The organism is Agrococcus sp. Marseille-P2731 (assembly GCF_900117395.1).
GTDB lineage: Bacteria > Actinomycetota > Actinomycetes > Actinomycetales > Microbacteriaceae > Agrococcus.
Map to the genome: position 1 here is coordinate 675,575 of NZ_FPEG01000002.1, position 55,447 is coordinate 731,021.

Annotated in this window: 55 protein-coding genes (2 of these 55 cut by a window edge); 13 read left to right on the top strand and 42 right to left on the bottom strand. The window is 72.2% G+C overall.

The annotated features are described in order from the left end of the window. The 3 genes in view from gatA to BQ6202_RS07200 are tightly spaced (at most 36 nt apart) and all read right to left on the bottom strand, a layout consistent with a single transcriptional unit that may run on beyond the window. Window positions 1–1,504, bottom strand: partial view of an Asp-tRNA(Asn)/Glu-tRNA(Gln) amidotransferase subunit GatA gene (gatA, locus tag BQ6202_RS07190; protein ID WP_072313741.1) — the 5' portion only. It extends 20 nt beyond the left edge of the window; the window shows 1,504 of its 1,524 coding nt (coding positions 1–1,504); the start codon lies at window positions 1,502–1,504; its stop codon lies off the left edge, out of view. Then, a complete protein-coding gene (gene gatC / locus BQ6202_RS07195) occupies window positions 1,504–1,803 on the bottom strand; it encodes an Asp-tRNA(Asn)/Glu-tRNA(Gln) amidotransferase subunit GatC (protein ID WP_072313742.1) in 300 nt (99 codons plus the stop codon). Before gatC ends, gatA begins: the two co-directional genes overlap by 1 nt. Before the next feature lie 36 nt (window positions 1,804–1,839). Further along, window positions 1,840–2,814, bottom strand: a complete 975-nt coding sequence (locus tag BQ6202_RS07200) for a YdcF family protein (RefSeq protein WP_072313743.1) — start codon at window positions 2,812–2,814, stop codon at window positions 1,840–1,842. Between the two features lie 67 nt (window positions 2,815–2,881). Here BQ6202_RS07200 and BQ6202_RS07205 point away from each other — a divergent pair, with 67 nt between their 5' ends. Further along, complete coding sequence (locus BQ6202_RS07205; protein WP_072313744.1) at window positions 2,882–3,943, top strand: Rv2578c family radical SAM protein; 1,062 nt, start codon at window positions 2,882–2,884, stop codon at window positions 3,941–3,943. Between the two features lie 100 nt (window positions 3,944–4,043). On the opposite strand, the gene BQ6202_RS07210 is transcribed toward BQ6202_RS07205, so the two are convergent. The 6 genes from BQ6202_RS07210 to ligA are packed head-to-tail and all read right to left on the bottom strand — an operon-like array spanning window position 4,044 to window position 10,710. Continuing rightward, window positions 4,044–4,763 (bottom strand): alpha/beta hydrolase, encoded by a 720-nt coding sequence (locus BQ6202_RS07210; RefSeq protein ID WP_143143668.1) that lies wholly within the window; start codon window positions 4,761–4,763, stop codon window positions 4,044–4,046. A gap of 44 nt (window positions 4,764–4,807) precedes the next feature. After that, window positions 4,808–5,611, bottom strand: a complete 804-nt coding sequence (locus BQ6202_RS07215) for a MerR family transcriptional regulator (RefSeq protein ID WP_072313746.1) — start codon at window positions 5,609–5,611, stop codon at window positions 4,808–4,810. A 33-nt stretch (window positions 5,612–5,644) separates the two neighbouring features. Next, window positions 5,645–6,634 carry a phosphotransferase enzyme family protein gene (locus BQ6202_RS07220; RefSeq protein ID WP_072313747.1) on the bottom strand — a complete coding sequence of 330 codons (990 nt, stop codon included), beginning with the start codon at window positions 6,632–6,634 and terminating at the stop codon, window positions 5,645–5,647. A 40-nt stretch (window positions 6,635–6,674) separates the two neighbouring features. Further along, the gene (locus tag BQ6202_RS07225) at window positions 6,675–7,820 is read right to left on the bottom strand and encodes an AAA family ATPase (RefSeq protein WP_072313748.1); all 1,146 of its coding nucleotides are present in this window, start codon (window positions 7,818–7,820) and stop codon (window positions 6,675–6,677) included. After that, entirely contained in the window at window positions 7,817–8,323 is a 507-nt protein-coding gene (locus tag BQ6202_RS07230) for a mycothiol transferase (RefSeq protein ID WP_072313749.1), read from the bottom strand. Before BQ6202_RS07230 ends, BQ6202_RS07225 begins: the two co-directional genes overlap by 4 nt. Then, window positions 8,323–10,710: an NAD-dependent DNA ligase LigA gene (gene ligA / locus BQ6202_RS07235; RefSeq protein ID WP_072313750.1), complete on the bottom strand. Its 2,388-nt coding sequence runs from the start codon at window positions 10,708–10,710 to the stop codon at window positions 8,323–8,325. The genes BQ6202_RS07230 and ligA overlap by 1 nt, the downstream gene beginning before the upstream one ends. 189 nt (window positions 10,711–10,899) lie before the next feature. On the opposite strand from ligA, the gene BQ6202_RS07240 reads away from it, so the two are divergent. Then, on the top strand, window positions 10,900–11,307 hold the full coding sequence (locus BQ6202_RS07240) for a DUF4383 domain-containing protein (RefSeq protein WP_072313751.1): 408 nt from the start codon (window positions 10,900–10,902) through the stop codon (window positions 11,305–11,307). An 11-nt stretch (window positions 11,308–11,318) separates the two neighbouring features. Next, window positions 11,319–11,810, top strand: coding sequence for a hypothetical protein (locus BQ6202_RS07245; protein WP_072313752.1), 492 nt, complete (start codon window positions 11,319–11,321; stop codon window positions 11,808–11,810). Between the two features lie 40 nt (window positions 11,811–11,850). Here the strand turns inward: BQ6202_RS07245 and mnmA are convergent, their stop codons facing one another. Continuing rightward, complete coding sequence (gene mnmA, locus BQ6202_RS07250) at window positions 11,851–12,987, bottom strand: tRNA 2-thiouridine(34) synthase MnmA (RefSeq protein ID WP_072313989.1); 1,137 nt, start codon at window positions 12,985–12,987, stop codon at window positions 11,851–11,853. A gap of 97 nt (window positions 12,988–13,084) precedes the next feature. On the opposite strand from mnmA, the gene BQ6202_RS07255 reads away from it, so the two are divergent. Both BQ6202_RS07255 and BQ6202_RS07260 read left to right on the top strand, forming a co-directional pair. Next, on the top strand, window positions 13,085–13,873 hold the full coding sequence (locus BQ6202_RS07255; protein ID WP_234946145.1) for a glycosyltransferase family 2 protein: 789 nt from the start codon (window positions 13,085–13,087) through the stop codon (window positions 13,871–13,873). Next, a complete protein-coding gene (locus BQ6202_RS07260) occupies window positions 13,870–14,460 on the top strand; it encodes a DUF2238 domain-containing protein (protein ID WP_083587072.1) in 591 nt (196 codons plus the stop codon). The genes BQ6202_RS07255 and BQ6202_RS07260 overlap by 4 nt, the downstream gene beginning before the upstream one ends. Window positions 14,461–14,476: 16 nt before the next feature. Here the strand turns inward: BQ6202_RS07260 and BQ6202_RS07265 are convergent, their stop codons facing one another. Continuing rightward, window positions 14,477–15,613 carry a cysteine desulfurase family protein gene (locus tag BQ6202_RS07265; RefSeq protein WP_234946146.1) on the bottom strand — a complete coding sequence of 379 codons (1,137 nt, stop codon included), beginning with the start codon at window positions 15,611–15,613 and terminating at the stop codon, window positions 14,477–14,479. A gap of 20 nt (window positions 15,614–15,633) precedes the next feature. Between BQ6202_RS07265 and glgX the strand changes: the two genes are divergently transcribed. Beyond that, the gene (gene glgX, locus BQ6202_RS07270; RefSeq protein ID WP_072313753.1) at window positions 15,634–17,811 is read left to right on the top strand and encodes a glycogen debranching protein GlgX; all 2,178 of its coding nucleotides are present in this window, start codon (window positions 15,634–15,636) and stop codon (window positions 17,809–17,811) included. A gap of 55 nt (window positions 17,812–17,866) precedes the next feature. Here glgX and glgP read toward each other — a convergent pair whose 3' ends face one another. After that, a complete protein-coding gene (gene glgP, locus BQ6202_RS07275; RefSeq protein ID WP_072313754.1) occupies window positions 17,867–20,404 on the bottom strand; it encodes an alpha-glucan family phosphorylase in 2,538 nt (845 codons plus the stop codon). A gap of 68 nt (window positions 20,405–20,472) precedes the next feature. On the opposite strand from glgP, the gene BQ6202_RS07280 reads away from it, so the two are divergent. Continuing rightward, window positions 20,473–22,488 carry an alpha-1,4-glucan--maltose-1-phosphate maltosyltransferase gene (locus tag BQ6202_RS07280; RefSeq protein WP_083587073.1) on the top strand — a complete coding sequence of 672 codons (2,016 nt, stop codon included), beginning with the start codon at window positions 20,473–20,475 and terminating at the stop codon, window positions 22,486–22,488. Continuing rightward, window positions 22,485–24,683, top strand: coding sequence for a 1,4-alpha-glucan branching protein GlgB (glgB, locus tag BQ6202_RS07285; protein WP_072313756.1), 2,199 nt, complete (start codon window positions 22,485–22,487; stop codon window positions 24,681–24,683). Before BQ6202_RS07280 ends, glgB begins: the two co-directional genes overlap by 4 nt. 153 nt (window positions 24,684–24,836) lie before the next feature. Here glgB and BQ6202_RS07290 read toward each other — a convergent pair whose 3' ends face one another. Next, the gene (locus BQ6202_RS07290) at window positions 24,837–25,781 is read right to left on the bottom strand and encodes a tetratricopeptide repeat protein (protein ID WP_072313757.1); all 945 of its coding nucleotides are present in this window, start codon (window positions 25,779–25,781) and stop codon (window positions 24,837–24,839) included. Then, window positions 25,778–27,697: a DUF8094 domain-containing protein gene (locus BQ6202_RS07295; protein ID WP_143143669.1), complete on the bottom strand. Its 1,920-nt coding sequence runs from the start codon at window positions 27,695–27,697 to the stop codon at window positions 25,778–25,780. The genes BQ6202_RS07290 and BQ6202_RS07295 overlap by 4 nt, the downstream gene beginning before the upstream one ends. 184 nt (window positions 27,698–27,881) lie before the next feature. On the opposite strand from BQ6202_RS07295, the gene BQ6202_RS07300 reads away from it, so the two are divergent. Then, window positions 27,882–28,949, top strand: a complete 1,068-nt coding sequence (locus BQ6202_RS07300; protein WP_072313759.1) for an AI-2E family transporter — start codon at window positions 27,882–27,884, stop codon at window positions 28,947–28,949. Between the two features lie 36 nt (window positions 28,950–28,985). Here the strand turns inward: BQ6202_RS07300 and BQ6202_RS07305 are convergent, their stop codons facing one another. The 8 genes from BQ6202_RS07305 to rpsB form a co-directional block, all read right to left on the bottom strand. Then, entirely contained in the window at window positions 28,986–29,270 is a 285-nt protein-coding gene (locus BQ6202_RS07305; RefSeq protein ID WP_072313760.1) for a hypothetical protein, read from the bottom strand. Next, on the bottom strand, window positions 29,270–29,953 hold the full coding sequence (locus BQ6202_RS07310; protein WP_234946147.1) for an aggregation-promoting factor C-terminal-like domain-containing protein: 684 nt from the start codon (window positions 29,951–29,953) through the stop codon (window positions 29,270–29,272). The genes BQ6202_RS07305 and BQ6202_RS07310 overlap by 1 nt, the downstream gene beginning before the upstream one ends. Before the next feature lie 31 nt (window positions 29,954–29,984). Continuing rightward, window positions 29,985–30,533: a DivIVA domain-containing protein gene (locus BQ6202_RS07315; protein ID WP_072313761.1), complete on the bottom strand. Its 549-nt coding sequence runs from the start codon at window positions 30,531–30,533 to the stop codon at window positions 29,985–29,987. Between the two features lie 31 nt (window positions 30,534–30,564). Beyond that, window positions 30,565–31,494, bottom strand: a complete 930-nt coding sequence (locus tag BQ6202_RS07320; protein ID WP_083587074.1) for a phosphatidate cytidylyltransferase — start codon at window positions 31,492–31,494, stop codon at window positions 30,565–30,567. A gap of 22 nt (window positions 31,495–31,516) precedes the next feature. Continuing rightward, the gene (gene frr, locus BQ6202_RS07325; RefSeq protein WP_072313762.1) at window positions 31,517–32,071 is read right to left on the bottom strand and encodes a ribosome recycling factor; all 555 of its coding nucleotides are present in this window, start codon (window positions 32,069–32,071) and stop codon (window positions 31,517–31,519) included. 44 nt (window positions 32,072–32,115) lie between these two features. After that, window positions 32,116–32,829: a UMP kinase gene (gene pyrH, locus BQ6202_RS07330; RefSeq protein ID WP_072313763.1), complete on the bottom strand. Its 714-nt coding sequence runs from the start codon at window positions 32,827–32,829 to the stop codon at window positions 32,116–32,118. 119 nt (window positions 32,830–32,948) lie between these two features. Further along, window positions 32,949–33,776 (bottom strand): translation elongation factor Ts, encoded by an 828-nt coding sequence (gene tsf / locus BQ6202_RS07335; protein ID WP_072313764.1) that lies wholly within the window; start codon window positions 33,774–33,776, stop codon window positions 32,949–32,951. A gap of 11 nt (window positions 33,777–33,787) precedes the next feature. Then, window positions 33,788–34,732, bottom strand: a complete 945-nt coding sequence (gene rpsB, locus BQ6202_RS07340; RefSeq protein WP_072313765.1) for a 30S ribosomal protein S2 — start codon at window positions 34,730–34,732, stop codon at window positions 33,788–33,790. A 245-nt stretch (window positions 34,733–34,977) separates the two neighbouring features. Between rpsB and BQ6202_RS07345 the strand changes: the two genes are divergently transcribed. Beyond that, window positions 34,978–35,472 (top strand): murein hydrolase activator EnvC family protein, encoded by a 495-nt coding sequence (locus tag BQ6202_RS07345; RefSeq protein WP_072313766.1) that lies wholly within the window; start codon window positions 34,978–34,980, stop codon window positions 35,470–35,472. On the opposite strand, the gene BQ6202_RS07350 is transcribed toward BQ6202_RS07345, so the two are convergent. The 14 genes from BQ6202_RS07350 to rpsP all read right to left on the bottom strand — a co-directional run bounded on the left by BQ6202_RS07350 (window position 35,445) and on the right by rpsP (window position 45,785). Beyond that, window positions 35,445–36,347: a tyrosine recombinase XerC gene (locus BQ6202_RS07350; RefSeq protein WP_072313767.1), complete on the bottom strand. Its 903-nt coding sequence runs from the start codon at window positions 36,345–36,347 to the stop codon at window positions 35,445–35,447. The two genes, BQ6202_RS07345 and BQ6202_RS07350, sit on opposite strands and share 28 nt — an antisense overlap. A gap of 1 nt (window position 36,348) precedes the next feature. After that, a complete protein-coding gene (locus BQ6202_RS07355; RefSeq protein WP_072313768.1) occupies window positions 36,349–37,242 on the bottom strand; it encodes a metallophosphoesterase in 894 nt (297 codons plus the stop codon). A 22-nt stretch (window positions 37,243–37,264) separates the two neighbouring features. After that, complete coding sequence (dprA, locus tag BQ6202_RS07360; RefSeq protein ID WP_083587075.1) at window positions 37,265–38,554, bottom strand: DNA-processing protein DprA; 1,290 nt, start codon at window positions 38,552–38,554, stop codon at window positions 37,265–37,267. Next, the gene (locus BQ6202_RS07365; RefSeq protein WP_072313769.1) at window positions 38,551–40,089 is read right to left on the bottom strand and encodes a YifB family Mg chelatase-like AAA ATPase; all 1,539 of its coding nucleotides are present in this window, start codon (window positions 40,087–40,089) and stop codon (window positions 38,551–38,553) included. The genes dprA and BQ6202_RS07365 overlap by 4 nt, the downstream gene beginning before the upstream one ends. After that, on the bottom strand, window positions 40,086–40,439 hold the full coding sequence (locus tag BQ6202_RS07370) for a YraN family protein (RefSeq protein WP_072313770.1): 354 nt from the start codon (window positions 40,437–40,439) through the stop codon (window positions 40,086–40,088). Before BQ6202_RS07370 ends, BQ6202_RS07365 begins: the two co-directional genes overlap by 4 nt. Window positions 40,440–40,583: 144 nt before the next feature. Then, on the bottom strand, window positions 40,584–40,907 hold the full coding sequence (locus tag BQ6202_RS07375; protein WP_072313771.1) for a DUF2469 domain-containing protein: 324 nt from the start codon (window positions 40,905–40,907) through the stop codon (window positions 40,584–40,586). A 57-nt stretch (window positions 40,908–40,964) separates the two neighbouring features. Then, window positions 40,965–41,597 carry a ribonuclease HII gene (locus BQ6202_RS07380; RefSeq protein ID WP_072313772.1) on the bottom strand — a complete coding sequence of 211 codons (633 nt, stop codon included), beginning with the start codon at window positions 41,595–41,597 and terminating at the stop codon, window positions 40,965–40,967. Then, window positions 41,597–42,376 carry a signal peptidase I gene (lepB, locus tag BQ6202_RS07385; RefSeq protein WP_072313773.1) on the bottom strand — a complete coding sequence of 260 codons (780 nt, stop codon included), beginning with the start codon at window positions 42,374–42,376 and terminating at the stop codon, window positions 41,597–41,599. The genes BQ6202_RS07380 and lepB overlap by 1 nt, the downstream gene beginning before the upstream one ends. Before the next feature lie 135 nt (window positions 42,377–42,511). Beyond that, a complete protein-coding gene (gene rplS, locus BQ6202_RS07390) occupies window positions 42,512–42,859 on the bottom strand; it encodes a 50S ribosomal protein L19 (RefSeq protein ID WP_072313774.1) in 348 nt (115 codons plus the stop codon). A 180-nt stretch (window positions 42,860–43,039) separates the two neighbouring features. Next, window positions 43,040–43,666 (bottom strand): hypothetical protein, encoded by a 627-nt coding sequence (locus tag BQ6202_RS07395; RefSeq protein ID WP_072313775.1) that lies wholly within the window; start codon window positions 43,664–43,666, stop codon window positions 43,040–43,042. A 66-nt stretch (window positions 43,667–43,732) separates the two neighbouring features. After that, on the bottom strand, window positions 43,733–44,461 hold the full coding sequence (trmD, locus tag BQ6202_RS07400; RefSeq protein ID WP_072313776.1) for a tRNA (guanosine(37)-N1)-methyltransferase TrmD: 729 nt from the start codon (window positions 44,459–44,461) through the stop codon (window positions 43,733–43,735). A gap of 4 nt (window positions 44,462–44,465) precedes the next feature. Then, on the bottom strand, window positions 44,466–45,098 hold the full coding sequence (gene rimM, locus BQ6202_RS07405; protein ID WP_234946148.1) for a ribosome maturation factor RimM: 633 nt from the start codon (window positions 45,096–45,098) through the stop codon (window positions 44,466–44,468). A 7-nt stretch (window positions 45,099–45,105) separates the two neighbouring features. Further along, entirely contained in the window at window positions 45,106–45,342 is a 237-nt protein-coding gene (locus BQ6202_RS07410; protein WP_072313777.1) for an RNA-binding protein, read from the bottom strand. Window positions 45,343–45,344: 2 nt separating this feature from the next. Beyond that, complete coding sequence (gene rpsP, locus BQ6202_RS07415) at window positions 45,345–45,785, bottom strand: 30S ribosomal protein S16 (protein WP_072313778.1); 441 nt, start codon at window positions 45,783–45,785, stop codon at window positions 45,345–45,347. Between the two features lie 182 nt (window positions 45,786–45,967). Here rpsP and BQ6202_RS07420 point away from each other — a divergent pair, with 182 nt between their 5' ends. Next, window positions 45,968–47,062 carry a carboxylate-amine ligase gene (locus tag BQ6202_RS07420; protein WP_072313779.1) on the top strand — a complete coding sequence of 365 codons (1,095 nt, stop codon included), beginning with the start codon at window positions 45,968–45,970 and terminating at the stop codon, window positions 47,060–47,062. Here the strand turns inward: BQ6202_RS07420 and BQ6202_RS07425 are convergent. After that, window positions 47,059–47,874 carry an LLM class F420-dependent oxidoreductase gene (locus BQ6202_RS07425; RefSeq protein ID WP_072313780.1) on the bottom strand — a complete coding sequence of 272 codons (816 nt, stop codon included), beginning with the start codon at window positions 47,872–47,874 and terminating at the stop codon, window positions 47,059–47,061. The two genes, BQ6202_RS07420 and BQ6202_RS07425, sit on opposite strands and share 4 nt — an antisense overlap. Window positions 47,875–47,898: 24 nt before the next feature. Between BQ6202_RS07425 and BQ6202_RS07430 the strand changes: the two genes are divergently transcribed. Continuing rightward, window positions 47,899–49,065, top strand: a complete 1,167-nt coding sequence (locus tag BQ6202_RS07430; RefSeq protein ID WP_072313781.1) for a GNAT family N-acetyltransferase — start codon at window positions 47,899–47,901, stop codon at window positions 49,063–49,065. 19 nt (window positions 49,066–49,084) lie between these two features. Here the strand turns inward: BQ6202_RS07430 and BQ6202_RS07435 are convergent, their stop codons facing one another. From BQ6202_RS07435 to ffh, 5 genes are all read right to left on the bottom strand, one after another. After that, window positions 49,085–49,840: an iron ABC transporter ATP-binding protein gene (locus BQ6202_RS07435; RefSeq protein ID WP_072313782.1), complete on the bottom strand. Its 756-nt coding sequence runs from the start codon at window positions 49,838–49,840 to the stop codon at window positions 49,085–49,087. Then, window positions 49,837–50,877, bottom strand: a complete 1,041-nt coding sequence (locus BQ6202_RS07440) for an iron chelate uptake ABC transporter family permease subunit (RefSeq protein ID WP_072313997.1) — start codon at window positions 50,875–50,877, stop codon at window positions 49,837–49,839. The genes BQ6202_RS07435 and BQ6202_RS07440 overlap by 4 nt, the downstream gene beginning before the upstream one ends. A gap of 10 nt (window positions 50,878–50,887) precedes the next feature. Beyond that, a complete protein-coding gene (locus BQ6202_RS07445; protein WP_072313783.1) occupies window positions 50,888–51,874 on the bottom strand; it encodes an ABC transporter permease in 987 nt (328 codons plus the stop codon). An 84-nt stretch (window positions 51,875–51,958) separates the two neighbouring features. Then, on the bottom strand, window positions 51,959–52,957 hold the full coding sequence (locus tag BQ6202_RS07450; RefSeq protein ID WP_072313784.1) for a siderophore ABC transporter substrate-binding protein: 999 nt from the start codon (window positions 52,955–52,957) through the stop codon (window positions 51,959–51,961). Between the two features lie 183 nt (window positions 52,958–53,140). After that, entirely contained in the window at window positions 53,141–54,685 is a 1,545-nt protein-coding gene (ffh, locus tag BQ6202_RS07455; protein WP_072313785.1) for a signal recognition particle protein, read from the bottom strand. Between the two features lie 61 nt (window positions 54,686–54,746). Between ffh and BQ6202_RS07460 the strand changes: the two genes are divergently transcribed. Then, window positions 54,747–55,447, top strand: partial view of an AMP-binding protein gene (locus BQ6202_RS07460; protein ID WP_072313786.1) — the 5' portion only. Its footprint extends 463 nt past the window's final position; the window shows 701 of its 1,164 coding nt (coding positions 1–701); the start codon lies at window positions 54,747–54,749; the stop codon falls past the right edge of the window.

Below are 55,447 nucleotides of genomic sequence, written 5' to 3' on the forward strand. Positions count from 1 at the left end.
CGGCGCTTCGCAGGGCAGGCGCCTTGGTCGTCAGGATGCCGCCCCACCGCTCGGCGAGGAGCGCCTCGATGGTCGAGCCCGCGCGGTAGAGCCGCGCATCCTCGAACATCGGGGCCAGCAGCTGCAGGCCGACGGGCAGCCCGTCGTCGCCGAGTCCCATCGGCAGCCCCATGCCGGGGATGCCGGCGAGGTTCGCCGGGATCGTGGTGATGTCGTTGACGTACATCGCCAGCGGATCGTCGATCTTCTCGCCGATCTTGAAGGCGGTCGTCGGGGCCGCGGGGCTGATGAGCAGGTCGACCTGCTCGAAGGCGGCGTCGAAGTCGCGCTGGATGAGCGTGCGGACCTTCTGGGCCGAGCCGTAGTAGGCGTCGTAGTAGCCAGCAGAGAGCGCGTAGGTGCCGAGGATGATGCGCCGCTTCACCTCCGGGCCGAGGCCGGCCTCACGGCTGGCCGCCATGACGTCCTCGACGGTCTGCCCCGGCCGCTCGAGCCGCAGCCCGAAGCGCACCGAGTCGAAGCGCGCCAGGTTCGACGATGCCTCGGCGGGCAGGATCAGGTAGTAGGCCGCGACGGCGTAGTCGAACGACGGGCAGGAGACCTCGACGACCTCTGCCCCGGCCTCGGTCAGCACGGCGACCGTCTCCTGGAAGCGGGCCTGGACATCGCTCGCGATGCCCTCGGCGTCGAGCTCCTTGACGACACCCACCTTCAGCCCCGCGAGGCTGCCGGTCGCGGCGCCCTCGCGTGCGGCCGCGGTGAACGACGGCCACGCGCGGTCGAGGCTGGTCGAGTCGTTGCCGTCGAAGCCGCCGATCGCGTCGTGGATCAGCGCCGAGTCGAGCACCGTGCGGGTGACGGGGCCGACCTGGTCGAGGCTCGACGCCAGCGCGATGGCGCCGTAGCGGCTGACGCCACCGTAGGTGGGCTTGACGCCGACCGTGCCGGTGACGGCAGCGGGCTGGCGGATCGAGCCGCCGGTGTCGCTGCCGAGCGCGAACGGCGCTTCGAAGGCCGCGACCGCGGCCGCGGAGCCGCCGCCGGAGCCGCCCGGGATGCGATCGGTGTCCCAGGGGTTGCGCGTCGGGCCGTAGGCCGAGTGCTCGGTGCTCGAGCCCATCGCGAACTCGTCCATGTTGGTCTTGCCGAGCGCGACCATGCCGGCCCGCTTCAGCCGCGCGACGACCGTCGCGTCGTACGGCGGGATCCAGCCCTCGAGGATCTTCGATCCCGAGGTCGAGGGCATGCCGACCGTGCACAGCACGTCCTTGATGGCCACCGGCGCGCCCGCGAGCTCGTGCAGCTGCTCGCCCGCTGCACGACGAGCGTCGATCGCGGCAGCCTGCTCGAGGGCACCCTCGTTGAGGTGCAGGAAGGCGTGGATCTCGCCGTCCACTGCGGCGATGCGGTCGAGGTGCGCGCGCGTCGCCTCGACGCTCGAGACCTCGCCGGAGGCCAGCAGGCCGGAGAGCTCGTGGCCCGCGAGACGCGTGAGGTCGCTCATCACTGCTCCTCGCCGAGGATCGCGGAGACGCGGAAGCGCATGCCGTCATGGCTGGGCGCACCGGCGAAGGCCTGCTCGTGCGACAGCGTCTCGCCGACGACGTCGGCGCGCAGCACGTTGGCCATCGGCACCGGGTGGCTCGTCGCGGGCACGTCGTCGCCGGCGACCTCGCGGACGGTTGCGATCGCGTCGACGATCTGCGACAGCTCGATCGTCAGGCTCGCGACCTCCTCATCGGTGAGCGCGATGCGAGCGAGCCCAGCAAGATGCTGGACCTCCTCGCGAGTGATCTCGGACATGCGTCTCCGTCTGTCGTGGGCGGTGGTCGTCCAATCCTACGGTCGGCCGAGCAGCACCCAGCCCGCGAGCGCCCACAGCGCCAGCGCGATGCCGAGGCACCACCAGCGACGCTCAGCGGCGACCGCGAGCGCCTCTCGCACGATGGCACCCGGGCGGTAGGAGGGCCGGGTCCACGCCCCGACCACCGTCCCCGCGATCCCCGCTCGAGCGAGCAGCCCGGCGGTGCGGAGCGCGTGGTACTCGCTCGTCACGACCGCGAGCGGCGCGCGACCGGGCCCGGTGACGAGCGCGCGGGAGAGCTCGAGGTTCTCGCGGGTGGTGGTCGAAGCCTCCTCGAGGTCGATGGCGGCACGAGGCACGCCGAGCTGGTGGACGAGGTGGTCGGCCATCGCCGAGGCCTCGGTGCGCACCTCGTCGGGCCCCTGACCCCCGGCGACGACGATGCGGGCGCCCGGTCTCGCGGCGAGGGATGCGCGCCAGAGCTGCGCGCCACGCTCGACGCGGCGACGGAGCAGGGGTCCGACCTCGCGCCCTCGCAGCCCCGCTCCCAGGATCAGCACCGTTGCCGCGGTCGCAGGAGGACGGCTCCGGCGCAGGTGCAGGAAGATGGCCATCGCGAGCGTGGCAGCCGCGAGGCCCGCCACCCAGAGCGGCAGGGCGAGCAGCAGGATCGCGCGAGCGAGCGCGGGTTCGATGCCCGCGGCGACACCGATCGCGACCGCGAGCAGCAGCATCCCGATCCCGAGCAGCGCGATCGCCACGTCGACGGGCCGCACGCGCACGAGCCTGCGCAGCATCAGCGCGTGCCAGAGCGAGGCTCCCCCGAGACCGAGCGTCGCGACGAGCGCGGCAGCGGCGAGCAGCGCCCACGGCCCCTGCGGGGCGGGCAGCTCGAGCCAGGCAGCCACGGGGCGCCGCAGCGCGCGCGTGAGCAGCGCGGTGAAGCCGACCACGATGCAGGCGGACCAGAGCACCGCGCGCAGCGCCCGGATCCGATCGCGCACTCCCACGCTCAGCACCCTAACCGGCTGCGCCGCGGCGCTTGCGTAGTGATCGAACGTGTGTTCGAATGGAGCCATGCGATGGGAAGGGCAGACCGCGACGCACGTCGACGCCGACGCGCTGCCTGGGCTCGAGGAGCGCTCGAGCGTGCTCGAGCAGTGGCCGACACCCGACTTCGACGGGGCCGCGTTCCTCGAGATCACCGCGAAGAGCGCGCTCAACCGCGTGCCGGGCGATGGCTTCATGGGCGGCAGCTGGACGATCAACCCCTACCGGGGCTGCCAGCACGCGTGCCGCTACTGCTTCGCGCGCAACACGCACACCTACCTCGATCTCGACGCGGGCGCCGACTTCGACTCGCGCATCGTGGTGAAGGCCAACCTCGTCGAGGTGCTGGAGCGCGAGCTCGCCGGCCCGCGTCGCACTGTCGATGCCGTGCAGCTGGGCACCAACACCGACCCCTACCAGCGCGCTGAGGGCCGATACCAGCTCATGCCCGGCGTTCTGCGCGCGCTCGCGCGGCACGGCGCATCGATCTCGATCCTGACGAAGGGCACGCTGCTGCGGCGCGATCTGCCGCTGCTGTCAGCGATCGCGCGCGATGTGCCCGTCTCGGTGGCGATGTCGATCGCGATCTTCGACGACGAGCTGCAGCAGCAGGTGGAGCCGGGCACGCCGACGACGCGCTCGCGGCTCGCGACCGTGCGCGCCGTGCGCGAGGCGGGGCTCGACTGCGCGGTCTTCGCCATGCCGGTGCTGCCCGGCCTCACCGACACCCCCGAGCACCTCGAGCGGGCCTTCGCGCAGATCGCCGAGGCCGGAGCGACGAGCGCCATCACGAGCGCGCTGCACCTGCGTCCCGGGGCTCGCGAGTGGTACCTCGGGTGGTTGCGCGAGGCGCATCCGCACCTCATGCCGCTCTACGGGCGGGTCTACGGCCGCGGCGCCTACGCGAAGCGCGAGTATCGCGAGTGGCTGCGCGAGCAGACCAGGCCGCTGCTGCGGCAGCATCGCCTGGCGCCCGTGCGCACGACGGCCGGCACCGGGCTCGCCGCTCCCCCGCCGCGCGCGAAGCAGTTGGCGTCGACGAGCGAGCCGCTGCGGGCCGTCACAGACTCGGCGGCGACCCTGTTCTGAGCGGGCGGAGCGGTGAGCGGGCCGGGGTGACGGGAGCACCCCGCGCGGCGTCAGCCGGCGGCGACGAGCGTGCGGATGCGGTCCGAGCAGTCGGACGGCGTCAGCCGGCGGCGACGAACGTGCGGATGCGGTCCGAGCAGTCGGGATGGTCGACGACGCGGTGGCCATGGCCGGTGAGCACCGCGTGCTCGGCGCCGAGCGCGACGAGCGCGGCTGCCACCTCTTCGTACTCCTCGTTCCAGCCGCCCGTCAGCACGAGCATGCGGGTCTCCGCGAGGCAGGCCGGGTCCACGGCGTGGCGCCACGGTGCGCCGTGCAGCCGGCTCCTGCGCGACGATCGGAGCGCATCCGCCGTCGCCGCCGCACCGACGTCCTCGCCCGTGAGCGCGCGCATGAGCGCACGCTCGAAGGTCGCGTCGGTGAGCGTGGCGTCGAGGTAGATGGGCTCCAGGCGCTGGATGAGGCCAGCGGTCGCGGGTCGATCCCTCGCGAGCTGGAATAGCGCCGGCTCGACGAGCACGAGCGCAGCCGGTTGCTCCATGCATGCCGCCATCGCCGCCACCACTCCTCCGTAGCTGAAGCCGACGACCGCCTCCGCGTCGGTCGAGGACATCGCGATCGCCTGCGCCGAGGCGGCCACGTCGCCCACCGCGGGCGCCTCGTCGCCGTAGCCCGCGAGCACCGGGAAGGTGGCAGAGGGGAACGCGGCCGCCTGCGCGGGGAACGCGGCGGCACCGGCATGCCCGGAGCCGTGCACGAAGACGAGCCTCGGCGACCGCGCACCGGTCGGGGCGTCGTCTGAGGGAAGGGCCGCGAGCATGCGCTCCACCCTAGGAGCCTCCTCGCGCGACGCCCAACCGGAGGTCAGGCGCGCACGACGGGCAGCTGCAGCTCTGTCACCCAACCGGACTGGTCGTCGTCGGGCTCAGCGCGCACGTAGCGCTCGCGCGCCGCGCCGCTCGGCCGCATGCCGCGCGCCTCGAGGCCGCGGTGCAGCGCCTCCCACGAGTCGCGGATGCCCGACATGGCTCCCAGGTGCACCGCGCAGGCACCGATCGGCGCCGCCGGGAGCTCGACGCTGTCGAGCCCCTCGACCTCGCGCTCGATGGCGTAGCCGGCGATCACGCGCATGCCGCGCTCGTCGGCGTCGTACACGGCGATCGGCGTCGCGAGCGAACCGCCCACCGCCTCGATGCGCGCCTGCGCCTCAGCGAAGATGCGCTCGACGTGCGCGGCGGTCTCCTGCGGCTGCTCGACGACGACGCTGAGCGACGCCAGCCGGACTCCCGGCAGCGGCTTCGTGACGATCTCGATCTCGGTCATGTCCTGCTCCTCGTGGATGCGGGTGATCCTCCGCTCGACCTCGGCGAGGCGAGCGGTGGCGACGGCGTGCTCCTGCTCGACCGACGCCCTGTGCAGCTGCAGCAGCTCCTCGAGCCGCTCGGGCGCCACGCCCTCGTCGAGCAGCGTGCGCACCCCCTCGATGCCGAAGCCGAGATCGCGCAGCGCCACGATGCGATGCAGGCGGTCGAGCTGCTCCGCGGCGTAGCTGCGGTACCCCGACCAGGCATCGACGTGCGCCGGCGTCAGGAGGCCGACGGCATCCCAGTGCCGCAGCATCCGCACGCTGACCTGACCCAGGTCGGCGAAGGCTCCGATCGACAGCATGCTCCTGTTCTCCCGCCTCACACCGTGTGAGGGTCAAGCACTCCCGAGCGGATAGCGCGCGTGCTCGTCGAGCGTCAGCAGATCCTCGAGGTACCCCAGGTTGCCCTCGGGCTCCGCCTCGACGCCCTGCGTCAGGTGCCAGGTGCCCCACTCGAGCTTCATGTAGGTGAGCGCCGCCGGCCACAGCTCGCGCTCCTGGCGGCTGAGCGGGCACGCGTCGAGGTATGCGCCTTGGAACGCCGCCCACTCCTCGCTGCCGAGTGCGCTGCCGCCCGAGCCGGCGTGCTCGAGCGGGAAGAGGAGCGCGGCGACGGCGAGGTCGAGGATGCGCGGGGCGAGCGCCGCGCTCTCGAGGTCGAGCATGAGCGCGCCCTCCTCGTCGAAGAGCAGGTTGGCTGCGCGGTGATCGAGCGAGACCTGGCACTGCGGCACGTCGGCGCCGCGCACGCGCTCGAGCATCGCGGCGAATCCGTCGAGCTGGTCGACCCATCGCTCGACGTCGGCCGAGGGCCAGTGCGCGGCCGCCGACTCTCGGATGGCGGCGATGTCCTCATCGATCGAGGCCCGCTCGTCGCTCCCCCACTCGAACGGCGCGAAGCCGTCGATCGCGAGCCCCTCAGAGGCGGCGTGCATCTCGCCGAGCAGCCGGCCCGCGGCCGCGAGGTCCGCGATCCCCCCGTCCCACTCGCGCCCCGCGAGCCGCGGGTAGGCGACCCAGCGCTCGGCCTCGTCGCCATCGCCGACGAGCACGGTGGGCAGCAGCGGTGAGACGGTGCGGATGCCCCTGGCCACGAGGGTGCGCTGCCACGCCTCGAGCGGCTCGGGCTCGCGCCAGGTCTGCTTCACCACCGCCGCGACGTCCTCCGGGCCCCCGTGCACGTGGGCGCTCCAGACGTCGCTCCAGGGCGAGAGCGAGTCACCGCCGTCGAGGGTGAGGAGGTCGCCGAACGCGGTCTGCACCCGCTGGCGTCGCGCGCCGTCGGTCTGCAGTGCTTGGTCCTGAGCGTGCTGGTCGTCCGTCATGGTCGCACGCTACTCGTGCCGGATCGGCGCCGGCCCCGGGTCAGCGAGTCGGCCAGTGCCACGAGGGCTGGTCGAGCAGCCCCTCGCGGCCGGAGACGATGGTCTCCCCCATCTGCTTCTCGAGCTCGATGCGCGTGCCGCCGAGCGCCTCCGCGAGATCGGCCTGGTGGGTCACGACGATGACCTGCGTCGTCTCAGCCGCGCTGCGGATGCGCTCGGCGAGCGCCGGGACCAGGTCGCGGTGCAGGCTGCGCTCCGGCTCGTTCAGCACGATGAGCTCCGGCTTCTCGGCCGAGAGCATCGCGGCGGTGAGCAGCAGGTACTGCAGCGTGCCGTCGGAGAGCTCAGCCGCCGTCAGCGGGCGGAGGACGCCTGGCTGCTCGAGCGCGACCTGCATGCGGCCGTCAGCGGAGGGAGCGCCCAGCTCCAGCCGCGAACCGGGGAAGGCGTCGTCGATCGCTCGCTCGAGCTCGCGCCCCGAGCCCTGCTCGATCGCGGTCTGCAGGACCGCCGCCAGGTTGGCGCCGTCGTCGTCGAGGCGCGAGGCGCGCGTGGCGACCTGCGGCTGGCGCGCGGGCGACGTGGCGTCGGTGCGCAGGGCGTCGTGGAACCGCCAGCTGCGCAGCATGCGCCGGGCGCCCGCGAGCTCGGCCGCCTCGGTGTGGCCCGCGAACTCGTCGAGCACGGAGGCCCACGGGTGCAGACCGCGCGCGAGCTCCGTCCATGCCCTGCCGCTCGCGACGCGCGCGAGACCGCGCTTGCGCTCGACGAGCGTGCCCGCCGGTCGAGGATCGGCGCCCACGAACACGTGCTCCTGCTTGATCTCCGGATCGCGGTCGAAGGCGCTGTGCTGCGCGACCGGCAGCCCCAGGTCGATCGCGTAGCCCAGGTGGTCGGTCGCGACGCCCAGGCGCAGCGCGACCGCGCCACCGCGCACGGTGCCCTGCGCGCGCAGGCCAGGGCGCGTGCCGCGCTCCGGCCCCGCCCAGCGCACTGCCTCCAGGCCGCCGTCGCTCGCGAGCGAGCCGATGATCCGGCCCGACCCGCAGTCGGCGAGCAGGCGCAGCGCCCGGTAGAGGTTGGACTTGCCCGAGCCGTTCGCGCCGGTGATGACGGTGAGCGGCGCCAGGTCGACGGCGAGCGAGCGGATCGAGCGGTAGCCCTCGATCGCGAGGCGGGTGATCACGCGTCGAGCAGCCCGCGCGCGTAGGCGGCCTGGCCGGCATGCTGCACGTCGTCGTCGATGACGCTGACGAGCCGCACGCCGAGCGTCACGGGCGGATCCCAGGCGTCATCGACGACGCGCTCCAGATCGTCCGGCGACAGCGTGCCGAGGTAGGCGAGCGTCGCCGCGTGCACCGCGTCGAGATAGTCGAGCAGCGCCTGCGCCGACTCCGGCTGCACCGCGCGCACCGCCGCCGCGTCGTGCCCGTAGCCGGTGTCCGACGCATCCGTCTCGACGCCGAAGCGCGGCCCCCACGCGCGGGAGACGTACACCTGCTCCGTGCCCGCCACGTCAGCGACCTGTGCGTCCTGCACGCGTGCGAGGTGCCAGACGAGCCAGCCGATGGTGTTCGCGCCCGGCGCCGGCGGCTCCGCCAGCTGCGCGGGCGTCAGCCCTTCGACCGCGCGACGCGCCGACTCCGGCACGCGCGAGAACGACTCGGTCAGGATGTCGATGGCATCCATCACGCCTCCTCGGGAGCTGGGAGGGCGCCGGGGCCCTCGGTGACCAGGATGCGGAAGCCCTCGGCGTCCAGGATGCGGAGGCCGAGCGCCTCCGCCTTGCCGAGCTTCGAGCCGGCGCCGGGGCCGGCGGCGACGAAGTCGGTCTTCTTCGACACGCTCGAGGCGGCCTTGCCGCCTGCGCTGATGATCGCCTCCTGCGCCTCGTCCCTCGTGTAGCCCTCGAGGGTGCCCGTCGCCACGACGGTGATGCCCGCGAGCACCCCGCCACGCTCTGCGGCGGCCCCGGGGCCTGGGTGACCGGGAGTCGCGAATCGCACACCCGCGGCGCGCCACGACTGCACGATCTCGCGGTGCCAGTCGACCGCGAGCCACTCGACGACCGCGTCGGCGATGATCGGGCCCACGCCCTCGACCTCTGCGAGCTCTGCCGAGGATGCCGCCTCGATGGCCTCGAGCGACCCGAACCAGTCGGCGAGGGCGCGTGCCGCGACCGGCCCGACGTGGCGGATGTTGAGCGACACGAGCTGGCGCCAGAGGTCCTTCGTCTTCGCCGCCTCGAGCTCGGAGAGCAGCGTCGTGGCCTGCGCCGAGGGGTGCAGGACCCGGTGGTCCTTGCGGATGCCCGCCTTGCGGCGCTCCGCGGGCGTCAGCTCCTCTGCACCGGGCGGGTAGCTCAGCTCGACGCGCTGGAACGGCGCCCGCACGACCGGCACGCCGGCTTCGTCGAGCTTCGGCTCGCCGGTCTCGGCGTCGCGCACGGCCACCTCGATCGGCACGAGCTCCTCCATCGTGAGCTCGAAGAGCCGCGCCTCCGTCACGAGCGGCGGTGCCGTCGGCACCGTGGGCTGCGTCAGCGCGGCGGCGGTCACCTCGCCGAGCGCCTCGATGTCGAGCGCGCCGCGCGAGCCGATGTGCTCGACCCTGCCGCGCACCTGCGCGGGGCACGAGCGCGCGTTCGGGCAGCGGAGGTCGACGTCGCCCTCCTTCATCGGGCGAAGCGTCGTGCCGCACTCGGGGCACTCCGAGGGCATCACGAACGCGCGCTCGCTGCCGTCGCGCAGCTCGACGACAGGGCCGAGCACCTCGGGGATGACGTCGCCGGCCTTCCGCAGCACGACCGTGTCTCCGATCAGGACGCCCTTGACGCGCACCACGTCCTGGTTGTGCAGCGTCGCCTGCCGCACGACGGAGCCGGCGACCTGCACGGGCTGCATGTTGGCGTAGGGCGTCGCGCGACCCGTGCGGCCCACGCTCACGACGATGTCGAGCAGCCTCGTGTGCACCTCCTCCGGCGGGTACTTGTAGGCGATCGCCCAGCGGGGCGCGCGGGAGGTCTGCCCCAGCTCGTCGTGGAGGGCGAGCTCGTCGACCTTGACCACGATGCCGTCGAGCTGGTGCTCGACATCGTGGCGGCGCTCGCCGAAGCGCTCGACGTACGCCACGACCTCGTCGACCGCCTCGAGCACCTGCACGTGGGGACTCGTCGGCAGTCCCCACCCCTCCAGCAGCCCATAGATCTCGCTCTGCGCAGCCACGGGTGGATCCGGCCAGGCCCCGAAGCCATGCACGTACATCGCGAGCGCCGCGATGCGCTCCTCGCCGGCCTCTCGCTCGAGCCCCGTCTTCTTCTCCAGCTGCTGCCGCAGCCCGCCGGAGGCCGCGTTGCGCGGGTTCGCGAAGGCCGGGAAGCGCCGCGCGGCACGCTCGGCCGCCCGCTCCTCGTCGAAGTCCCCACGCGTCGCGGCGGGCCTGCGCTCCCACTTCGCGCGATCCTCCTCGATCGAGCGACCTCGCAGCGCCGCCTGCAGCGCGTTCAGCCGCTCGAACGCCTCGACCGGGATGAAGACCTCTCCGCGCACCTCGACGAGCGGCGGATGTCCCTCACCCGCGAGGCGCTCTGGCACGCCCGCGACGCGCAGGGCGTTGGGCGTGACGATCTCGCCCACTCGCCCGTCGCCGCGGGTGGCCGCCGATGTCAGCACGCCGCGCTCGTAGCGCAGCGCGATCGCCAGCCCGTCGATCTTCAGCTCTGTGAGCCACGGGACGGCCCTGCCAGCGGCGGCCTGCGCCTTCGCGCACCACTCGCGCAGCTCGTCGAGCGAGAAGACGTTGTCGAGGCTCAGCATCCGCTCGCGGTGCTCGATCGTCGGCAAGCCGCTCGAAGCGCCGCCCTGCACGGTCTGCGTCGGCGAGTCCTGGCTCTGCAGCTCTGGGTGCGCTCGCTCGAGCGCGTCGAGCTCGCGGACGAGCGCGTCGTACTCGGCGTCGGACATCGTCGACGCGTCGCGGTCGTAGTAGCCGGCGCTCGCCTGCTCGATCCGTTCGCGCAGCGCCTGTGCCCGCGCGTTCGCATCGTCCGGCACGATCTCCGCCTCGATTCCCACCATGCCTTCATTCTGCACTCAGGAGCACAGGGCAGTCTGTACCCCAGTGTTCCTATGCACTCGCTGTCGATCTCGCCAGCGTTTCCCAGCAGAGGGCCAATCCGGGTCGCCGAGGGCTCCGAACCTCGTCCGACACCCTGAGCGCCATCGCGGCGCGCACGCCGGAAACGGCCAGCACAGAAATGAGGAGTCATGACTCAGTCCCCCAACCGCCTCGTCGCCACGATCTTCGGCGCCGTCTACCTGCTCGTCGGCGTCCTCGGACTCTTCGTCGCAGGCTCGAACTTCGCCGGTGAGGAGGGTGGCCTGCTCCTGGGCGTCTTCCAGGTCAACCACCTGCACAACATCGTGCACCTCGCCATCGGTGCCGCACTGCTGATCGCCGGCCTGCGCAGCACCCCGGCCGCGAAGGGCACGAACGTCACCGTCGGCGCCGTCTACCTGCTGGTGGGCATCGTCGGCTTCTTCCTGGTGGGCACGGCCTTCAACATCCTGGCTCTCAACACGGCCGACCACTTCCTGCACCTGGGTTCGGCGATCGTGCTGCTCGGCACCGGCCTCGCCCTCGACCGCTCGACGCGCGCCTCGCACGCGGTCTGAGCCGATACGACATGGCCGCCGCGCTGCGGATGGCGGGAGCGATCCTCGCTCTCGGGTCGGCACTCATCGCTCTCGCGGTGGGTGCCGGCTCCGTGCCGTGGCTCGGCGCACCGCTGCTCGCGGCAGGTGTCGGGCAGGCCGTCGCGGCCGTGCTCGTCCTGCGCGGCAGATCGGCATCGCCGCTGCTCGCGCTCCTGGCGCTCATCGCCCCGACAGCCGTGTGGGTCGGCGTGCTCGCCCTCGCTGCAGAACCCGCCACCGCGCTGCCCGCGTGGCCCATGCTCGCCGAGACGGCCCTCGCGCTCGTCGCGGCGCCGATCCTCTGTCGCCGTGCCCGATCGAGCGCAGAGCCGCGGCCGCTGCCTGCGCTGCTGGCCCTGGTGCTCTCATCCGCCGTCGTCGCCGTCGTCGCGACCATGGCGTTCGCCGGCACCGAGGCCGGCCGCTTCGCCGTGCCGCACGGCGAGCACGGACTCACCATCGAGGACCACGGGCACCACTGAGGCCCCCGCCGCCAGCGCCGCGGTGCCCGTCGGGGCGCAGCTACCGCGCGGTGGCGACCTCTCCCACCATCGGCTCGACGGGCACCGCATCAGCGGCGACCGTGCGGTCGATCATCACCTGGCCGAGCACGCGCGTGCCCTCGTAGAGCACCGCCGACTGCCCCGTCGCGACACCGGTCAGCGGCTCGCCCGCGTCGATCACGAGCTCGTCGCCGAGCATGCGGGCACGCGCCGGCACCGGGTCGGCGTGCGCGCGGATCTGCACCTCGACCTCGAGCCCGGCCTCGAGTCCGGGATGCGGCGCGCCGGCGTGCGAGATGCGGCTGCCGGCGATGCGCGACACGGCGAGCGCCTCCTTCGGCCCGACCACGATCTGTCGGGAGGAGGGCTTCACCTCGAGCACGAACCGCGGCCTCCCGTCCGGTGACGGCACGCCGAGCGAGAGCCCGCGGCGCTGCCCGACCGTGTAGCCGTGCACGCCGTCGTGATTGCCGACCACTGCGCCGTCCCGATCGACGATCTCGCCCGGATCGGAGCCCAGCCGCTCGGCCAGGAAGCCGCGCGTGTCACCGTCGGGGATGAAGCAGATGTCATGGCTGTCGGGCTTCTGCGCGAGGAGGAACCCGCGCTCGGCGGCCTCGGCGCGCACCTGGGCCTTAGTCGGCGTCGACGCGAGCGGGAACCAGCAGTGCGCGAGCTGCTCGGCCGTGAGCACCCCGAGCACGTAGGACTGGTCCTTCGCCCAGTCGGCCGCGCGATGCAGCTCCGGCCCCGCCTGGGTGTGCTCGACCCGCGCGTAGTGGCCGGTGACGACGCGCTCGAAGCCGAGCCCGACCGCGCGATCGAGCAGCGCCTCGAACTTGATCTTCTCGTTGCAGCGCAGGCACGGGTTCGGCGTGCGCCCCGCGGCGTACTCGTCGACGAAGTCCTGCACGACGTCGGCGTGGAAGCGCTCCGAGAAGTCCCACACGTAGAAGGGGATGCCGAGGCGATCGGCGACCCGCCGCGCATCCATCGCGTCCTCCACGGTGCAGCAGCCGCGGCTGCCGGTGCGCAGGGTGCCCGGCATGCGGCTGAGCGCCAGGTGCACGCCGACGACCTCGTGCCCGGCCTCGACCGCGCGCGCAGCGGCGACCGCCGAGTCGACACCGCCCGACATGGCTGCCAGCACCTTCATGCGCTCCCCCTCCGCCGCATCCAGGGTACCGACGCGGCGCGAGGCGCCGCGGCCGCGCTCGCCGCTGGACACAGCGCCGCGTGGGATGCTTGACGACGTGACGGATGCGGGAGCTCACCAGGGTGTGCGGGTCTCGGTCGTCATCCCCGTGCTGGACGACGCGACGGCCCTGCGCCGCTGCCTCGAGCGCCTCGCCGCGCAGCGCGTGCCGCCGCACGAGGTGATCGTGGTCGACAACGGCTGCACGGACGACTCGGCCGCCGTCGCGCGCGCCGCCGGGGCGCGCGTCGTCGCCGAGCCGACGCGCGGCATCCCCGCTGCTGCCGCGCGCGGCTACGACGAGGCCACCGGCGAGGTCATCGCCCGCTGCGATGCCGACTCCGTCGTGCCGGAGGACTGGGTCGAGCGGATCAGCGACGCCTTCGCCGCCGATCCCCTGCTCGAGGGGCTCACGGGGCCCGGCCGCTTCCACGACGTGTCGCCGCGCTGGACGACCGTCGCGAGCGTCTCCTACGCCCTCGGCACCTTCGTCGCCGCGCGCGCGGCGATCGCCAACGTGCCGCTGTGGGGTTCGAACATGGCGCTGCGCCGCAGCTCGTGGATGCGCGTGGCCGCTCTCGTCGAGCGGGCAGACCCGGCCGTCCACGACGATCTCGACCTGACCATGCGGCTCGGCCCGCGCGCGCGGCTGCGATTCGACGCGTCGCTGACGGTCGGCGCCGAGGGCCGCATCTTCCGCAGCCCGAGCGCGGCGCGCGACCGCATCCGCATCGCCATGCGCACGTTCCGCCGCAACTGGGCCGTCGGCGGCTCGCCGGGCAGGCGCTGGGTGCTGCGGGTCGGTGGGCCGGACCTGATCGGCTCGCGCCGCCGGGTGCGTCCGTGAGCGGAGCCGAGGCAGGCTCGACGCCCGCCCGCCGCTGGCTCGCCGACCAGGGTCGCTGGCTGACGGGCGACGTGCTGCGCTTCGTCGCCGCGGCCTCCGTGCCGCTGTGCTGGGCGGTCGCCGGCGGCCCGGCGGCTGCCGCCATGCTCCTCGCGCTCGGCGGTGCGATGGCGCTCCGCTTCGCGCGCATGCCGACGGCGACCGACCTCATCGGCCAGGCCGTGCTGCTCGCGGCCGCCTGGTGGGCGGCCACCGGCGCCTACGAGGCCGTGCCGTGGCTCGACCTCGTCACGCACGCGGCGTGCGGGGCGGTGCTGGCGCTGCTGGCGCGCGAGATCATGCTGCGCACCCGGATGCTGCCGGTCGGCGGCGGGAGGCGCGAGGCCCTCGGCCGCGCTCTGCACACGAGCACCGCGGTGCTGCTGCTCGGCTTCCTCTGGGAGCTGGGCGAGTGGGCCGGGCACGCCCTCATCACGGACACCATCCGCGTCGGCTACGAGGACACCCTCTCGGACCTCCTCACCGACCTCGCCGGCGCGATCGCGGCCGCGATCCTCGTCGAGCTGCCGCGGCGCTCGCGCGCCTGAGCCGGGCCGGGCCGCGTCAGCCCGCGAGCGCGCGGGCCCGCTCGACCGCGGCCGGGAGCACCGCGAGCAGCGCATCGACCTCGCGCTCGGTCGTCGTCCACCCGAGCGAGAGGCGCAGCGGGGCGACCCCCTCGACCCCGCAGGCCCGCACGACGTGCGACTCGCGCGCGACCCCCGCAGAGCATGCCGAGCCGTTCGAGACGGCGAAGCCGGCCTCGTCGAGCAGGAACTGCAGCGACTCCCCCTCCGCGCCCTCGACGACGAGGTGCGCGATGCCCGGCAGCCGCTCTGCCGCCGCGAGCAGCCGCACGCCCGGCAGCCCTGCTGCGGCACCCAGGATGCGATCGGTGAGCGCGCGCAGGCGCGCCGCCTCGCTCTCGAGCTCGGCGAGCGCCTCCTCGGCGGCGAGCGCGAAGAGCGAGGCCCCGAGCGCATCCTGCGTGCCGGAGCGCAGCCCCCGCTGCTGGCCGCCACCGTGGTGCAGCGCGTGCAGCCGCGCGTCGCGACGCACGACCAGCGCGCCGACGCCGTGCGGTCCGCCGAGCTTGTGGCTCGCGACGCTCATGAGCGCAGCGCCCGTGTCGGCGAACCGCAGCGGCATGTGGCCGAACGCGCCCACCGCGTCGAGGTGCAGCGGCACGCCCGCGCGCGCCGACGCATCCGCCGCCTCGTCGATCGGCTGCAGCGAGCCGAGCTCGTTGCTCGCCACCAGCATGGTGGCGACGGATGCCGTGGGCGCGTCCGCGAGCGCCGCGCGGAAGGCGGTGAGGTCGGTCACCGCGCTCGCGTCGATCGGCACCCAGCGCACCTCGGCGCCCTGCCGCTCGAGCCACTCCACCGCGTCGAGCGTCGCGTGGTGCTCGCCGACGGGCACGACGAGCGGACCGGCCGCGCCCGAGGCCGCGGTGGCCGCCCACCACGAGCCCTTCAGCGCCAGGTTGATCGACTCCGTGCCGCCGGAGGTGAAGACGACCTCGGTCGGATGCGCGCCGAGTGTCGCCGCCAGCCGCTCCCGCGCGTCCTCGAGCACGGCGCGGGCACGCTGGCCCTCGCGGTGCGTGGAGGCGGGGTTCGCGAGCGGCTCGGCGCTCGCGAGCGCCTCTCGGACCGAGGCGCGCATGGGCGTCGCCGCGGCGTGATCGAACAGGTGCACGGTCCCATACCCTAGGGCGCGTGAACGCCCAGCAGCATGTGACCGACCTCTCGCGCCCGGTCGCTGCGGCGGCCGAGCCGCAGTCGGCGCGCGTGGCCCGCGGCCTCGAGCGCACCGCGATCGGGCACCGCCTGACGGTCTTCTCGCAGCACGCGACCAGCATGGAGCTGCGGGTCTTCGACCGCGACGACCCCGACTGGCTGCTCGAGCGCCTGCCGATGGAGCGGGTGGGCGATGACTTCACCGTCGACACCGAGCTGCTGCAGCTCGGCACTCCCTACGCCGTCGGCGTCGATGGGCCGCATGGGCCCACGCACGCCTTCGACACGAGCCGCAACGCCGTCCCGCCGCACGCGCGCGGCATCGTGCGCACACCCCACGGCCAGCACCGCGCCACGGTCGTGAGCGACGACTTCGACTGGGGCGGCGTGCAGCGCCCGGAGATCCCCCTCGACCGGCAAGTGATCTACGAGGCCCACGTCAAGGGCCTCACGAAGCTCAGCCCGCACATGCCCGCCGAGCTGCGCGGCACCTACGCGGGCCTCGCGCATCCGTCGACCATCGCCTACCTGCAGGATCTGGGCGTCACGACGGTGCAGTTGCTGCCGATCCACCTGTTCGTCTCCGAGCAGCGGCTGCTGCAGCAGGGTCGCGTGAACTACTGGGGCTACAACACGCTCAGCTGGTTCGCGCCGCACAGCGCGTATGCCTCCAGGCGCGCGCAGTTCGATGGCACCGGCGGCGTGCTGCGCGAGGTCAAGGGCATGGTGCGCCTGCTCCACGAGGCCGGCCTGCAGGTGGCGCTCGACGTGGTCTACAACCACACCGCCGAGGAGGGCATGGGCGGCCCGCCGTCGAGCCTGCGGCTGATCGACAACGCCTCGTACTACCGCGTGCACGAGGCGGGGCACATGATCGACTACACCGGCTGCGGCAACACCCTCGACGCCTCGCTGCCGGCCGCGCAGGAGCTCGTCGTCGACTCGCTGCGCTACTGGCACCGAGAGCTGCAGGTGGACGGCTTCCGCTTCGACCTCGCGCCCGTGCTCGGCCGCGACGCCGAGGGGGCCTTCGACCCCGAGCATCCGCTGCTGCGCCGGATCCTCGACGACCCCCAGCTGCAGACCGCGACCATGATCGCCGAGCCCTGGGACGTCGGCCCCGACGGCTGGCAGACGGGCCGCTTCCCCGCCGGCTACAGCGAGTGGAACGACCGCTACCGCGACACCGTGCGGCAGTTCTGGTTGAGCGATCTGCGCTCCTTCCGCCACGGCGGCGACGGCTCCACCGGCGTCGGTCCGCTCGCGCACGCCGTCTCGGGCTCCGAAGGGCTGTTCGCCTCGGCGCGCGGCCCGCTCGAGAGCGTCAACTTCATCACCGCGCACGACGGCTTCACGCTCGCCGACCTCACCCGCTACGACCGCAAGCACAACGAGGGCAACGGCGAGGAGAACCGCGACGGCGCGGACGACAACCGCTCGTTCAACCACGGCGTCGAGGGCCGCACCGAGGATCTCGCCGTGCAGCTCGACCGGCGCAGGTCCATGCGCAACGTGCTCGGCACCCTCCTCGTCTCCGCCGGCGTGCCGATGCTGACGATGGGCGACGAGTTCGGCCGTTCCCAGCGCGGCAACAACAACGCCTACTGCCAGGACTCGGCGCTGACGTGGATGCGGTGGGACCGCAAGGACTGGCAGCACGCGTTCTTCGCCCAGACCAGGCGGCTGCTCGAGCTGCGGCGCGAGCACCCCGCGCTGCGGCCGCTCGAGTACGGCCAGACCGAGCAGCGCGTCGCCGGCTCGTCCCGCCTCGACTGGTTCAACGGCGCAGGCCTCCACATGACCATCGACGACTGGGACCACTCCCAGGACCGCACCATGCAGATGCTGGCCGAGTCGACGCCCATCGAGGAGGCGTACTCGCGCGTGCTCGTGATCTTCCACGGCTCGCCGCGCGATTCGCTCATCACGACACCGGAGCCGGACGGCGCGACCGAGCTCGAGCTGCTCTGGGACTCGGCAGCCGACCACCACGACGAGGAGCGCGTGGCCCCGGGCGAGCGGGTGCTGGTGCCCGCGATGAGCATGCGCGTCTACGCCGTGCACGGTGTGCCGGCCGCCGGCGCGCCGCTGGCGACGGTCATGCGCTACCGCGCGCCGGTGTCCGCACCGTCAGGCGCATCGCAGCGCGAGGGCTGACCTTCGTCGAGGGTCGGCCCTCGCGCTGCTGCTCCGGTCGTGCCGGCTCGCTGCGCTAGCCCTTGGCGTAGGCGACGAGGCCGAGCTCGGCGTCCGACGCGAGCATCTCGTGGCGCGGCACGACGCGCACCGTGTAGCCGAAGGTGCCCGCCATCGGCAGCGCGATGGCCGACTCGAAGCGATGCGCGGCGCCCTCGGCGCGCACCGGCTCGAGCGGGAAGCGGCGGGCGCGGCGCAGCTCGCCCTCCTCGCTGATCGTGCCCGCGACGACCTCGACCGTGACGTCCTCCGGCTGCAGCTCGCCCAGCTCGACGAACGCTCGCACGCGCACGTCGTCACCGACGACCGGCGGCGTGTCGACGCCGTCGGCCTCGATGTGGCGCACCTCGACGCGCCCGAACGCGTCGCGCATCCGCGTCGTCCATGCCGCGAAGGCACGGCCGGCGCGAGCGTCGTCCGCAGCCGCCAGGCGCGCGGCCTTCGCCGCGGGTGCGTAGAGCCGGCCGACGTACTCGGCGAGCATGCGCTCGGCCGAGAGCTCCGGGCTGAGGGTCGCGAGCGTGTGGCGGATCGAGGCGATCCACGCCAGCGGCAGGCCGCGCTCGTCGCGGTCGTAGAAGCGCGGCGCCACCTGGTGCTCGATGAGCTCGTAGAGCGCGTTGGCCTCGACGGCGTCGCGCTGCTCCGCACCCATGTGCTCGTGCGCGGAGGGGATCGCCCATCCGTTCTGGCCGTCGAAGTACTCCTCCCACCAGCCGTCGAGGATCGAGAGGTTGAGCGAGCCGTTGAGCGCGGCCTTCATGCCGGAGGTGCCGCACGCCTCCAGCGGGCGCAGCGGGTTGTTGAGCCACACGTCGCAACCCGGGTAGAGCGACTTCGCCATCGCGATGTCGTAGTTCTCGAGGAACACGATGCGGCCGCGCACGTCGGGCTCCTGCGAGAAGCGCACGAGCTCCTGGATGAGCGCCTTGCCCTGCTCGTCAGCGGGGTGCGACTTGCCGGCGATCACGAGCTGCACCGGGCGCTCGGGGTGCGTGAGCAGCGAGCGCAGCCGCTCGCGGTCGTGGAGCATGAGCGTGAGCCGCTTGTAGGTCGGCACGCGCCGCGCGAAGCCGATCGTCAGCACGTCGGGGTCGAGCAGGCCGTCGACCCACGAGGGCGCGACGCCCTCGTTGCGCTCGTGCTTCAGCCGGGTGCGCTCGCGCGCCTCCTGCACGAGCGCCGCGCGCATCTCGCGACGCACGGACCACAGCGTCTCGTCCGAGACCGCATCCGAGCCCCAGTCGCAGCGCGTGGTGTCGAGCGTGCCGAGCTCGCGCTCCGCCAGGTGCTTGAGGATGGGCGAGGTCCACGTGGGCGCGTGCACGCCGTTGGTGACGGAGGTGATGGGCACCTCTGCCGCGTCGAAGCCCGGCCAGCGGCTCGCGAACATGCCGCGCGAGACCTTCCCGTGCAGCTTCGAGACGCCGTTCGCGCGCTGCGCGAGCGAGAAGCCCAGCTGCGCCATGTTGAAGATCGAGGGATCCTCCTCGCGGCCGAGCGCCAGGACGCGCTCGACGTCAACGCCTGGCACGAGGTCGCCGGTGAGGTGCCGGCGCACGAGCTCGACGTCGAAGCGGTCGATGCCGGCGGGCACCGGCGTGTGCGTCGTGAAGACGGTGCCGGCGCGCACGACCTGCAGCGCCTCGTCGAAGCTGAGGCCCTCGGCGATCAGGCGCGAGATGCGCTCGATGCCGAGGAACCCGGCGTGACCCTCGTTCGAGTGGTAGACAGCGGGCGCCGGCGCGCCGGTCAGCTCTGCGTGCACCGCGAGGGCGCGGACGCCGCCGATGCCCAGCAGCAGCTCCTGCTGCAGGCGGTGCTCGCCGCCGCCGCCGTAGAGCCGGTCGGCGACACCGCGCAGATCGCTGTCGTTCTCGTGGATGTTCGTGTCGAGCAGCAGCAGCGGCACGCGGCCGATGGTCGCCTGCCAGATGCGCGCGCGCAGCGTGCGACCGCCCGGCAGCGCGAGCGCCACGGTGGCGTGCGTGCCGTCGGGGTCGCGCAGGATGGTCAGCGGCAGCCCGTCGGGGTCTAGCACCGGATAGGTCTCCTGCTGCCAGCCCTCGCCCGAGATCGCCTGCTTGAAGTAGCCGGCCTGGTAGAAGAGGCCGACGCCGATGATCGGCACGCCGAGGTCGCTCGCCGCCTTCAGGTGGTCGCCGGCGAGGATGCCGAGGCCGCCCGAGTACTGCGGCAGCGCGCTCGTGATGCCGAACTCGGGCGAGAAGTAGGCGATCGACTCCGGCGCGTCCTCGAGCGACTGGTACCAGCGCGCCTGCGAGAGGTAGTCGTCGAGGTCGTCGGCGATCGCGTCCACGCGCGCGACGAAGGCGTCGTCGGCGGCGAGCTGCTCGAGCCGCTCGGTGCCGACCAGGCCCAGCAGCTGCACGGGATCGTGACCGGTCGCCCGCCAGCCGTCGAGCGAGATCTCGCGGAACAGCTCGCGAGTCGGCTCGTGCCAGGACCAGCGCAGGTTCGACGCGATGGTCTCGAGCCGGCGGAGGCGCTCGGGCAGGGAGGTGCGGACGGTGAACTTGCGGATCGCTCTCACGCGCACGAGCCTAGCGGCGGCGCACGACACCCGATGCACACCCAGCGGGCCGTGGGTAGGTTGGTGCCGTGGCGAACGAACCAGCACTCCCCAAGGACATCCGCTCCGGCAGGATCCCGGTGCTCGACCTGCATCCGCAGCAGCCCGGCGACCGCTTCCCCGCGAAGGCGGTGGTGGGCGACGTGGTGCCGTTCTCGGCCGCCGCGTTCCGCGAGGGTCACGACCGCATCGGCGTGACGCTCGTGCTCCGCTCCCCCTCGGGCGGCGCGCAGCGCGTGCCGATGGAACCGCTGGAGGACGGCCATGACCGGTACGAGGCGCTCGCGCTCGTCGACGAGCAGGGCACCTGGAGCTGGCACGTCGAGGCCTGGGCCGACGAGTGGGCCACCTGGCACCACAACGCCGAGATCAAGATCGCCGCCGACATCGACGCCGAGCTCATGGCGACCATGGGCTCGCAGCTGCTCGCCCGCGCCGCGCGCGAGGCGAGCGCCGCCGACGCGGCGGTGCTCACGAGCGCCGCGAAGGCCCTCGCGAGCACCTCCGCGCCCGTGCTGCAGCGCTGGGCGGCGGTCAACGACCCCGCGACCCTCGCGGCGATCGACCGCAGCCGGCCCCGCTCGCTCGTCACGGCATCCGAGACCCTGCAGCTCAAGGTCGAGCGCACGCGCGCCGGCGTGGGCGCCTGGTACGAGCTCTTCCCGCGCTCCGAGGGCGCCGTGCAGCGCGAGGACGGCACATGGCAGAGCGGCACCTTCGCGACCGCCGCGAAGCGACTGCCGGCCGTGAAGGCCATGGGCTTCGACGTGCTCTACCTGCCGCCGGTGCACCCGATCGGTGAGGTCAACCGCAAGGGCCCGAACAACACGCTCACCCCGCAGCCCGGCGACCCCGGCAGCCCCTGGGCGATCGGCTCGAAGGACGGCGGCCACGACACCATCCACCCCGACCTCGGCACCATCGACGACTTCCGCGCATTCGTGCGGGCGGCGGCGGATGCGGGGCTCGAGGTGGCGATGGACCTCGCGCTCCAGGCGGCACCGGATCACCCCTGGGTGGCCGAGCACCCCGAGTGGTTCACGACGCTGCCGGACGGCTCGATCGCGTTCGCCGAGAACCCGCCGAAGAAGTACCAGGACATCTACCCCGTCAACTTCGACAACGACCCCGCCGGCATCGTCGCCGAGGTGCTGCGCCTGATCGAGCAGTGGGTCGGCTGCGGCGTCGAGATCTTCCGCGTCGACAACCCGCACACGAAGCCGCTGTGGTTCTGGGAGCACGTCATCGCGCAGGTGAACGCGAAGCACCCGGACGTCGTCTTCCTCGCCGAGGCCTTCACACGGCCCGCGATGATGCAGGCGCTCGGCAAGGTCGGCTTCCAGCAGTCGTACACCTACTTCGCCTGGCGCAACACGAAGGCAGAGCTCGAGGAGTACCTGCGCGAGGTCACCGGCACGCAGGCCGCGTGGTTCAAGCCCGCGTTCTGGGTGAACACGCCGGACATCCTCACCGAGTACCTGCAGTTCGGCGGTGTGCCCGCGTTCAAGGTGCGGGCGGCGATCGCCGCCACCGCGGTGCCCACCTGGGGCATGTACGCCGGCTACGAGCTGATCGAGGACGTCGCCCGGCCCGGCGCCGAGGAGGCCATCGACAACGAGAAGTACGAGTACCGGCCGCGCGACTGGCAGCGCGCAGAGCGCAACGGCACCACGATCGCGCCCTACATCGCGAAGCTCAACGAGATCCGCGCCGAGCACCCGGCGATCCGCCAGCTCTGGGCGCTCGACGTGCACTGGTCCGACGACGACGCGGTGCTCGTCTACTCGAAGCACGTGGATGCGCGGTTCACTCAGACGGGCGAGGACGACACGATCCTCGTGGTCGCGAACGTCGACCCGCACTCCGCGCGCCAGACGACCGTGCACCTCGACCTGACGAAGCTCGGGCTGCGCCCGGGCGATGCCTTCGAGGCGCACGACCTGATCACCGGCGAGACCTGGCAGTGGAGCGACCACAACTTCGTGCGGCTCGACGCGTTCGTCGAGCCGGTGCACGTCATCAGCGTGCGACGATCGGGGGCATGATGCTCGACACCGACACCATCCAGCAGCTCGCTGACGGATCGCACCCCGCGCCGCACGACTGGCTCGGGGCACATCCGGGCAGCACGGCGGCCTCCGGCACGAAGGCAACCGGGGCCGCGGCGCCCGAAGCGCACGTCGTGCGCGCCGTCCGCCACCTCGCCGCCGGCGTGAGCGTGCTCGTCGAGACGGCGACCGGCCAGGACGAGGTGCCGATGGAGCACCTCGGGCACGGCCTCTGGCAGGCCGAGGTGACCGGCCCCATCCGCCCCTACCGCCTGCGCACGAGCTACAGCGATGGTGGGGCGTGGGAGTCGGAGGATCCCTACCGCTTCTCCCCCACGATCGGCGAGCTCGACCTGCACCTGTGGCGCGAGGGACGGCACGAGCAGGTCTGGCAGGTGCTGGGCTCGCGGCTGCGCGAGCACGACGGCGTGCTGGGTGCCTCCTTCGCCGTCTGGGCTCCGAACGCTCGCGCCGTGCGCGTCATCGGCGACTTCAACGACTGGGTCGGCCGCTCGCACCCGATGCGCACCATGGGCGCCTCCGGCGTCTGGGAGCTCTTCGTGCCCGGCGACCTCGAGCACAGCGCGTACAAGTACGAGATCCTCACCGACCACGGCTGGGTGACGCGCGCCGACCCGATGGCCCGCTACACCGAGGTGCCGCCGGCGACCGCGTCGAAGGTGGGCACGAGCCGCTTCGCGTGGAGCGACGACGACTGGATGCGCGCGCGCGCTGAGCGCGACCAGCACAACGTGCCGATGTCGGTCTACGAGCTGCACTTCGGCTCGTGGCGCCCCGGGCTCGGCTACCGCGAGATGGCGGACGCGCTCATCGAGCACCTCGAGGAGACCGGCTTCACGCACGTCGAGTTCATGCCGCTGGCCGAGCACCCCTTCGGCGGCTCGTGGGGCTACCAGGTGACGGGCTACTACGCCCCGACCAGTCGCTTCGGCCACCCCGACGACCTCCGCTACCTGATCGACCGGCTGCACCGCGCCGGCTACGGCGTGCTCATGGACTGGGTGCCCGGGCACTTCCCGAAGGACGAGTGGGCGCTCGCCCGCTTCGACGGCAAGGCGCTCTACGAGCACCCGGACCCGCGCCGCGGCGACCAGCCCGACTGGGGCACGCACGTGTTCGACTTCGGCCGTCCCGAGGTCAAGAACTTCCTGGTCGCGAACGCCGTCTACTGGCTCGAGGAGTTCCACATCGATGGGCTCCGGGTCGACGCCGTCGCCTCGATGCTCTACCTCGACTACTCGCGCAACGACGGCGAGTGGCTGCCGAACATCCACGGCGGGCGCGAGCACCTCGAGGCGATCTCGCTGCTGCAGGAGACCAACGCGACGGTCTACCGTCGGTGCCCCGGCATCGTCATGATCGCGGAGGAGTCGACCTCCTGGCCCGGTGTGACGAAGCCGACCGACGCATCCGGGCTCGGCTTCGGCCTGAAGTGGAACATGGGGTGGATGCACGACACGCTGCAGTACATGGCGGTCGACCCGATGTACCGCTCGCACCACCACGGTGACCTGACCTTCTCGTTCCTGTACGCGTTCTCCGAGCAGTTCATGCTGCCGATCAGCCACGACGAGGTCGTGCACGGCAAGGGCTCGCTCGTGGGCAAGATGCCCGGCGACCAGTGGCAGAAGCTCGCCTCGGTGCGCGCCTACCTGACCTTCATGTGGGCGCATCCCGGCAAGCAGCTGCTGTTCATGGGGCAGGAGTTCGGGCAGCCGAGCGAGTGGAGCGAGGCGCGCGGGCTCGACTGGTGGATCCTGGACCAGCCGGTGCACCGCGGGCTCATGTCGCTCGTGTCGCAGCTGAACCGCGTCTACCGCGACACCGAAGCGCTCTGGCTGCGGGACAACGAGCCGGGTGGCTTCGAGTGGATCGACGGCGGCAACTCCTCCGACAACCTCGTGGCGTTCCTGCGCTGGGGCGCCGACGGGGATCCCGTGGCCGCGATCGTGAACTTCTCAGGGCGTCCAGTCGACGGCTATCGACTCGGACTGCCGTTCGCGGGTGCGTGGGAAGAGGTCATCAACTCGGATGCGCTCGAGTTCGGCGGCTCCGGCGTCGGCAACCTCGGCGCGGTGCACGCGGTCGACGAGCCGTGGGGCGGGCGACCCGCTTCCGCGACGATCACGGTGCCGCCGCTCGCGGGCCTCATCCTGCGCCCGAAGCAGTAGCGCTCGGCGCAGCCGCTCGCGTCACCCGCAGGTCGAGGAGCGCGCGGCGCAGCCGCTCGCGTCACGAGACCGGAGCCACCACGCGTCCTCCGGTCTCGTGACGGCAGCGGCGCTGCGCGCCGCGGCCTCCTCGACCTACGGGCCGGCGCGTGCTCAGTAGAGCAGCGTCGTCAGCCGCTTGCGCGCAGCCGCGACCCGCGGGTCGTCCACACCCACGATCTCGAACAGGTCGAGCAGCCGCAGCCGCACCTGCTGCTTCTCGTCGCCGAAGAGCGAGCCCATCAGGTCGAGCAGGCGCAGGAAGGCGTCCTCGACGTGGCCGCCGGAGAGGTCGAGGTCGGCGACGAGCATCTGCGCATCGGCATCCGTCGGCACCGCAGCGGCTGCAGCGCGGATCTCGTCGGCGCCTCGGCCCTGCAGGCGTGCGAGCAGACGCACCTGCGCGAGCCCGGCGATCGCATCGGAGTCGCGCGGGTTCTGCGCGATTGCCTTCTCGAACGCAGCGATCGCCGTGTCGAAGTCGCCCGCGTCGATCGCGTCGTAGGCCTCCTGGTGCAGCGGCGGCACCGGATCCGGCGTCGGCTCGGCGCCCTCGGTGTCTGCCTCTGCGTCACCGACGGGCACGGTGCCGGTGACGCCCTGCTGGGCGGCGAACTCGAGCACCTGCGCGAGCACGTCCTGCACCTGCTCCTCCGGCTGCGCGCCGGTGAACAGGGGTGCCGGGCGCCCGCCGATGACGGCGGCCACGGTCGGCACGGACTGCGCCTGGAAGGCCTGCGCGATCTGCGGGCTGCTCTCGCCGTCGACCTTGGCGAGCACGAGCCTGCCGCGCTGCGCCTCGACGAGGCGCTCGAGCACCGGCACGAGCTGCTGGCTGGGCTCGCTCCACTCGGCGACGATCGCGACGATCACGGGCACGCGCGTCGACAGCTCGACGAGCGTCTGCAGATCGGCGTCGCCGACGGTGATCACGACGCCGGGCGCTCCCCCGCTCGAGGCGGACTGCTGCGGCTGCGCAGCGGGCTGCGCGTGCTTGGCGGCGAGCGCCGACAGGTCGACCGCGCCGGCGATCGATGCGGGCATGTGCGGGTTCGTCATCCTGGGACCTCCGATGCGTCGAGCAGGGTCTGCGCGTAGCCCACGATCTGGATCTCGGCGCCCTCCGGCGCGTCAGCCGGGGGCACGGCGAACAGCACCTGCAGCTGGTACGTCGTGTCGATGCCGGTCTCGGACGCCTCGACTCCCGCGAGGATGCCGGCGCCGTCGGCGGTGCTGATCTCGACGCCCTCCTCGTTGGGCGTCGTGCGCTGCGTCTCGTTGAACGAGGTGGCGACGAGCGCGCCGCCGTCGTTGGCGACCAGCATGAGCGGCGGCTGCTCGTCGTCGTCCCAGCTCCACTCGAGGTTGGTCAGCTCGTACTCCGGCAGCTCCCGCTGCTCGTCCTTCCAGTCGCGACCGAACTGCTCGCGCAGCGCATCGCCCTCCTGGCGGAACCAGGAGGCGTAGCTGGAGTCGTCGCCGTTGATCAGCATGTCGGCGTAGGCGAAGGTGATCTCGGAGGGGCGGCGCACGAGGAGCGGCGTGTCGAGCGGGAGGCTCGCGGCACCGATCGTCGGGCTCGCGACGGCGGGCAGCTGCACGCCGGATGCGAGGGTCATCTGGTAGATGAGGCGGTAGTCGCTGCGCGCATCCGCCTGCTGGAAGACGAGCGCCGACTGCGCCTGCGCGCCGTCCTCCCACGCCACCACGGCCATCGCCGTCCGCGGCCAGACCTCGGTCTGCTGCGGCAGCAGCAGCTGCACCTCGCCGTCGGCGATGCCCTGGAGCGCAGGCAGCTCGTCGTTCTGGCTCCGCACCTCGTAGTTCGTGGTGCGCGCCGCGAGGGCGGGGCCAGCGACGCGGCGAGCCGCGGTCTCGGCCGAGAGCTCGGTGTCGGCTGCCGCGACCACCTCGCGGGTCTCGTCGAGCACGCGCTCGAACTGGTTCTCGGTGAGCGCGACCTGGGGCAGCGCCTCCTCGAGGGTCGACGGCGTCGGCGTCGCGGCCGTCTCGCTCGGCTCGGGGCTCGGCCAGTACTGCGGGCCGCAGCCGGTCAGCGCGATGGACGCGAGCAGCGGGAAGGCCACGATCCCGAAGCGGCGACGGGTGCGGGCGGCACGATGCTCGGCCTTGCCCTCGCCGGTGCGCTTGGCCGCATCCTCACCATCGCCGACCGCAGCGTCGCCCTCAGGCGCGCCGTCAGCGTCGGTGCGATCGGTGGATGCGCCCTCCGGCGGAGATGCTGCAGGCTCGGCCGACACATCCGGTGCCTCGAGCGCGTCGCGCTCGGGCGCCGCGGTGACCCCGCGCTCCGGTAGCGGCAGGCCCTCGCGGGCATCGCGCTGGAGCTGCCTGCGCTCGGCGCGCGTCAGCTCCCGGTGCGAGCGGCGCTGCGGGCCGCGCCGGCGGCGGTGCCGGCCGAGCGCCAGCAGGAAGAGCACGAGCGCCAGGGCGAGGAACACGAAGCCCGCCGTCATGAGGGGGCCGAAGAGCGGCGTCTTTGCGTCGAAGGGCCACTCGACGCGGACATCCGCAGGTGCGGCCGCGCCCGGCTCGCCCTGGACCAGCATCGCGAAGCCGACGGGCAGGTCGATCTCGAACCGCACCTCGCCGTCGCCGGCGTACTCCTCGATCCACAGGTCGCTGCCCGCGATCGTCGGGAGGGCCTCGCTGTCACCAGCTTCCTCGGCGAGCACGAGCTCCTCGCTCTCGCCGAGCTCCGCCACGGCGTGCTGGCTCTCGCCGATCCAACCGAGCACGTCGTGGTCGCGACCGACGGCGACCGTCACGGCGCCGCTGCCGGAGATCGACACGGTCTGGCGCCCGTCGTGCTGGTTCATCGTCTCGCCGGAGAGGTAGAGCAGCTGCGCGTCCGTGGGCTGCTCGAGCTGCGCGACGATCGTCTCCGGTGGAGCCCAGATGGTGCGCTGGCCGATGCCGAGTCCGAGCAGGACCAGCGAGATCACGAGGCTCACGGCCGCGAGGATGTATCGCACGAGAAGCAGGTCCTTTCACGCTCGCCGAGCAGATCGAGGCGCCGTGGATGTGCGCCGGGCCCGGCAGGCAAGCCTCCAGGGTACCGGAACCGTCCCGCCTGGCGCCATCCCACTGCCGCGCGGCTGACCGAGGGCCCGTCCTGCGCACCCTAGGATTCCAGGTGTGAAGATCCGCAACGGCTTTCTGCTCGGGCTCGTCGGTGGCCTCGGCGTCCTGCTGGCCATCGCGATCGGCGCCGCGATCGGCCAGATCAGCACGGTGCTCGTCTGGGCCTTCGCCGGCATCTTCCTGGCCCTCGGCATCGAGCCCGTCATCCAGTTCCTCGCCAAGCGCAACGTGCCGCGCTGGGGCGCGGTGCTCATCGTCTTCGTGCTGATCCTCGCGGTCCTCGCCGGGGCGACGTGGCTCATCATCCCGACGATCGTCGCGCAGTTCACCATCCTCATCCAGTCGGTCATCTCCGAGATCGAGGGCGGTGCGCTCGAGGGCTTCGTGGCATGGATGAACGAGACCTTCCCGCAGTTCGACATCGACGCGACCCTCGAGCAGCTCGAGGGCGCGCTCACGGACTTCGAGACCTGGTCGACCCTGCCGCCCTTCGTGGCGGAGATGGCGACGGCGATCATCAACGGCGTGGGCCAGCTCGCCTTCGCGCTCGGCGGCGTGCTCATCGTCGTGGTGCTGATGCTCTACTTCACGGGCTCGCTGCCGTCGCTGAAGTCGGGCATGTACCGGCTCGTGCCGGCGTCCTCGCGGCCGAAGTTCATCGAGATCGCCGAGCAGGTCATGCAGTCGGTCGGTCGCTTCGTGCTCGGACAGGGTGCGCTGGGCGTCCTGAACGGCGTGCTGACGTTCATCGTGCTCTCGATCGTCGGCTCCGACCTCGCGGGCGTCTACGCGTTCATCGCCCTCATCGCCTCGACCATCCCCCTGGTCGGCACGATCTCCGCATCCGTGCTCATCTCGCTGCTCGTGCTGCTGCTCGACGGGCCGCAGACGGCGCTGCCGGTCGCGATCTACTACCTCGTGTACATGCAGCTCGAGGCCTACTTCATCAGCCCGCAGATCATGAACCGGGCCGTCAAGGTCCCCGGCGTCGTCGTGGTGCTCTCCGCGCTCATCGGCGGCACGCTGCTCGGCATCCTGGGCGCGCTCGTGGCCATCCCGGTGGCCGCCGCGATCCAGCTCATCCTGAAAGAGGTCGTCATCCCTCGGCAGGATGCGAAGTGACGGCCGTTTCTCGCTGACGCCCCGCGCGGGTCGCGCTCAGCTGGCGCGCCAGCAGCCGCTGTGCCAGTGCCGACGATCCTCGATGGCCCGCTCGCCGAAGATCGAGTCCGCGCGCCACACCACGACGTGCGCCGTGCCCTGCGCGACCGTGCCACCGCATCCGGGGCACGCGTAGTCCTTCACCGCGCTGGTCGCAGCCATGGGCTGCACGTGCCAGTCGCCGGATGCGCGATGCTCGACGCGCAGGGCCCCGTGCATGAGGCGGTCGACGTCGAGCGGCACGTACGGCTGCGCGCGGCGCTTGGGCCGGCGCGCCGGCATCAGTACCAGCCGACCGACTGCGAGTGGCCCCAGGCGCCGCACGGCGTGCCGTAGCGACCCTGGATGTAGCCGAGGCCCCACTGGATCTGCGTGACGGGGTTCGTCTGCCAGTCAGCGCCGGCCGTCGCCATCTTGGAACCGGGCAGCGACTGCGGGATGCCGTAGGCGCCGCTCGAGCGGTTCTGCGCGTAGACGTTCCAGTTCGACTCGCGCTGCCACAGGTTGTAGAGGCACGCGTACTGATCCTCGCCCCAGCCTCGGGCGAGCACCATCTCGCGAGCCGCAGCCTGTGCGCTGCCCGGATCAGGGGCGACCGCGCGCGGGATCACGATGGAGGCCGCCGCGGGAGCGCTGCCGCCGGCGGCGGGCGCTGCAGCAGCTGCCTGCTCGGGCGTGGGCGTCGGCGTAGGCGTGGGCGTCGGCGTCGGCGTGTGCACGACGATCTCGTCGCGGACCAGCGCCGCCTGCTCCCCCGTGATCTCGCCGATCGCCTGCTCGGGACGCTGCTCGCTGGGCAGCTCGATGGGGTCTGCCATCACCTGCGGGCTCGGCGTCGCGGTGAGCGTGACGAGCACGAATCCGGCGGCGGCGAGCAGCGAGAGCCCGGAGAGCACGCCGCGGGTGCGCGTCTTGCGCGCGGATGCGGTGGCGGAGCGGGTGAACACGAGGAGCGAGGTTATCACGAAACGGTAACGAAGCCGAGGCCTCCTCCCGTCAGCGCACCGCCAGCATGAGGCTCACGACGGTGTCGAGCAGCGCGTCGACCTCGTCCTCGTCGTAGCCGCCGAACTGCGCGTCGAACTGCACCGTGCGCACCTCGCGCGCGGTGATCTCGGGGCCGTCCTGCAGGTAGTCGGCGATCCTCGCAGCGAAGGCGTCGACCTCTGGCATCCGGTAGCCGCGCGAGATGCGGCTCACCCGGCGGAAGCGCTCGCCGTCGGGCTGCTGGAGGCGACCGAGCGCATCCTGCGCCCGCTGACGCACCTTCGCGTACCACTCCTGCTCGCCGTGCTCCAGGATGCCCCGCTCGTGCTCGCGACGGGCGAAGGCCTCCTCGAGGCGCTCGAGCGCCGCGTCGACGTGCGCGGGCGAGTAGCCGCCCTTCTGCATGGTGAAGCTGGTGCGGCGGATCGCAGCGGAGTCGATCGCCGTGGCTGCGCGAGCATCGGTCGCGTAGGCACGCCGAGCGTCCTCGAGGAAGTCTTCGACCTGCTCGATGTCGTAGCCCGGCTGCGACCGTCGGGCTCTCGGGAACGTGCTCATCGTCTCCATCATGCCAGCGGCGACCGGGAGTTCATGCGTGCGTGATCTGGAACAGGGCCATCATGACGGCCGCGCTGGGCAGGATCGAGTCCAGGCGGTCCAGGAATCCGCCGTGCCCCGGCAGGAACGAGCCGATGTCCTTGATGCCCAGATCCCGCTTGATGATGGACTCCGCGAGATCGCCGACGGTCGCGCTGATGACCAGCAGCAGCGCGAGGATGATGCCGAACCACCACTCCTGGCCGAGCAGCCACACCGAGAGCGCGATGCCGGCCGCGATCGCGAGCACCGCGCCGCCGAGCAGCCCCTCCCAGGTCTTGCCGGGGCTGATGCGCGGTGCGAGCTTGTGCTTGCCGAGCCAGACGCCCGCAGCGAGCGCGCCCGTGTCGATCACCGTGGTCATGGCGATCATCGCGATCATCCACCACTGCCCGTCCTCCTGCACGGTGAGCAGCACGGTGAACGCGCCCAGCACCGCGACGTAGGCGATGCAGAGGGCGCCGGCCCTGACATCGGCGAAGACGGCCGCGGATCCGGTGCGCGTCGACGGGTCGGAGAGCTCGACGACGCGCACGAGGGCGACGATGCCGATCGCGGCGAGGGTCGACCACCACATGCCTGCGGCGCCGAAGTACCAGGTGACCGGGATGATCGCCGAGCCGAGCAGCACGAGCGGCACCCTCGGCACGTCCCTGCCGGCGAAGCGCAGCGCGCTGGCCAGCTCGAAGAGCGCGAAGCCGACCAGCACGGTCGCGAAGACCATGTAGAGCACCTTCACGAAGAGCAGGCTCACCAGCAGCGCCACGCCGAGCACGAGCGCGATGCCGACTGCCGCAGCCAGGTTGCGCCCGGTGCGCTTGTTCACCCGCTCGCGCGTTGCTTCGATCTGCTCTCGGGCGGCGTGGATCTGCGCCTGGATCTGCGCCTCGATCTCGGCGGCGCTTCGATGCTCGCGTCGCATGCGTCGCCCTCCGAACCCTCGGTCAGACCTCGAGGAGCTCGGACTCCTTCTTCTTCAGCGCCTCGTCGATGCCGTCGATGGCCTGCTTGGTGTTGCCCTCGAGCTCCTTCTCGGCGCGCGAGATCTCGTCGTCGCCGACCTCGCCCTTGAGCTTCTCGAGGTCGGTCATGGCCTGTCGGCGCACGTTGCGGACGGCGACCCGCGCCTGCTCCGCCTTGTCCTTGACGATCTTCACGTAGTCCTTGCGGCGATCCTCGGTGAGCTCCGGCATCACGACGCGCACGATGTTGCCGTCGTTCGAGGGCGAGACGCCCAGGTGGGGCGCCGCGACGATCGCGCGCTCGATGTCCTTGAGCGCCGTCTTGTCGAACGGCGTGATGACGAGCGTTCGCGCATCGGGCTGCTGGAACGACGCGAGCTGCACGAGCGGCGTCGGCGAGCCGTAGTACTCGACGTTCAGTCGCTGGAACAGCGCTGGGTTCGCTCGCCCGGCGCTGACAGTCTGGAAGTCGTCTTTCGCGACCTCGATGGACTGCGTCATCTTCTCCTTGGCCGAAGCCAGAACATCGCTGATCACGTGGTTCCTTCCGTCGCTGTCGAGTCTATCTGCGCCCGCGCGCGTCAGGCGCGCACGAGCGTGCCGACGGGCTCGCCGAGGATCGCGCGGCGCAGCTGGCCATCGCCGTCCATGCCGAACACGCGCATCGGCATGCGGTTGTCCATGCAGAGGCTGAACGCGGTCGAGTCGACGACCTTGAGGCCGCGCACCAGCGCATCCTGGTAGGTGATCTCCTCGTAGCGCGTCGCCGCCGGGTCGTGCTTCGGGTCGGCGGAGTAGACGCCGTCGACGCCGTTCTTCGCGACCAGGACCTGGTCGGCACCGATCTCGAGGGCACGCTGCGCGGCCACCGTGTCGGTGGAGAAGTAGGGCAGCCCAGCGCCGGCACCGAAGATGATGACGCGACCCTTCTCGAGGTGGCGCTCCGCGCGGCGCGGGATGTAGGGCTCCGCGACCTGCGTCATCTGGATCGCGGACTGGACGCGCGTCTCTGCACCGGCCTGCTCGAGGAAGTCCTGCAGCGCGAGCGCGTTCATGACGGTGCCGAGCATGCCCATGTAGTCGGCGCGGCCGCGCTCCATCCCGCGCTGGCTGAGCTCGGCGCCGCGGAAGAAGTTGCCGCCGCCGACCACGATGGCGATCTCGACCGTCGCGGCCGCATCGGCGATCTGGCGGGCGATCGCCTGCACCACATCGGGGTTGACCCCGAGGCTGCCAGCCCCGAACGCCTCGCCCGAGAGCTTCAAGAGGACTCGACGGCGCGGCTGTGCTGGCATGTGGGCTCCTCCAGAGGGGTCGCGGCCCGAGCGCGGACCGTGCAGAAGCCTACCGCGATCCTTCCGGGCGCGACGAAGGGCCGGGGTCTCCCCCGGCCCTTCGCGACGTGCTGTGCTGGTCAGGCGCCGATCTTGAAGCGCGCGAAGCCGGAGACCGTGAGGCCGGCCGACTCGAGCACCTTGGCGACCGACTGCTTGTTGTCGCGCGCGTAGTCCTGGTCGAGCAGGACCATCTGCTTGAAGAAGCCCGTCAGGCGCCCCTCGATGATCTTCGGCAGGGCGCCCTCGGGCTTGCCCTCGCCGCGAGCGATCTCGGTGACGAGCTCGCGCTCCTTGTCGACCTCGGCGGCCGGCACCTCGTCGCGGGTGACGTAGCGCGGGTCGAACATCGCGATGTGCTGCGCCACCGCGCGGGCGGTCTCCGCGTCGTCACCCGAGTAGGCGACGACCACGCCGACCTGCGGGGGCAGGTCCTTCGAGGTGCGGTGCAGGTAGACGGCGTGCTCGGCGCCCTCGACACGAGTGACCTTCGTCAGCTCGAGCTTCTCGCCGATCGTGGCGGCCTGCTCCTCGATCATCGACTGCACGGTGCCCGACTCGGCGGGCGCCGCGAGGGCGCTCTCGAGGTCGGCGGCGCCGGAGGCGGCGACCGCGGCGACCACGCGCTCCGAGAGGGCGATGAACTTGTCGTTCTTCGCCACGAAGTCCGTCTCGCACGCGAGCGCGATCATCGTGACCGCGCCCTCGCCCTGAGCGGTGGCGATGAGGCCCTCGCTCGTGGAGCGGTCAGCGCGCTTGGCGTTGCCCTTGGCACCCTTGAGGCGCAGGATCTCGGTGGCCTTCTCGACGTCGCCACCGGCCTCCTCGAGGGCGGCCTTGGTGTCGCTCATGCCGGTGCCGAGCTGCTCGCGCAGCATCTTGAGGTCGGCGATGCTGATGTTTGCCATCCAGCGGCTCCTTAGTTGGACTCGGACGCGGTGACGTCCTCGGTGGTCTCGGCGGGGGTCTCCTCGGCAGCGGGTGCCTCGGCCTCAGCGGCCGGTGCCTCCTCAGCGGCGGGCGCCTCCTCAGCCGGTGCAGCCTCAGCGGCGGGCTCCTCGGCAGCGGCCTCATCGGCGGCCGGCTCAGCGGCGGCCTCAGCCGGCGCCGCGTCCTGCTGCTCGAGCAGCTCGCGCTCCCACTCGGCCATGGGCTCAGCGGCGGCGTCGCCACCACCGTGGCGCTGCATGAGGCCCTCGGCTGCGGCGTCCGCGACGATCTTCGTCAGCAGCGCGACCGAGCGGATGGCGTCGTCGTTGCCCGGGATCGGGTACTGGACGTCGTCGGGGTCGCAGTTGGTGTCGAGGATCGCGATGATCGGGATGCCGAGCTTCTTGGCCTCGTCGACCGCCAGGTGCTCCTTGTTGGTGTCGACGATCCAGAGGGCCGAAGGGGTGCGCTGCAGGTTGCGGATGCCGCCGAGCGACTTCTGCAGCTTCAGGAGCTCGCGCTTCTTGAGCAGCAGCTCCTTCTTCGTGTAGCCCTGCGTCGTGTCGTCGAAGTCGATCTCCTCGAGCTCCTTCATGCGGCTCAGGCGCTTCGAGACCGTGTTGAAGTTCGTGAGGAGGCCACCGAGCCAGCGCTGGTTCACGTAGGGCTGGCCCACGCGCGTCGCCTGCTCGGCGATCGACTCCTGCGCCTGCTTCTTGGTGCCGACGAAGAGCACGCTGCCGCCGTGGGAGACGGTCTCCTTGACGAAGTCGTACGCGCGGTCGATGTGCGCGAGCGACTGCTGCAGGTCGATGATGTAGATGCCGGAGCGCTCCGTGAAGATGAAGCGCTTCATCTTGGGGTTCCAGCGTCGGGTCTGGTGCCCGAAGTGCACGCCGCTGTCGAGCAGCTGGCGAGTGGTGACGACGGCCATGGCCGCCTCCTTCTTGTGTTGCGGTTCTGTCGGCGCGGCCGGTGGCCGAGCCCCTGGCGCCCTGACCCGCCTCCGCCACCCGCTCGAGCACGGGGCTCGAGCCGATGGACCGATGGAGGTGGTGTCGCGATGGGCGCGCGAAGTCATCGCAGAGACGATGCCCTCCCATGCTACATGCTTCGCCGCTCTCCACCGGTGCTCGCGGCGGTCGCGCGCGGACACCGCTGACGGGGCACGATCGGGCCATGCTCCCGACTGCGTCCCGCATCCTCGCCCTGCTGCTCGTGCTCGCGCTGGCCCCGTGGGCATGGCCGGTCGAATCGCGCGACGTCGCGCGAGCCTTCGATGCGCCTGCGACCGCCTACGGCCCCGGCCACCGCGGCATCGACATCGCGGCACCCGCAGGCTCCGCGGTGCTCGCTCCACAGGAGGGGGTGGTGCGCTTCGCGGGGCCCGTGGCCGGTCGCCCGGTCGTCTCGATCGAGCACGCGGGTGGCCTGGTGTCGAGCTTCGAGCCGGTCGAGCCGACGGTCTCGGCCGGCGATGCGGTGGCGCGCGGTGAGCAGATCGGCGTGCTGCTCGCGGGCCACGCCCCCGGCTCGGCTCGACTCCACCTCGGGGCGCGGCTCCACGGCCAGTACGTCGACCCCCTCGACCTGCTCGGGGTCGAGCGGCCGGTGCTGCTGCCGATGGGCGGGGCGAAGGCCGGGCGTCAGGCGCGCGGGTGGGCTGTGCGGTAGGCCGCTGTGAGCCGCTCGAGCGAGACGTGCGTGTAGATCTGCGTCGTGCCGAGGCTCGCGTGGCCGAGCATCTCCTGCACGGCGCGCAGGTCGGCGCCCCCGTCGAGCAGATGCGTCGCCGCCGTGTGGCGCAGCGCATGCGGGCCGTGCGGCCCCGAACCTGGTGCCTCCTCCAGCAGCGCGGTGACGAGCTCGTGGACGCGCCGCTGCCCGAGGCGCCCGCCGCGCGCGCCGAGGAAGAGCGCCGGATGCGCCTTCGCCGGGTTCGCGAGCCGGTGGCGACCGATGCGCAGCCAGTCGAGCAGCGCGTCGAGCGCCGGCCTGCCGAAGGGCACGACGCGCTCCTTCGATCCCTTGCCGATGACGCGGACGGTGAGCCGCTCGAGGTCGACGTCGTCGATGTCGAGCCCGACGAGCTCGCTCACGCGCAGCGCTGATGCGTAGAGCAGCTCGATGGCGGCGCGGTCGCGCAGCGCGACCGGGTCGCCCTCGCGGGCTGCCTCGTCGAGCGTGCCCAGGATGCTGTCGATCGCCGAGCGCGAGAGCACCCTGGGCAGGTGCTGGTCGCGCTTCGGGGTGCGCAGGCGACCGGCGGTGTCGACGCCCCCGCGCGCGGCGATCCATCGGCTCAGACCGCGTGCCGCGGCGCTCCTCCGGGCGATCGTCGCCTTACCTGCGCCTGCCTCGGCGCTCGAGTAGAGCCAGTGCCGCAGCGTCTCGATGTCGAGCGCATCGGCGTCGGCGACGCCGGTGGCGCGGCAGTGCTCAGCGAGGCTCGCGAGGTCGCCGCGGTAGCCGCGGACGGTGTTCGCCGAGTAGCCGCGCTCCCGCTCCAGATGAGCGAGGTACTGCTCGACGGCGTCGGCGAGCCGCATATCAGTCGGGCTTCCTGCTGAAGCGCTCCATGCGCTCGGCGGGATCGAGGAGCAGCACCTGCTCGACGATGTGTGCCGGCAGCGTCTCGCGGGACTCGTGCGGCAGCGCCGGGACCACCGAGTGCGCGATCGAGTCGGGGTAGAGCTCGATCAGGTTGAACGACTGCGTCGCGTCGATGCCGTGCATGGCGGGCGGCGGTCCCCCCAGGTCGTCGGCGTAGCTCGTCGCCCCTGCCAGCACGACCGGGATCTCGGCGAAGGTCCCGGAGCCGTTGACGTGCAGGTGGCCGGAGAGGATCACCCGCACGTCGGCGTCACCGAGCGCTGCGGCGAGCTGCTCCTCGTGCCGGAACTCGAGCAGCCGCATGAGCCTGCTGCGGTACGGCAGCGGCGGGTGGTGCATCACGAGCACCGTGCCGAGAGGCGGCGGATCGGCCAGGGCGCTCACCAGCCACTCGGCCTGCCCCTCGTCGAAGCCGCCGTGATGCCAACCGGGCAGGCTCGTGTCGAGCGAGACGATGCGCAGCGCCCCGACCTCCGCGACGAGGTCGACGGGGTCGCCCGCAGCCCCGGGGAGACCGAGGGCCGCCCGCATCGGTGCGCGCTCGTCGTGGTTGCCCGCTGCCCAGACGACCGGGGCACCGAGCTCGGCGGCGACGGGCTCGATGATCTCGCGCGCCAGCTCGTAGGCCCCGCTCTCGCCGAGATCGGCGACGTCGCCGGAGACGACGATGACATCGGCATCGCTCGCCGCGGTGCGCAGGCGCTCGACGGTGGCGCGCAGATGGTGCTCGGTGTCGACGAGGCCCGCCAAGGGGGCGCCGCCTGCGAGCAGGTGCGTGTCGCTGAGGTGCGCGATCACGGCGGAGGGCGCGGGGTGGATGCCGAAGCTCACGCCTCCAGGCTAGCCGCGCCGCTCAGCCGGCTGCCCGCGCCGCGCGCACCCAGCCGCTCCCCCGCTGCGCCGCCCGGCCGGCGAGCTCGAGCAGGGCGAGCGCAGCGGTCACCTCGCGCGGCGCCATGCCGGTGCGGATCGCCAGCTCGTCCGCTCCTCGAGCGGCTCGCGAGCTCAGTGCGTCGAGCACGCGCAGCTCCTCGCCCGTCGTCAGGTCGAGCGCATCGTCGCTGCCAGCAGTGCCATCGACCAGCTCGACGACGTGCTCAGCCCTCTCGATGACGGCGGCGCCGTACTCGCGCAGCAGGCGGTGACATCCCGTGCTCGCTCCAGAGGTCACCGGCCCCGGCACCGCGCCGAGCGGACGACCGAGCGCAGCGGCGTGGCCGGCGGTGTTGATGGACCCCGAGCGATGCCCGGCCTCGACCACGACCGTCGCGCTCGCGAGCGCAGCGATCAGGCGATTGCGCGCGAGGAAGCGCCACCGTGTCGGGGGCACGCCGCTCGGGGACTCCGCCATGACGCACCCGGTGGCCTCGATCCGGCGCAGCAGCTCGTCGTGCCCTGCCGGGTAGAAGCGGTCGAGGCCTCCCGCGAGCACCGCGACCGTCGTGCCGCCGCTCGTCATCGTCGCTCGATGCGCGGTGCCGTCGATCCCGTAGGCGCCTCCCGACACGATCGCGAAGCCCCGGTCGACCAGACCGGAGGCGAGCTGCCCCGTGACGAGCTCCCCGTATCCGGAGGACGCGCGCGATCCGACGAGCGCCGCAGACCGCCTGCAGCCGACCAGTGCAGCTGGGTCGCCGCGCACCCAGAGCGCCGACGGCGCGTGCGGTCCGAGGTCATCGAGCGCTGTCGGCCACGCTTCGTCGGCACGCGTGAGCAGCCGCTGCCCGTGCCGCGCGCCCTGCGAGAAGGCCGCCAGGATCCGCTCAGCGCCGAGCCGGGGCTGCCAGCGTGCCAGCGCCTCCGGCACCCGACGCGCGACCTCGGGGTCGTCGAGCGCTTCGGCCCACTGCGCGGCGCTCGCGCCATCCACCAGCATGTCCAGCGAGCGCACGTCGCCGAGCAGGGCTCGCACCTGCCCTGCGACGCCGTCGCCCGGTTCGGGCAGCACCGTCCACGCCCCGGCCGCGAAGCGAGCGATGATCGCGGCGTCGTCGAGCGAACCGTGCCCGGTGCTGTCGAGGGATGCCGTGCGGGCACCCGTGGCGGGTGCGACGCCCGGATGCTGATCGGCCGCGGCGCGCAGCGGCAGCGTGGCGCTCACCGCTGCGCGCACGAGCTCCAGGTCGAGCCGGAACGCCTTCATGCGGGGATCCCCTTCCTCAGCGCGAGCGCGCGGCCGATGTGGGTGGTCGTGGGAGTCGCGGCCCCGTCGAGGTCGGCCATCGTCCAGGCCACGCGCACCGTGCGGTCGAGGCCTCGCATCGTGAGCGCTCCGCTCTCGAGCGCACGCTCGAGCGGAGCGAGCAGCCGCGGATCGAGGGGCAGGCTGCGTCGCAGCCAGGGCCCGGGCACGTGGCCCATCGCCGTCCATGCGGTGCCCGCCAGGCGCCGCGCGGCCCGTGCCCGTGCCTCGGCGACGCGCGCCGCCGCATCCGCCGTCGAGCGCCCCTCGGCGTCTCGCGAGCCGGCGCCCGAGCCGCGATCGATCGCCGGCGCGACGCGGTCGACGCGCACCTGCAGGTCGACCCGGTCGAGCAGCGGGCCGGAGAGCCGGCCGAAGTAGCGCCGGCGCTGCTGCGGCGCGCAGGTGCAGTCGCCGCTGCCGAACAGGCCGCAGGGGCACGGATTGGCTGCGAGGAGCAGCTGGAACCGAGCGGGGAAGGTGGCACTGCCCGACGCCCGATCGATCGTGATCGTGCCCGACTCGAGCGGCTGGCGCAGCATGTCGAGCACCGCGCGCGGGAACTCCGGCGCCTCGTCGAGGAAGAGCACGCCGTGGGAGGCCCGCGCAGCAGCGCCCGGCCGGATCGTGCCGGAGCCGCCGCCGACGAGCGCGACGCCGGTGGCCGTGTGGTGCGGATGCTCGAACGGCGGCAGCAGGTCGAGCGTCGCAGGCACCGCCTCGCCGGCGAGGGATCGGAGGGACGCGACCTCGAGCGCCTGCTCGTGACTGAGCGGCGGCAGGATGCCGGGCAGGCGCATGGCCAGCATCGTCTTGCCCGCCCCGGGCGGGCCGACCATCATCAGGTGGTGCGCCCCGGCGGCCGCGACCTCGAGCGCATCGACCGCATCGCGGTTGCCGATCACCTCCGCCAGGTCGAGCGCGGCGTGCGCGCGCTCGGGCACCGGCTCGGTGGGCACCGCCTCGACCGGCTCGGGATCGACCTCGGCACCCAGCAGTGCTGCGGCGTGGGCGAGGCTCGGCGCACCCAGCACGCGCAGCCCCGCGACGAGCGCTGCCTCGTCGACGGAGGCGCTCGGCACGACGAGCCGCGTCATGCCGGCCTCGGCCGCGGCTCGCGCGAGCGGCAGCAGGCCCGCGACGGGACGCAGCCGGCCGTCGAGGCCGAGCTCGCCCAGCAGCGCGGTCTCGCCGTCGTCCTGCGGCACGACTCCGCTCGCGCGCAGCACCGCGACGGCCATCGCGAGGTCGAAGTGCGTGCCCGTCTTCGGCAGCGACGCCGGCGTCAGGTTGATGACGACCTTGCCGCGCGGCGCGCTCAGCCCCATCCGCGCGATGGCGCTCCACGTGCGATGCCGCGCTTGCTGCACCGCCGGCCCCGGCAACCCGACGATGATGACGGCCGGCAGGCCGGCTGAGGCGTGCACCTCGATCTGCACGCCGATGCCCGCGAGCCCGCGCAGCGCCACGCACTGCGCCCGCCCGAAGCCGCTCACGCGATGCCCCGCAGGTGCTCGACGCGCCACGCTCCCCCGAGCGGCGCGATGATGCCGACCGCATCGAGCCGCACGGGCCCGCGCTGCCCGGTGGCCTCGAGCCAGAGCGCCGCGAGCATGCGCAGGCGTCGCACCTTGCTCGGCGTGATGGCCTCGAAGGGGTGGCCGAAGGCGAGCCCGCGCCGCGTCTTCACCTCGACGAAGACGAGGGTGTCGCCGTCGAGCGCCACGATGTCGAGCTCGCCGTGCGCGCAGCGCCAGCGGCGGTCGATGATGCGCATCCCTGCGCGCTCGAGGTGCACGCTCGCCGCGGCCTCGCCGTCCAGGCCCAGCTGATCCTTCGCTCGCATGAGCGCAGGAAAGCGGATGCGCGCGGGCACGCGTGCCAGCGCAGGACGGCGCTGTGGAGAACTCCAGCGCGGACGCGTCAGGCGGCCGCCAGCACGGGGTCGCGCACGCACCGAGCGGTCAGCGCATCGGCGCCGACCCGCCGATCACTCCTCGATCGCGAGGTCCTTCGGCAGCTCCAGGTCGCGGGAGGCGAGCTCCTCGACGTTCACATCCTTGAACGTGAGCACGCGGGCCGACTTGATGAACCGGTCGGAGCGGTAGATGTCCCACACCCACACGTCGGTGAGCTCGAGCTCGAAGTAGAAGTCGGTGCCCGCGTCGTGCCGGGTGATCTTCACGTCGTTGGCGAGGTAGAAGCGGCGCTCGGTCTCGACGACATGCTTGAACATGCCGACGACGTCTCGATACTCCTTGAAGAGGGCCAGCTCGACCTCGCGGTCGTAGTCCTCGATGTCCTCGGGTTCCACGCCCTCATCCTAAGGCCCTGCATCGGGACGGGGCCGCACGCGGCCTCTGCGTCCGCCTCAGGCGGCGTGCAGCCAGGTGCGGCGGTGCAGCGGCGTCGGGCCGAGCTCGCTGATCGCGCTCATGTGGGCGGCAGAGCCGTAGCCCTTGTTCGACGCCCAGCCGTAGCCCGCGTGCACCCCGTCGGCCTCGACCATCCGCCCGTCGCGCTCGACCTTCGCGACCAGCGCGGCGCCCGAGACCGAGGCACAGTCGCGATCGGCCTTCGCGCGCAGCACCGTGCGCACCGGGGTGCGCAGCGCCGGCGCGAGCCAGTCGAAGGTGCCGTCGAGCAGGATCGCCGAGGTCGGCACGTCGATGCCGGCCGCGTGCAGGCCGACGAGCGCGCGCCTGCCGGCCAGCCCGAGCGCGACCATGATGCCGAAGCGGTCGATCTCGTCGTTCGAGGCGTGGCCGACGGCGCTGACACCCCATTCGCGCACGAGCGGGGCAGTGGATGCGCGGCGCAGCGGCGTCATCGTCTTCGAGTCGCGCAGGTGCTCGGGCCACGCACCGCAGTCGGTCCGGAGCGCGAGGGCGCCGACGCTCACGGGACCCGCCAGTGCTCCCCGACCGACCTCGTCCATGCCGATGACGTGCGGCGCATCCGCCCAGAGCGCACGCTCGACCTCGAGTGTCGGCGTCGCCGGCATCAGTGCGCCACCGCCTGCGGCTGGATCACCTCGGTGTCGGCGCCCTGCGACTCGACGCCCACGAACGACTGCTCGTAGCTGTCGAGCCACGCCCACCGCTCGAGCGGCCAGGAGACGACGATGGCTCGGCCCACCACCGACTGCAGCGGCACGAAGCCACCGCCCGGCGCATCCATGTGCGCGCGCGAGTCGCCGGAGTGGTTGCGGTTGTCGCCCATCACCCACAGGTGCCCCTCCGGCACCGTGACCTCGAAGGACGTCGAGCTCGCGGGCTGGCCGTCCTGGTCGAGGCGCAGGTAGGGCTCATCGATCGGCACGCCGTTGACGAGCAGCTGACCGAAGTCGTTGCAGCACTCGACGGTGTCGCCGGGCAGGCCGATCACGCGCTTGATGAGGTAGCCGTGGTCGTCCTCCGGCGCGAGGCCGACGAAGGTGAGGAACCAGTCGACCGCGCCGGCGACCCCGGTCTCCGGCTCGTGCTCCTGCTCGGGCAGCCAGCCGCCCGGATCCTCGAAGACGACGACGTCGCCGTGCTCGACCGGCACCAGCGCGGGCGTGAGCAGGCTGACGATGATGCGGTCGTCGACCTGGAGGGTGTCGTTCATCGACTCGGACGGGATCCAGAACGGCCGGATCAGGAACGTCTTCACCAGGAAGGAGATGAGCAGCGCGATGAGGAAGATGACGACGATGTCGCGCAGGAACAGCAGCACCCCTCGCCCGCCGCGGGATCCGCCGTCGCCGCGGCCAGCCCTGCCGGCCTCGACCGTGTCCGTCATCCCAGCCCTTTCGCCTCACCAAGTGTAGGCGCGCAGCGGCGCCGCTCCGCTGCCGTGCGCGCGCGTCGCATCACGATTCGGCGACGAACGCAGAAGGCGGGGCCGGCATCACGCCGACCCCGCCTTCGCAGAGCGTCAGTTGTCGCGCTTCTCGCGGATCTTGGCTGCCTTGCCGCGGAGACCGCGGAGGTAGTAGAGCTTCGCGCGGCGCACGTCGCCGCGGCTGACGAGCTCGATCTTGTCGATCACCGGCGAGTGCACCGGGAAGGTGCGCTCGACGCCGACCTGGAAGGTGACCTTGCGGACCGTGAAGGTCTCGCGCACGCCGTGGCCCGAGCGGCCGATGACGACGCCCTGGAACACCTGGACGCGCGAGCGCGAGCCCTCGATGATGTTGACGTGCACCTTGACGGTGTCGCCGGGGCGGAAGTCGGGGACGTCGGTGCGGAGGCTGGCTGCGTCGACCTTGTCGAGGATGTGCATGGCGGTATCGCTCTCTGCAGCCGCCACAGGTCGACCGCGTCATAGGTATCTGGAGACGGTGCCCTGCGTTCGCTCCCCTGTGGCAGAGGCCGCCCTCGCAGGCGGGACCGCACGTGGCACCAACGACCTATCTTGCCACACGCGAGCGGTCCGCACCAACGGCTCGGTCGGCGCGCCGCGTCAGGGCCGCTCGTCGTCCTCCATGCGGATGACGCGACCCGTCTGCGGGCCGTCGAGCGACGAGAAGCTCGCGTCTGCCTGCCGGGCCTGCTGCTCGAGCAGCGGCGCCTGCAGGTCGTTGACGACGCGCTCGACGCGCCTGCGGGTCTCGCGCCCCAGCTCGAGCACCTGCAGCCAGAACAGCACGACGCCGCCGAGGATCGTCACCATGATGCCGATGGCGGTGAAGGAGTTCGACGCCGTCAGCCAGCCTCCGCCGAACCACGCGGTGAGCGCGCTGCCCTCACGACCACCCGCGGAGTCGACGACCGTCAGGCCGACCAGCGCGATCACGGCGAGCCATGGCCCCACGAGCCGCAGATCGCGCCACGCGACCGCGCGCGGACCGCGCACCTCCTTGCGGGCGAAGGTCGCGCCGACGACGAGCGCGATCATGATCGCGAGCCCGGGGCCGAGGAACGCCTGCAGCAGCAGCGCGTCGCCCAGTGGCGCCCCCGCCAGGCCGCGGCCGAACATGATCCAGGCCGGCAGCACGACGATCGAGGCGGCGAACCCCCAGAAGCCAGCGCGCAGCGCCCAGTGCCGAGGAGGTCGGTCCGCGCTCCGCGGAGCTGTGCTCGAAGCCATGCTCAGAGGCTAGCGAGCCGCGCGGTGCACCGTCGGGGTGTTCGCTGAGGGCAGGCGACGCGCGCGTCAGCGCTGGTCGTCGGGCAGCAGGTCGGGCCGCACGCGGCGCGTGCGCTCGAGCGACTGCTCGTGACGCCAGGCGGCGACGTGCGCGTGGTTGCCGCTGCGCAGCACCGCCGGCACCTCGAGACCGCGCCACACCTGCGGCTTGGTGTACGAGGGATGCTCGAGCAGCCCGGCCTCGTGGCTCTCCTCGACGAGGCTCTCGGGGTTGCCGACCACGCCGGGCACGAGCCTGCCGATCGCCTCGATCATCGCCATCGCCGCGACCTCGCCGCCGTTCAGCACGTAGTCGCCGAGGCTCACCTCGAGCACGCGGGCGCGCGTCGCGGCGTAGTCGGCCACGCGCGCGTCGATGCCCTCGTAGCGCCCGCACGCGAACACGAGTCGCCGCTCGTTCGCGAGCTCGCGCGCGAGCGCCTGGGTGAACGGCACGCCCGCCGGCGTCGGGAAGATGACCACGGCATCCGCCTGCTCGCCGTCGTCACCGCTGTCGCCCGCGGCGGGCTCGCCGAGCAGCGCGTCGAGCGCCGCGCCCCATGGCTCCGGCTTCATCACCATGCCGGCGCCGCCCCCGTAGGGCGTGTCGTCGACGGTGCGGTGGCGGTCGCTGGTCCAGTCGCGCAGGTCGTGGACGCCGAGGGCGAGCAGCTGATCGCGCCGCGCCTTGCCGAGCAGCGAGACGTCGAGCACCCCGAAGAACTCGGGGAAGATCGTGACGATGTCGATCTGCACGGGCCTAGCCCCGGTCGGGCGATGCGGATGCGTCGGATGCGTCGTCGTCGGCGACCTCGGCCTCCGGGGCGGCCGGCTGCGCGGCCTGCTCCGCCGGGGCGCTGTCGAGCTCCTCGAAGAGGCCCGGCGGCGGCGTGACGGTCAGGCGCCCGGCGCGCAGGTCGACCTCCGGCACGATCGCCTTGACGAAGGGCACCATGATCTCGGTGCCGGCGACGTCGACGATCAGCATGTCCTGCGCCGGCATCGGGTCGACGCGCACGACGCGGCCGATGCGCTCGTCATCGCGCCAGACCTCGAGACCCGCGAGCTGGTGCACGTACCAGGCGTCGGGCTCGACGGGCAGCTCGGTCGGATCGTGCTCGACCCAGAGCACCGCCTTCACGAGCGACTCAGCCTCGGTGCGGTCGGTGACGCCCTCGAAGAAGGCGACGGGGCTCCCGTTGTACACGCGGAGCTCGAGCAGCTCGATCGACTTGCCGTGCCACTTCGATGCCGTGGGCACCTGGAGCGCGAACCGCGCGCCCGGGACGAAGCGTCGACCGGGGTCGTCGGTGTAGAGCTCGATCTTGATCGCGCCCTTGAGCCCGTGGGCCCTGGCGAGCCGCCCGACGCGCACCTGGGTGCGCGCGGGCACGGCCGGCCTAGCGATCGGTGTCCACCACGTCCACGCGGACGCGGCGTCCTCCGGGGAGCGCACCCATCACGGTGCGCAGGGCACCAGCGGTGCGACCGCCGCGCCCGATGACGCGGCCGAGGTCCTCGGGGTGCACGCGCACCTCGAGGACCTCGCCGCGCGGCGTGTCGCGCGAGCCCACGCGCACATCGTCAGGGCGATCGACGATCCCCTTGACGAGGTGCTCGAGCGCATCGCGCAGCATGTTCAGTCCTCGGTCTTCTCGGCCTCGGCGGCACCCTCAGCGGGCGCCTCCTCGGCGTCGGTCGACGCAGCAGCGGGCGCCTCAGCCGGCTTCTCAGCCTTGGGCTTGAGGACGGGCTTCTTGGCCGCGTCGATCTCGAACGACCGCTTGCCCTCGGGAGCCTTGACCTGGCTCTCCGTGGGGCCCTCGCCCGTGAAGCGACCCCAGTCGCCCGTGAGCTTGAGCAGCGCGGTGACCTGCTCGGTCGGCTGCGCGCCGACGCCGAGCCAGTACTGCGCGCGCTCGCTGTCGATGTCGATCAGCGAGGGGTTCTCGGTCGGGTGGTACTTCCCGATCTCCTCGATGACGCGGCCATCGCGCTTGGTGCGCGAGTCGGCCACGACGACGCGGTAGTAGGGCGCACGGATCTTGCCGAAGCGCTTCAGACGGATCTTGACTGCCACAGTTCTCCTGCTTTTTGTGTGTTCGTAGTGCACCGCGGCCTGCGCGTGTGGGGATGCGCGACCCGCAAAGCTCGGTGAGCGTCGCGCGCCGGATAGAGGGTCGGGCGCGTGCTCGACCCCCCATTCTGGCACATCTCCTGGCGTCGCGCGCGCCACGCAGGCGCACGCCCTACGCTTCACCCATGAAGTTCGCCGCCTCACCGCGCTCCTCGCTCGGCATCGAGTGGGAGCTCGCGCTGGTCGACCCGTCGACGGGCGAGATCGCACCGCACGCGAAGGAGCTGCTCGCCTCGATCGACGACAAGCGCTTCGACAAGGAGTTCCTCACCGGCATGATCGAGCTGATCACCGGTGTGCACACCTCGACCGACGCCGCCGTCGACGAGCTGCGGACGATGCGCGACACCGCGTGCGATGCAGCGGAGCGCATGGGGCTCGCGCTCGTCGGCACCGGAACGCACCCCACCAGCCGCTGGCGCGAGCAGACGCAGGGCGACGATCCGCGCTACGCGCGCGTGATCGAGAAGGCGGGCGACTGGGGCCGCCGCCTGATCATCTTCGGCGTGCACAACCACGTCGGCGTCGAGGACAAGGCGAAGGTCGTGCCGCTCATGCGCACCATGCTCGACCGCCTGCCGCTGATCCTGGCGCTGTCGGCGTCGAGCCCGTTCTGGCAGGGGCTCGACACCGGCTTCGCCTCGCACCGCACGATGCTCTTCCAGCAGCTGCCCACCGGCGGGCTGCCTCCGATGCTCGTCGACTGGGGCGAGTACGAGCGCACGCTCAGCGACATGCTCGCGGCCGGGGTCATCGAGGACATCGGCGAACTGCGCTGGGACGTCCGTCCCTCCCCCGCGATCGGAACGGTCGAGATGCGCGTCGCCGACGGCGCTCCGTCGATCGACGACCTCGCCGGCGTGACCGCGCTCATCCACTGCCTGATGGAGGAGGCGTCGCGAGCGCTCGACGACGGCGAGCCGCAGCGCCACCTGCCCTCGTGGCTCGTCCGCGAGAACAAGTGGCGCGCTGCGCGCGACGGCCTCGCGGCGACCGCGATCGTCGACGAGCGCGGCACGCTGCAGCCGGTGCGCGACGCGATCGGCGAGGCGATCGAGCGGCTGGCCCCCATCGCCGAGGACCTCGGCGCGACGCGATCCCTCGCGGCGGCCGGCCGCGTGCTCGAGCGCGGCGGTTCCGCCGAGCAGCAGCGCGCGGCGTTCGACCGCGGCGGCCACCCGGCGGTGCTCGCCGAGATCATCGAGGCGATGCGCTCCTAGCGCTCGTCGTTCTTGCGGTCGCGCCAGTCCAGGAACGCCTGCACCCGGTCGAGCCCGTAGCCGTCGGGCGTGTCGTCGCCCGAGAGCGGGATCGTGAGCAGCCTCGTGCCGGCGGCGTGGAGCGCGTCGAGGCGCTCGAAGCCGACGCCGCCGACGCCGTCCCGCACGCTCGCACCGTTCGAGACCTCGATCTCGGCGATGTCGCGGCCGCGCGCCTCGCACGCGGCGCGCAGCACGTCGAGCTTGTGCGGCAGCTCGTCGGGGCCGACGAAGGAGTGCCAGATGTCAGCGTGCTCGGCGACCATCGGCAGCGTCTTCTGCTCGCCCTTGCCGCCGATCAGGACGGGCATGGAGCCGACGGGCGGCGGGTTGAGCCTCGACCACCGCTCACGGATGCGCGGCAGCGACGCGGCCAGGTCGTTCAAGCGGGAGCCGACGGTGCCGAACTCGTAGCCGTACTCCTCGTAGTCGCGCTCGAACCATCCGGAGCCGATGCCGAAGATGAAGCGGCCGCCGGAGATGTGGTCGATCGTGCGCGCCACGTCGGCCAGCAGGTCGGGGTTCCGGTAGGAGTTGCAGAACACGAGCGGGCCGATCTGCACGCGCTCCGTCGCGACCGCCCACGCCGCGAGCTGCGCGGTCGCCTCGAAGTGCGGGCCGTCGGGCTCGCCCGAGAGCGGGAAGAAGTGATCCCAGCCGAAGACGGCGTCGACGCCCATCTCCTCGAGCCGCCTCGCCGCGTCGATCGTGGCCTGCATGGTCGTGTGCTGCGGCGCGAGCTGCACGCCGATGCGAGTGGGTCGATGCGTCATGGCTCGAGCCTACGACGGGGCGGCATGCTGCAGTTCGACCTCGACGGCGCCGCGCTCTACGCTTGCTGCGTGGCCCACCTCTCCCCCATCGCAGAGCGCGCGCAGGCGCCAGAGACCCTGCCCCCGATCACCGCCGGCGGCCTCGCCTGGCGACCCGCGACCATCGAGGACGCGACCGCGCTGGCCGCGCTCAACAACGCGATGGCAGAGGCTGACGGCGCCCCCTACCGCGAGACGGTCGACGAGACGCGTGAGGAGCTCGGCGCGAGCTGGCGAGACCTCGAGCACGACTCTCTGCTCGGCTTCGACGACGAGGGCGAGCTGCGGGCCGCAGCCCTCGTCAGCTCGTTCCCGGGAGACACGAACACCGTGCGCGCCTTCGCCTTCGGCGGGGTCCACCCGACGCGCCGCGGCGAGGGCATCGGTCGCGAGGTCTTCGCGTGGCAGCTCGCGCGCTCGCGGCAGATCCTGGCGGCCTCCGGCAAGGAGCTGCCGGGGCGCATCGGCGCCTTCGCCGATGACGACGCCCCCGAGTCCAAGCACCGCCTGTACCTGCATGCCGGGCTCGAGCCGCGCCGCTACTTCTCCGACCTGAAGCGCACGCTGCCGACCGGCTCGGCCGACGCATCCGACGTCCCGCCCATCCCCGAGGTCGAGCTGACGGGATCGCTGCGGCTCGTGCCCTTCTCGCCAGAGGTCGACGAGGCCACCCGACTCGCGCACAACGACGCGTTCCGCGACCACTGGGGCAGCGAGCCGCAGACGCCCGAGCAGTGGACGAACGGTCGCAGCGAGTTCGCGCCCGAGTGGACGTTCGTCGTCGTGGACGACGCGCCCGACGTCGCCGCGCTGCTGGCGGACGAGCAGACGGATGCGGCGACGCGCGCCGCGCTCGAAGCGGGCGAGCCGCTCGTGGTCGCCTACGCGATCAGCGACCGCTTCGAGGTCGACTTCCCCGTGCGCGGCTACTCCTTCGGCTACACCGGTCTGCTCGGCACGCGCAGGGCGTACCGCGGCAGGAAGGCGGCGCTCGCCGCGCTCGCCGCGAGCATGCGCGCCTTCGTCGACTCCGGCATGGACGCCGCGGTGCTCGACGTCGACACCGAGAACCCCTCGGGCGCGCACGGGCTGTACGCCAGCCTCGGGTACACGAAGGAGCACGGCTCCCGCATGTACTCGATCGAGCTCTGACCGCTCCGCTCGGGCTCGCTCAGTAGTAGACCGCGAGCCGCCCGCTCGGGCCGTCGATGACCCGCACCGGGGTGTCGAAGACGCGCGTGAGCACCTCGTCGTCCATGATCTGCTCGGCGGTGCCGAACTCGACCACCCTGCCGTCCTTCACGGCGCAGATCCGGTCGGCGTAGTGTCCGGCGAAGTTGATGTCGTGGACGACCAGCACGATGGTCCGTCCGAGCTCCTCGGCCGCGCGTCGCAGGTGTCGCATCATCTGCACGGAGTGCCGCATGTCGAGGTTGTTGAGCGGCTCGTCGAGCAGCACGTACTCGGTGTCCTGCGCGAGCACCATCGCGACGTAGGCCCGCTGCCGCTGCCCGCCGGAGAGCTCGTCGAGGTAGCGGTGCTCGAGCGCGCCGAGGTCGACGAAGTCGATCGCCTCGCTGACGAGCTCCTCGTCGCGCGTCGTCAGCCTCCCGCTCGAGTGCGGGAAGCGCCCGAACGCCACGAGCTGCCGCACGGTGAGGCGGGTGATGAAGTGGTTCTCCTGGCGCAGGATGGAGACGACCTTCGCGAGGTCCTTCGACTTGGTCCGCGCCACGTCGTAGCCGGCGATCTCGATCGTGCCCGCGTCCAGGCCCAGCAGCCGGCCGATCATCGTGAGCAGCGTCGACTTGCCCGCGCCGTTGGGGCCGATGAGGGCGGTGATGCCGCCCTTCGGGATCTCGAGCGTCACGGGCCCGATCGCGACCTCGTCGCTGTAGTGCTTGCGCACGTCCTGCAGGGTGATCACAGCCGTCCCTTCCTGAGGATGACGAAGAGGAAGACGCTGCCGCCGATCAGCTCGATGATGATCGAGACGACGCCCTGCGCGTAGAACACGTGGCGCATGATGAAGTAGGCCCCGCTCAGCACGACGAACGCCAGCAGCACGGCGACGGGCAGGATGCGCCGGTGGTCGTGGGTGTCGGCCGCCTGATAGGCGAGCGTGGCGACGAGGAAGCCGAGGAAGACCATCGGGCCGACCAGAGCCGTCGAGACCGCCATCAGGATCGAGACGAGGAAGAGCACCTGCATGGTCTGCGCGCGGTGGCCCAGCCCGAGACCCATGCTGACGTCGCGGCCGAGCGCGAGCGTGTTCAGCGTGCGGGCGCGGGACCAGAGCGCGCCGGCCGCCAGGAGGCACAGCGGGATGGCGACGGGCAGGTAGGCGGGGTCGGCGTTCGACACGTTGCCGAAGAGCCTGGCGCTCAGCACGTCGAACTCGCTCGGCGTCAGCAGCCGCTGCATGAACGCGGAGACGGAGCCGAGGCCGCCGCCGATCACGATGCCGATCAGCAGCATGACGGGCAGGTTGCCGTAGCGCCCCGAGAGCAACCAGCCGTAGAGCAGCAGCGAGAAGCCGACCATGAGCGCGATCTGCAGCACGAACTGCGGCAGCCCCTGCAGCGCGACGATGCCGGAGATGCCCAAGAAGTAGACGGCGGAGGTCTGCACGGCCGCGTAGAGCGATTCGAAGCCCATGATGGAGGGCGTGATGATGCGGTTGTTCGTCACGGTCTGGAAGCTGACCGTCGCGACCGCCTGGCAGAGCGCCACGACGGCCATCACGGCGACGCTCGTGATGCGCATCTCGGCGATGCGCCAGAAGCCGTCGGTGCCGAACGGCATGGGGTTGTCCCACGCCAGCAGGCCGAGCGCGAACGCCGCCGAGAGCACGATCAGGGTGATGAGCACGATGGCGTAGCGGCGCCTGGCGGCGAGCGTCGGCAGCGCGGCGGAGGTGCGCTGGGGGCTCGTCTGGCGCGCCGTGCTCGGCGCGCGGCGCATGCGGCTCAGCTCAACCACGACGACGCTGCCGCAGGAGCAGGGCGACGAACACGACGGCTCCGGCGACGCCGAGGATGAGCGAGACGGGCACCTCGAAGGGCGCGATGATCGTGCGCCCCACGAGGTCGCACGCGGTGACGATGCCGATGCCGAGCAGGCACACCCACGGCAGGTTGCTGCGCAGGTCGTCGCCGCGGATCATCGAGACGATGTTGGGCACGATGAGGCCGAGGAAGGGCAGGCTCCCGACGATCACGGTCACGACGCCTGTCGCGACGGCGACGAGGCCGGCGCCCAGCAGCACCACGCGGTGGTAGTCGAGCCCGACGTTCGTGGCGATCTCCTCGCCGAGCCCCGCGACCGTGAAGCGGTCGGCGACGACGAAGACGGCGACCGCGACGAGCGCCACGATCCAGAGGAACTCGTACTGCCCGCGCAGCACCGAGGTGAAGCTGCCGGCGAACCAGACGCCGAGGCTCTGCAGCATGTCGGTCTGCAGCGCGATGAAGGTCGAGACCGCCGAGACGACGGCGCCGAGCATGATGCCGACGATCGGGACGATGAGGGATGCGCGCAGCGACACGCGCCGCAGGAACAGGAAGAAGACCATGGTGCCGACGAAGGCGGCGAGCACGGCGCCCACCATCCGGGGCAGGATGCCTGCGCTCGGCAGCAGGATCATGACGGTCATCAGGCCGAGCCCCGCCCACTCCGTCGTGCCGGTCGTCGTGGGCTCGACGAAGCGGTTCTGCGTCAGCAGCTGCATCACGAGGCCGCACATCGCCATCGCGGCGCCGGCGAGCACGAGGGCGATCGTGCGCGGGATGCGCGTGATCCCGAACATCTCGCCGCCGTCCTCTGCGCCGACGACGTCGTACACGCCCGTCATCAGCGAGAGGACGAGCAGCCCGCCGACCACGCCGACGCCGAGCAGCAGCCGCCAGTCGAGCAGCTGCCGCCTGCTGCGCGTGCGCGCCTCGAGCGCTGTGGCCGTCATCCCTCACCCATCGTCATGCTCTCCGTCGTGCACGGCCGCGGGCGGCGGAGCCGTCGAGGCTCCGCCGCCGCGTCGGTCGCTGGCTCAGCTTGCGCCCTCGAGGGCGTCGGCGAACGCGTCGAGGAACTCCGTGTAGGTCTGGATGCTCTCGTTCGTGTAGGTGTCGGCGGGCATGTAGACGAGGTTGTCGTCCTGCACCGCGGTGACGCCCGCGAGCGCCTCGGAGCTCTCGAGGATGTCGGCGGCCGGCGAGAAGGCCGGGTCGTCGGCGCCCACGGCGGCGTCGCGGTCCATCACGAGGATCCAGTCGGGGTTCGAGTCGGCGATGGCCTCGACAGAGATGTCGTCGCCCTGGTGATCGTCGGTCGAGCCGTCGACCTCGAGCGCGGGGGTCAGCCCCAGCACGTCGAAGATCGGACCGAGGGTGCGGCCGACGGACGGCGCGAGGTAGCCGATCTCACCGCCGGTGGTGGTGACGGCCATCACGGTCTGCGAGGCGTCGTAGGCCTCGGCGGCGCGAGCGATGGCGGCGTCGAAGTCGGCCACGAGCTGCTCGGCCTCCGCCTGCTTGCCGAAGACCTCGCCGAGCACCGTCACCTGGCGGCGCAGCTCCTCGTCGAAGGGCTCGCCCTCGCGCGGCTCGAGCTGGAGGATCGTCGCCTCGGGGACGAGCGCGGCGATGTCGGCGTCGCGATCCGAGAAGCGCTGGCCGCTGATCACGAGGTCGGGATCAGCGGCGACGATGAGCTCGAGGTTCGGCTCGCGGTGGTTGCCGATGTCGACGATCGAGTCGTCCTCGGTGTAGGCGATGGTGTCTGGCATGAGCGCGACCGCAGCCGCCGAGAGCTCCACGCCCCAGTCGGAGAGCGTCTCGAAGGTGCGGTTGTCGAGCGCCACCACGGAGGAGAGCGCTGCCGGCACCGTCTGCGTGCCCGCGTTGTCCTCGACCTCGATGGCGGCCGCGGCGGGCGCCGCGGTCTCGGTGGTCTCGGCCGGCGTGGCAGAGGTGGCCGAGCATCCGGCGAGCACGACTGCCGAGGCGGCGAGCAGCGTGAGCGCGGCGATGGAACGCTTCGCGGGCATGGGAATCTCCTTGGATGTGAGGATCAGCGATGATCCGACCCCGAGCCGCTGGACGACCGGGTCAGGCGAGACCGAGCGGTCCCGCGTGTCAGATAAGGCAAGCCTAACCTAACCCCGGCCGGGATGCGCAAGCGCGCTGCGACACCGGGTCGCACGACCAGCCGAGCGCGAGCGCCTGCGGCGTCAGCGGTTGCCGAGCATGCGCTGCAAGGTCTCCTGCTCAGCGCCTGAGAGCTCGCCGAACGCGCCCTCGGGCTTCGGCGCGCCGAACGCGCTGCCCTGCGGCGCAGCGGGCGCGGCCGGCTCGGCGTCGCGCTTGGCGGGGTTGCCGGACCTGCGCTGCTGCTTGCCGCCCTTGGGCGTCGCCTTCTTGGGCTGGCGCATGCCGGGCATCGGCCCCATCCCCGGCATCTGGGGCACGCCCCCCTTGGCGACGGTCTTCATCATCTTCGCCGCCTGCTCGAAGCGGGCGATGAGCTGGTTGACGTCGGTCACCGTCACCCCCGCGCCGCGCGCGATGCGCAGGCGGCGCGAGCCATTGAGGAGCTTCGACTGCTTGCGCTCCTGCGGCGTCATCGACTGGATGATCGCCTCGGTCCGCACCAGCTCGCCCTCGTCGAACGAGTCGATCGCCTCCCGCATGCCCTTCGCGCCCGGCAGCATGCCGAGCATCTGCTTGAAGTTGCCGGCCTTGCGCAGCTGCTGCATCTGCTTGAGGAAGTCCTCGAGCGTGAAGCCGTCGGTCGCGATCGCCTCAGCGAAGCGATGCGCCTCATCCTCGTCGAAGGCCTTCTGCGCCTGCTCGATGAGGGTGAGGATGTCGCCCAGGTCGAGGATGCGGCTCGCCATGCGGTCGGGGTGGAAGGGCTCGAAGTCGTCGAGCGTCTCTCCGGTCGACGCGAACATGATGGGCTTGCCGGTGATGCCTCGGATCGAGAGCGCCGCGCCACCGCGGGCGTCGCCGTCGAGCTTCGTGAGCACCACTCCTGTGAAGTCGACGCCCTCCTGGAACGCCTTCGCGGTGGCCACCGCATCCTGACCGATCATCGCGTCGATGACGAACAGCACCTCGTCGGGCTGGACGGCACGGCGGATGTCGGCGGCCTGACGCATCATGTCGGCGTCGACGCCGAGGCGACCGGCCGTGTCGACGATGACGATGTCGTGCTGCCGCCGCTTGGCCTCTGCCACGCCGTCTCGCGCGACCTTCACCGGGTCGCCGACGCCGTTGCCGGGCTCGGGCGCGAAGACCTGCACCCCGGCCTGGCCGCCCACGACCTGCAGCTGCGTGACGGCGTTCGGGCGCTGAAGGTCGCTGGCGACCAGCAGCGGCGTGTGGCCCTTGCCCCGCAGGTGCTTGGCGAGCTTGCCGGCGAGCGTGGTCTTGCCAGCGCCCTGGAGGCCGGCGAGCATGATGACGGTCGGCGGCTGCTTCGCCAGCTGCAGCTGCCGGGTCTCGCCACCCAGGATGCCGACGAGCTCGTCGTTGACGATCTTCACCACCTGCTGCGCGGGGTTGAGGGCGTCGGAGACCTCCGCGCCCAGCGCTCGCTCGCGCACCGCGGCGGTGAAGCTCTTCACCACCTCGAGCGCCACATCGGCGTCGAGCAGCGCACGCCGGATCTCGCGGACCGTCCCGTCGACGTCCGATGCCGAGAGCTTGCCCTTCGTGCGGAGCTTCGCAAGAGTCTCGGTGAGGCGGGTGGAGAGTGAACCGAACGCAGCCATGGTGAGGTCAGTCTACCGGCGGCCTGCCATGCTGGTTCCGTCACCGCAGAGGGGAGACTGCATGCGCCTCCGAGGCATGCCGCCGACGCACGCTCGGTCGCTCTGGCACAGCGTGCGCACCTACGGCTTCACCATCACGGCGCTCGCGCGCCACGCCTCGCGGGTGCACGGCGACCGCGTCGGCCTGGTCGTCGACTCCTGGAGCACCACGTTCCGCCAGCTGTGGCGCTCCGCCGAGGGGGTCGCCGCCGTGCTCTACGTCGGACCGCTGCAGCGCAAGCCGCTGCCGGTCGTCGTCTCCTGCCCGGGCCCCGCGATGGAGATCGCTCTGCTCGCCGTCTCGCGCCTGGGCCTCGACGTCATGCCGATCAGCCCGCGCGCGCTCGACGACTTCCGGCGGGCGGTCCCCCGCGACGCGCTGCTGATCCACGACGGCGAGGTGCCCTCGTGGCACCCGGGGCCCACCGCATCCGCCGACCAGATCATGGAGTGGGCGGCCAGCGACGGCGCAGGCCTCGGACGCACCCGCCACCGCGCGCGCATCGTGCTGCCGTCGAAGACCGCCTCCGGCACGATCACCCCCCACGTGCAGGGCGCGATGGGGGTGCAGGGCCTCCGCCAGCTCGCCGGACTGCACGATCGCCTCGGCATCCAGGGCACCGACATCGTGCTCGCCTGCGCTCCCCCGCACCGCGGTCCCGGACTGCAGCTGCTCGGCATGGCGCTGCTGACGGGCGCCACGCTCGTGAGCGCGGCGCACAC

What these genes read in the sequence shown, in the direction of transcription:
- gatC (WP_072313742.1), bottom strand. Translation starts at nt 1,803, where the DNA reads ATGTCCGAGATCACTCGCGAGGAGGTCCAGCATCTTGCTGGGCTCGCT.
- BQ6202_RS07205 (WP_072313744.1), top strand. Translation starts at nt 2,882, where the DNA reads ATGCGATGGGAAGGGCAGACCGCGACGCACGTCGACGCCGACGCGCTG.
- BQ6202_RS07210 (WP_143143668.1), bottom strand. Translation starts at nt 4,763, where the DNA reads ATGCTCGCGGCCCTTCCCTCAGACGACGCCCCGACCGGTGCGCGGTCG.
- BQ6202_RS07215 (WP_072313746.1), bottom strand. Translation starts at nt 5,611, where the DNA reads ATGCTGTCGATCGGAGCCTTCGCCGACCTGGGTCAGGTCAGCGTGCGG.
- BQ6202_RS07220 (WP_072313747.1), bottom strand. Translation starts at nt 6,634, where the DNA reads ATGACGGACGACCAGCACGCTCAGGACCAAGCACTGCAGACCGACGGC.
- BQ6202_RS07230 (WP_072313749.1), bottom strand. Translation starts at nt 8,323, where the DNA reads ATGGATGCCATCGACATCCTGACCGAGTCGTTCTCGCGCGTGCCGGAG.
- ligA (WP_072313750.1), bottom strand. Translation starts at nt 10,710, where the DNA reads ATGGTGGGAATCGAGGCGGAGATCGTGCCGGACGATGCGAACGCGCGG.
- BQ6202_RS07240 (WP_072313751.1), top strand. Translation starts at nt 10,900, where the DNA reads ATGACTCAGTCCCCCAACCGCCTCGTCGCCACGATCTTCGGCGCCGTC.
- BQ6202_RS07245 (WP_072313752.1), top strand. Translation starts at nt 11,319, where the DNA reads ATGGCCGCCGCGCTGCGGATGGCGGGAGCGATCCTCGCTCTCGGGTCG.
- mnmA (WP_072313989.1), bottom strand. Translation starts at nt 12,987, where the DNA reads ATGAAGGTGCTGGCAGCCATGTCGGGCGGTGTCGACTCGGCGGTCGCC.
- glgB (WP_072313756.1), top strand. Translation starts at nt 22,485, where the DNA reads ATGATGCTCGACACCGACACCATCCAGCAGCTCGCTGACGGATCGCAC.
- BQ6202_RS07290 (WP_072313757.1), bottom strand. Translation starts at nt 25,781, where the DNA reads ATGACGAACCCGCACATGCCCGCATCGATCGCCGGCGCGGTCGACCTG.
- BQ6202_RS07305 (WP_072313760.1), bottom strand. Translation starts at nt 29,270, where the DNA reads ATGCCGGCGCGCCGGCCCAAGCGCCGCGCGCAGCCGTACGTGCCGCTC.
- BQ6202_RS07315 (WP_072313761.1), bottom strand. Translation starts at nt 30,533, where the DNA reads ATGAGCACGTTCCCGAGAGCCCGACGGTCGCAGCCGGGCTACGACATC.
- BQ6202_RS07320 (WP_083587074.1), bottom strand. Translation starts at nt 31,494, where the DNA reads ATGCGACGCGAGCATCGAAGCGCCGCCGAGATCGAGGCGCAGATCCAG.
- pyrH (WP_072313763.1), bottom strand. Translation starts at nt 32,829, where the DNA reads ATGCCAGCACAGCCGCGCCGTCGAGTCCTCTTGAAGCTCTCGGGCGAG.
- tsf (WP_072313764.1), bottom strand. Translation starts at nt 33,776, where the DNA reads ATGGCAAACATCAGCATCGCCGACCTCAAGATGCTGCGCGAGCAGCTC.
- rpsB (WP_072313765.1), bottom strand. Translation starts at nt 34,732, where the DNA reads ATGGCCGTCGTCACCACTCGCCAGCTGCTCGACAGCGGCGTGCACTTC.
- BQ6202_RS07345 (WP_072313766.1), top strand. Translation starts at nt 34,978, where the DNA reads ATGCTCCCGACTGCGTCCCGCATCCTCGCCCTGCTGCTCGTGCTCGCG.
- BQ6202_RS07350 (WP_072313767.1), bottom strand. Translation starts at nt 36,347, where the DNA reads ATGCGGCTCGCCGACGCCGTCGAGCAGTACCTCGCTCATCTGGAGCGG.
- dprA (WP_083587075.1), bottom strand. Translation starts at nt 38,554, where the DNA reads ATGAAGGCGTTCCGGCTCGACCTGGAGCTCGTGCGCGCAGCGGTGAGC.
- BQ6202_RS07370 (WP_072313770.1), bottom strand. Translation starts at nt 40,439, where the DNA reads ATGCGAGCGAAGGATCAGCTGGGCCTGGACGGCGAGGCCGCGGCGAGC.
- BQ6202_RS07380 (WP_072313772.1), bottom strand. Translation starts at nt 41,597, where the DNA reads ATGCCGGCGACGCCGACACTCGAGGTCGAGCGTGCGCTCTGGGCGGAT.
- lepB (WP_072313773.1), bottom strand. Translation starts at nt 42,376, where the DNA reads ATGACGGACACGGTCGAGGCCGGCAGGGCTGGCCGCGGCGACGGCGGA.
- rplS (WP_072313774.1), bottom strand. Translation starts at nt 42,859, where the DNA reads ATGCACATCCTCGACAAGGTCGACGCAGCCAGCCTCCGCACCGACGTC.
- BQ6202_RS07395 (WP_072313775.1), bottom strand. Translation starts at nt 43,666, where the DNA reads ATGGCTTCGAGCACAGCTCCGCGGAGCGCGGACCGACCTCCTCGGCAC.
- BQ6202_RS07410 (WP_072313777.1), bottom strand. Translation starts at nt 45,342, where the DNA reads ATGCTGCGCGATGCGCTCGAGCACCTCGTCAAGGGGATCGTCGATCGC.
- BQ6202_RS07420 (WP_072313779.1), top strand. Translation starts at nt 45,968, where the DNA reads ATGAAGTTCGCCGCCTCACCGCGCTCCTCGCTCGGCATCGAGTGGGAG.
- BQ6202_RS07425 (WP_072313780.1), bottom strand. Translation starts at nt 47,874, where the DNA reads ATGACGCATCGACCCACTCGCATCGGCGTGCAGCTCGCGCCGCAGCAC.
- BQ6202_RS07430 (WP_072313781.1), top strand. Translation starts at nt 47,899, where the DNA reads ATGCTGCAGTTCGACCTCGACGGCGCCGCGCTCTACGCTTGCTGCGTG.
- BQ6202_RS07440 (WP_072313997.1), bottom strand. Translation starts at nt 50,877, where the DNA reads ATGCGCCGCGCGCCGAGCACGGCGCGCCAGACGAGCCCCCAGCGCACC.
- BQ6202_RS07445 (WP_072313783.1), bottom strand. Translation starts at nt 51,874, where the DNA reads ATGACGGCCACAGCGCTCGAGGCGCGCACGCGCAGCAGGCGGCAGCTG.
- BQ6202_RS07450 (WP_072313784.1), bottom strand. Translation starts at nt 52,957, where the DNA reads ATGCCCGCGAAGCGTTCCATCGCCGCGCTCACGCTGCTCGCCGCCTCG.
- ffh (WP_072313785.1), bottom strand. Translation starts at nt 54,685, where the DNA reads ATGGCTGCGTTCGGTTCACTCTCCACCCGCCTCACCGAGACTCTTGCG.